The organism is Streptomyces sp. 351MFTsu5.1 (assembly GCF_000383655.1).
Classification (GTDB): domain Bacteria; phylum Actinomycetota; class Actinomycetes; order Streptomycetales; family Streptomycetaceae; genus Streptomyces; species Streptomyces griseorubiginosus.
Genome location: NZ_KB911787.1, coordinates 113,061 through 169,529, shown reverse-complemented (window position 1 = coordinate 169,529; position 56,469 = coordinate 113,061). Strand labels below are relative to the sequence as shown.

Here is a 56,469-nt window from a genome sequence, read left to right as displayed (position 1 = left end):
GACCGACATCTGGGTGGCCTCCGCCGACGCAGACGGGCTGCCCTGCCTGGTCGCGCTGTGGTTCGTCTGGCACGACGGGTGCGTGTGGCTGTCCACCCGGATCACCAACCCCACGGGCCGCAATCTGCGCGACGGCGGCCGCACCCGGCTGGCCTTCGGGGACACCCAGGACGTCGTGCTCATCGACGGGGACGTGCGGACCTACGGCGGCCAGGAGGTGCCGGCCGGGGCGATCGACGCGTTCCTGGCGAAGCACGGCTGGGATCCGCGCGAGGACAGCGCGTCCTACGCCTTCTTCGAGGTGCGCCCGCACGCGGTGCAGGCCCTGCACGGCATCCACGAGATGCGCGGGCGGCACATCATGAAGGACGGCACCTGGGTCGTATGACCGCTCAACCCGCCTTGTGATGCAGGGAGTTCAGCGTGTCGAGTTCGTCGTCGGTGAGCCGGAGCGCGCCCGCCGCGACGTTCTCGGCGAGGTGGTCCGGGTTACCGGTGCCGGGGATGGCGAGGACGTGCGGGCCCTGGGCGAGGGTCCAGGCGAGACGGATCTGGGCGGGGGTGGCGCCGTGCGCCTCGGCGATCGTCAGGACCGCCCCGTCGTGGCCGGTGGTGGCTCCCCGCTCGCCGCCCTCGCCCGCGATGGCGTAGAACGGCACGAAGGCGATGCCCTGTTCGCCGCAGATCCGCAGCATCTCGTCGGTGCCGGGGGTGCCGGAGCCCAGCCCGAACCGGTTCTGCACGCAGACCACGGGAGCGACGGCCTGCGCCTCGGCGAGGTGGCGGGGTGAGACGTTCGAGATGCCGAGGTGCCGGATCAGCCCCTTGTCCCGCAGTTCGGCCAGTGCCCCGAAGTGCTCGGCGATCGAGTCCTGCCCCATCCGGCGCAGGTTGACCACGTCGAGGTGGTCGCGGCCGAGCTGACGGAGGTTCTCCTCGACATGGCCGCGCAGGTCCTCCGGCCGGGCCGAGGTCCCCCACTCCCCGGACCAGTCCCGGTACGGCCCGACCTTGGCGACGATGACGAGGTCGTCGGAGTACGGGGAGAGCGCACTGTTGATGATCTCGTTGGCGGAGCGCAGCGAGGAGAAGTAGAAGGCGGCCGTGTCGATGTGGTCGACGCCGAGCTCGACCGCTCTGCGCAGCACCGCCACGGAGCGCTCGCGGTCGCTCGGGGTGCCGAGGTGGAAGGCCGCGCTGCCGGTCAGCCGCATCGCGCCGAAGCCGACGCGGTTGACGGTGAGATCGCCGAGTGTCCAGGTGCCTGCCGCGTCCGCGGTGATCGTTTCGGAGGTCATCGGCGGATGATGACACACCCCGGACCCGCGACCGGCGCCACTTTCCGAACTCCTACCTGCGCTGCGCGGCCAGCCGGACGGGCGCGTTGGCCGCGCCGAACCCGCGGTAGCCGCCGGTGCGTTGCACGAACTCGAAGAACACCTGCCCGACCGTCTCGGTGTAGCAGTGGCGGAACTCTCCGCCCTGCTCGTCGCGGTCGTAGAGGATGCCGAGTTCGCGGAAGGTCTCCAACTCCCCTTCCGCGAAGTCGAACCGGGCCTCCAGGTCGTCGTAGTAGTTGGCGGGGATCCGCAGCAGCCGTGCCCCGGCCGCGCGGAAGCCGCGTACCGCGTCGACGAGGTCGTCGACGGCGAACGCCACGTGCCGGGCCCGCGTGCCGCCGTCCTCCTCCGGGGAGGGCGCGAGGTTGAGGACGAGCCGGGGCCCGTCCGCCTCGCCGGAGGCCGACAGGGCGCGGCTGCGGAACAGGCCGTAGGGGTCGGCGAGTTCGACGGTGTCGTGCGGGCTGAGGCCGAGGACCGTGCGGTGGAACAGCACGGCTTCGTCGAAGTGGTGCCAGGGCTGGGTGAACGCGAGATGGTCGATCGCGGTGCGGTCGGCGGGGACGCTGTCCACCGTGCGGTCGGCGGGGACGCTGTCCACGGTGCGGGCGAAGTCGTCGGTCCAGCTGGGCAGTTCGGGGCGGCCGGTGGCGCAGAAGAGGACCTCGGTGCCGTCCGGGGCGGCGATGGACTCCAGGGGGACGTCCTCGGCGCTCCGACGTTTGGGCAGGGCGGGCGCGAGGAGGGCTTCGGCGCGGCGGGCGGAGGCTTCCGGGTCCGCCGTCTCCAGGCCCACGGCCGCCAGCGTGGTGTCCGTACGGCGGCCTGCGGCGCCCGCATTGACCAGGACCTTGGCTTCGTCCCGCGCCCAGAGGTCGACCGGCTTGCCGTGGTGGCGGGCGGTGCGGGTGAAGCCGAGGGCCGTGAGGAGTGCGCCGACGGGTTCCGGGTCGCTGGTGGCGAGTTCGGCGAAGGCGACCCCCGAGGGGACCACCGGGGCCGGGAGCGGCAGGACCCCGGCGGTCTCCTCCAGAGCGAGCAGGGAGCGCAGACCGTCCAGGGCGGTGCGGCCCGCGTCCGCTTGGCGGAACACGTCGTTGAAGACCTCCAGGGACAGGGGGCCCGCGTACCCGGCGTTCAGGACGTGCCGCAGGAGTCCGGCGACGTCGAGGCCGCCCTGGCCGGGGAAGCAGCGGTGGTGGCGACTCCACTGGAGGACGTCCATGGCCATGCGGGGCGCGTCGGCGAGCTGGAGGAAGAAGATCTTCTCGCCGGGGATGTCCTCGATGCCCTTGGGGTCGGAGCCGCGGGAGAGGATGTGGAAGCTGTCCAGGCAGGTGCCGAGCGCCGGATGCCCCGCGGCCTCGACGATGCGCCAGGCGTGGTCGTAGGTGCTGACGTGCCGCCCCCACGCGAGCGCCTCGTAGGCCACCCGGACACCGGACTCCCGGGCCAGGTCGGCGAGTCGGCTCAACTGCCCGGCGGCGAGCGAGTCGTCGTTCACCGCCCGCGGGGACACGCTGGAGCAGACGAGGACGGTGTCGGCGCCGAGCCTACGCGTCAGCTCGAACTTGTGCCGGGCGCGCCTGAGGTTGCGGGCGAAGTCCTCCTCGGGGACGGCCTCGATGTCCCGCATCGGCTGGTAGAGGTCGATGCTCAGGCCCAGGTCGGCGGTGCGGGCGGCGACCTCCTCCGGGGTGAGGGGGCTGGCCAGGAGGTCGTTCTCGAAGATCTCGACACCGTCGAATCCGGCGCGGGCGGCGGCGGTGAGTTTCTCGGTGAGGGTGCCGCTGAGGCAGACGGTGGCGATGGACTTACGCATGGTCGCTCCCTGTCACTGAGACTCCCCGACGGACCACTAGACGGTTCGTTCGATCCACTGTGCGGTCAGCCTAGGACGCGGGTGCCGGGCGGACAAGGGGCCGGATCCCCTCCAGCAGGAGGGTCGACGGGGATTTCCGGTGTCGCGCGGTTTCCTGGGTCCGCAGAGCGGACTACGGTCGGACCATCGGCGGACGCTACGGGGAGGCAGTGGGTGAGCGACGGACGGACGCGGGCGGAGGGTGAGCCCGAGCAGCAGTCGGGCGGGGTGCGCAGTGTGCGGCGGGCCTTCGACATCCTCACCCTGCTGACCGAGGACCGGCCCGTGATCACCCTGCGGGAGATCACCGAGGCGACCGGGCTCGCCAAGACGACCGCGCTGCGGCTGGTGCAGACCCTGGAGGAGTCCGGGCTGCTGGGCGCACACCCGTCCGGCTACACCGCGGGGCCCGCGCTGTGGCGCTGGGCCTATCTGGCGCGCGGCCAGTGGGAGGTGCCGCAGGAGACCCGCAAGGTGATGCGGGACCTCGCGGACCGGCTGGGCGAGACCGTCAACCTCTTCGTGGCCCGGGGCGTCCACCGGATCTGCGTGGCCCACGAGGAGAGCCCGCACCCACTGCGCCATGTCGTGGACGTGGGTGACGAGCAGCCCCTGTGGGCCGGTGCCTCCTCGAAGATCCTGCTGCGGGACGCCTCGGAGACGTTCCTGCGCCGGGTCGCTGCCACCTCACCGCAGGGCGAGGAGCAGGCCGCGCTCCTGCGCACCTGGGCCGCGGAGGCCACCGAGCGCGGGTACGCCGTCAGCAGCAGCGAGTTCGACGAGGGGCTCACCGCGGTGGCGGTCCCCGTCACCGGGCGCACGGGCAGGGTCGTGGCCTCCCTCTCCGTGAGCGGGCCCAGCCACCGCTTCCCGTACGAGGCGGTGGAGCGGTTCGCCGGCGAGCTCGCGCAGGGCGCCCGGCTCATCTCCGACCAGGGCTTCAGCCACCCGCTGAGCAGCGAGGTCTGACGCGCGGGGCGTTCATCACCCGGTTCACGCCTGCTCCGCCACGCTCACGCCTTCTCGTCGAAGCTCGCGAAGTACGCGGCCGCCATGTCCTCGTCGCCGTGTCCCTGCGCGGCGGCCCGCTCGAAGCGTTCCGCGCTCGCGGCGGCCACGTCGAGGCGTACGCCGCCGCCCGCACCCGCCTCGACGATGAGACGGGCGTCCTTGGCGGCGGTGGAGACCGCGAACTGGGCAGGTGACAACCGGCCCTCCAGGATCAGCCCCGACTTCGCGCGCAGGTAGCCCATGTCGAGCGGTCCGCCGTCGATGGCGTCGAGGAAGCCCTGCGGGTCGACGCCGAGCGCCTTCGCCAGGGCGAGCGCCTCCCCCGCCGCGTTGGTCACCGACAGCACCCAGCTGTTGGCCACCAGCTTCAGCCGGGTCGCGCTGCCCTCGGCCCCGTCCTCCCCGGTCCACACCGTGCGCGCGCCGACGGCGTCGAACACCGGGGCGACCGTGTCCCGGGCGTCGGCCGGTCCGGCCGCCAGGACCAGCAGCTGACCGGCCTCGGCGGGCTGGCGGGTGCCCAGCACGGGCGCGTCGAAGAAGACCAGTTCACGCTCGCGGGCGAACGCGGCCAGCTCGGAGATCGCCTCGACGCCCGCGGTGGTCGACTGCACCCAGGCGATGCCCGGACGCAGGCCCTCGGCCGCCCGGCGCATCACGTCCAGGGCCGCGGGGCCGTCGTACAGCATGGTCAGCACGACGTCGGCGCCCCGGACCGCCTCGGCGGGGCTGTCGGCGATCGCGACGCCGTCCTCGGCCAGCGGCCGCGCCTTGTCGGGGCTGCGGTTCCAGGCGCGGACGGTGTGTCCGGCGCGGGCCAGGTTGCGGGCCATGGCGGCGCCCATGATGCCGGTGCCCAGGACGCTCACGGTGAGTTTGTCGGTCATGACGTCAACTCTCTGCGGGGGTGCGGTGGTGCTGTCCGGTGTCGAGCTTGCCGGAAGCGGCGCGGGACGGCACGACCCGGGGCCGCCCGGTACGGCGTCAGCGCGCCGCCGGGAGCGGTTCGACCGTGACGAAGCCCTGGGTGTCCGCGGCCGGGAGCTGAGCGTCCGGGCCGTAGAGGAAGCCCGCGAGGGCCGGGGTGGCGCGGTAGGCGAAGACGGAGGCCGGGACGCCGAGGATGCCCGGGGTGTCCAGGAGGAAGGGCAGCTCGCTGTCCAGGTACTCGGCGCCCGCTGCCAGTTGGTCGGCGGTCGGGGTCCAGTCGGCGGGCATCGTGGTGCGCAGGACGCCGGAGACCATGCGGGTGCAGGTGGCGTGGAAGGCGGTCTGTTCCCGGTGGGCGCGGGCGATGCGCTCGCGGGCGGCGCGGTACGCGGGGGTGTCGTAGAAGTCGTGGAACTGCGCGACGCGGAGGCGGTCGGGGGCGAGTCGCGCGGTGGCCACGGCACGGGCGACGCGGTTGGCCGTCTGGCGTACGTCGCGGTGGGCGCGGGCGCGGGCGTGCCGGGGTTCGTAGCCGCGGCCGAGGTAGGTGCAGGCGACGGTGTCGGTGCCGGGGTGGGCGATCTCGATCCGGGTGAAGCGGGCGGCGGCCCAGCGCAACAGCGCCACGAGCCGGTCCTCGGAGAAGTAGCCGTTGCCGGGGCTGATCCCGAGGAACACGTGGTGCCCGGACTCGACGAGGCCCACGCAGCGCTCGGAGAACGGGGTCGCGACGAAGCCGTCGCCTCGGTGGCCCTGGACGGAGGGTGTCCAGGTCGTCGGCATCGCCCACTCGTGCATCGTCGTCCCCGGTGTCGCGCAGTGCAGCCGCTCGTCGTCTTCGAGGGTAGGAGCTCCGGTGGGGCGCGTCGGCCCCGCCGCCGGGGGACTCCCGCGGATGGGTGAACGGCATGTGACGCACGCCTCACCGCGCCGCCCGCGGAAGGTCTCGCCTCGTCGGCCGCTCAGGGCGGAGGGTGGGCGGCATGAACGATCACCGCGTGGCGCCCGTCAGCGAGGAGGCCGGTGAGGTCCGGCGTTTCTGGGAGCGCCTGGGCCTGCCGGGGCTGGTCGACGTCCACACCCACTTCATGCCCGAGCGTGTCCTGCACAAGGTCTGGGACTACTTCGACTCCGTCGGACCGCTCACCGGCGGCATGGAGTGGCCGATCACCTACCGCACGCAGGAGGCGGAGCGCACGGCCGTCCTGCGGGGGTTCGGCGTCCGGGCCTTCACCGCGATGCTGTATCCCCACAAGCCCGGCATGGCCAAGTGGTTGAACGGGTGGGCCGCCGAGTTCGCCGCCCGCACCCCGGACTGTCTGCACACCTGCACGCTCTACCCCGAGCCGGACGTCGAGGCCTACGTCCGGGAGGCCGTGGAGGCGGGCGCGCGGGTGTTCAAGGCCCATGTACAGGTGGGCGCCTACGACCCGGCCGACGAACTCCTCCAGCGGGCATGGGGCGTGCTGGCCGAGGCCGGCGTCCCGGTGGTGATCCACTGCGGCTCCGGGCCGGCGCCCGGCAAGCACACCGGCCCCGAGAACATCGCCCGGGTGCTGGCGAGACACCCGAGGCTGCGCCTGATCGTCGCGCACATGGGGATGCCGGAGTACACGGAGTTCCTGGACCTCGCCGAGCAGTACGAGGAGGTGCGGCTGGACACGACGATGGCGTTCACCGACTTCACCGAGGCGTTCATGCCGTTCCCCGCCGCGGAGCTGCCCCGGCTCACCGCGCTCGGCGACCGGATTCTGCTGGGCTCCGACTTCCCCAACATCCCCTACGCCTACCTGCACCAGCTGCGGTCGCTGGAGCGGCTCGGGCTGGGCGACGCGTGGCTGCGAGCGGTGTGCCACGACAACGCGGCGGCCTTGTTCGGCCTGTGACACCACCCGCACCACCCCCGCCCGGCCGTCGCGGTCAGACGAGCGGCTTCTCCAGGATCGCCTTGCGGTGGCTGAAGGTCTCGATGGAGTACCGGCCGTGGTAGTTGCCCATGCCGCTCTCGCCGACCCCGCCGAACGGCAGGTCGGAGACGGTGAGATGGGCGAGGGGCAGACCGTAGCCGAGGCCGCCGGAGGAGGTCTCGTCGGCGATGCGGCTGCGGGTGGTGTCGGAGTCGGTGAAGACGTACAGCGCGAGCGGCTTGTCCCGGTCGTTGATGAAGTCGATGGCGGCGTCGAGGCCGTCGACGGTGACGATCGGCAGGATCGGGCCGAAGATCTCCTCCCGCATGACCGGAGCCTCGGGGTCGACGTCGGCGAGGACGGTGGGCGCGATGTACTTGGCCCTACGGTCGCTCTCGCCGCCGACGACCGTGCGGCCGGAGTCCAGCAGGCCGGTGAGGCGGTCGAAGTGCCGTTCGTTGATGATGCGGCCGTACTCGCCGGAGGCGGCCGGGTCGGCGCCGTAGAGCGTCTCGACGGCCTTCACGAACAGGGGCTCCAGGGCCGCCGCGGTCTCGGGGTCGGTCAGGACGTAGTCGGGGGCGACGCAGGTCTGTCCGGCGTTGAGGAACTTGCCGCGGACCAGCCGGTCGGCGACCACGGCGAGGTCGGCGTCGCGGTCGACGAACGCCGGGGACTTGCCGCCCAGTTCGAGGGTGACCGGGGTGAGGTGCTCGGCGGCGGCGCGCAGGACGATCCGGCCGACCGTGCCGTTGCCGGTGTAGAAGATGTGGTCGAAGCGCTGGGCGAGCAGGGCCGTGGTCTCGGGGACCCCGCCCTCGACGACGGCCACCGCGTCGGTGTCCAGGTAGGCGGGGACCAGCCGGGCGATGGCCGCGGAGGTGGCCGGGGCCAGCTCGCTCGGCTTGGCGACCACGGCGTTGCCCGCGGCGAGGGCGCCGACCACGGGGGCGAGCAGCAGCTGGGCCGGGTAGTTCCAGGGGGCGATGACGAGGACCACGCCGAGCGGGTCGTACTGCGTCCACGCGGTGGCGTCGGCGCCCAGGTGCGCCGGGACCGGCGCGGACTCGGGGCGCAGCCAGTCGGTGAGGTGGTCCAGCGTGTGGTCGATCTCGCGGATCGTGAAGTCGATCTCGGTGCGGAAGGCTTCGGTGGAGCTCTTGCCCAGGTCGGCGTGGAGGGCGGCGGCCAGTTCCGTGCCGTTCTCTGTGAGCAGCTCCCGCAGGCGGCGCAGCTGGGTCGTACGCCATTCGACGGGCTTGGTGCGGCCGCTGCGGAAGGTGGCGCGCAGTCGGGCGACGACGTCGGCGGGCTGCTCGGGGGCGGGGTGGTTCACGGGTGCCTCGCTGGGGTGCGCGGGCCTTGCGGCCGGGTCTCGACGGTCAGATGTATATTGCAACCTTTTCCGGGTCCGAGGAAATTCCGGACCGTCGGCACTACTTTCCGTCACGGCCCGTGAGCGACTGCCGTCGCGCCTCCAGGTACGTGCGCTCAGCCGGGTTCTCGGTGAGTTCGGCGGCCCTCGCATAAGCTTCCGCGGCCTCCGCCCCGCGGCCCAGGCGGCGCAGCAGATCGGCCCGGACGGCGTGCAGGACGTGGTAGCCGTCGAGGTCGAGGGCGTCGACGAGAGCGAGCGCCTCGGCGGGCCCGTCCGCCTCGGCCACGGCGACCGCGCGGTTGAGGGCCACCACCGGACCGGGAGCCACGGCCATGAGCTGGTCGTACAGCCGGCGGACCTGGTCCCAGTCGGTCGGCGGGTCGCTGTGCACGGCCTGGATGGCGGCCTGGATCTGGTACGGCCCGGGCCGGTTCCGGCGCAGACACTGCCGTACGAGCGACTGCCCCTCGGCGATCAGCTCCCGGTCCCAGCGGGCGGGGTCCTGCTCGGACAGGGGGACGAGGGCGCCGGTGTCGTCGGTGCGGGCCGCTCGGCGGGACTCGATGAGCAGCATCAGCGCCAGCAGGCCGGTGGCCTCGGGTTCGTCCGGCATCAGCTCGGTCAGCAGCCGGCCCAGGCGTACGGCCTCCACGCACAGCTCGGGCGTGCCGCCGTAGCCCTCGTTGAAGATCAGGTAGACGACGGCGAGGACCCCGCCCAGCCGGTCGGGCAGGTCGGCGTCGCGGGGCACGCGGTACGGGATGCGGGCGTCGCGGATCTTGGCCTTGGCGCGGACCAGCCGCTGGGCCATGGTCGGTTCGGGGACCAGGAAGGCGCGGGCGATCTGCGAGGTGGTGAGGCCGCCGAGCAGCCGCAGGGTGAGGGCGACCCGGGCCTGGGGCGCGAGCGCGGGGTGGCAGCAGGTGAAGAGGAGGCGGAGCCGTTCGTCGCGCACGGGGCCCTCCTCGGGCGGCAGGTCGGGGGTGTGCAGCAGGGCGGCCTCGGCGTGCCGGGCCTCGCGGGTGGACTCGCGGCGCAGCCGGTCGACGGCGCGGTTGCGGGCGGTGGTGATGATCCAGCCGGCCGGGCTGGGCGGCACACCGGTCTCCGGCCAGCGCAGGACCGCCGTGGCGAAGGCGTCCTGGACGGCCTCCTCGGCGAGGTCGATGTCACCGAGGGAGCGGACCAGGACGGCGACCGCGCGGCCGTACTCCGCGCGGAAGACCGCCTCGATGTCGAGGGTCATCAGTCCTCGGACTGGTGCTGGAAGGGGCGCACCTCGATGGGCAGGGTGGTCGCCAGGGCCGCCTTGCGCCCCCACTCCAGGGCCGCGTCGAGGTCCGGCGCCTTCACGATGCACAGGCCACCGAGCTGTTCCTTGCCCTCGGCGTACGGCCCGTCGGTGATCAGCACGTCGCCGTCGCGGGGGCGCAGCACGGTCGAGGCGTCGGGTCCGTGCAGGCCTCCGGCGAAGACCCAGGCGCCGGCCGCGTGCAGCTCCCGGTGGAATGCGTCGAGCCGCTTGCCGATCTCGGCCATCACCTCGGGCGCGGGCAGGTCGTCCCAGCCGGGCTGCATGACGTTGAGCAGGTAGTACCCCATGATGTTCGCCTCCTGTGAGCTTGTCTCACCTCCTACACGAACGTCACACCCCCGGATCGACACCGCGCGCGAGGAGATCGGGAGAATCTTCTCCATGACCTCCGCACCGCACCCGCTCCTCGCCACCGCCCGCACGCTCGCCGACGGTCTGCTCGCCCCGCAGGCGGCACGGGTCGACCAGGAGGGGGTGCCCGTGAGCCACCTCGAGGCGATCAGGGGGTCGGGGCTGCTCGGGGTGAGCGCGCCGGTCGGGTACGGCGGTGCGGGCGCCCCCGATGTGGTGGCGCGGGAGGTCCAGGAGATCCTCGCCGGGGCCTGCTGCTCGACCTGGTTCGTGCAGACCCAGCACCACACGCCGGTCAAGATGCTCGCGCAGACCCACCTGCCGGTGCGGGAGCGGCTGCTGCGGCCGCTGGCGACCGGGGAACTGCTGGCCGGTATCGCGTTCGCGCACGTCCGCGCCTTTCCGCGGGTGCCGGTGCGGGCGACGCCGGAGCGGGGCGGCTGGCGGTTCGACGGGACGGTGCCCTGGTACACCGGCTGGGGCCTCAACGACGTGATGCTGCTCGCGGGGGTGACCGAGGCCGACGAGGTGGTGTTCGCCTTCACCGAGGCCCGCGAGCAGACGGGTCTGCGGGCCTCGGAGCCGATGCGGCTCGCGGCGCTAACCGCGTCCCGCACGGTCTCCCTGGCCCTGGACGGTCTGTGGCTGCCCGACGAGTCGGTGGTGCTGCGCACACCGCAGAACGAGTTCGCGCTGGTCGACCAGCCCCGCAACACCAACGCCTCCCCCGCTGTCTTCGGGGTCGCGTACGCGGCGCTCCGGGTCCTGGAGGACGCGGGCGAGCCGGAGACCGCGGAAGCGCTGCGCGGTCGCCTCGACGAGGTGCGCGCGCAGGCGTACGCACTGGCCGGTCATCCCGTCCCGCACGAGCGCATCGCCGAACGGCTGGCGCTCAAGACACGGTCGTACGACCTCCTGCGCACGGCCACGACCGCGGCGGTCGTGGCCGGGGGCGGCCGGGCCACAGCTCTCGACGGCACGGCCCAACGGCTGTTCCGCGAGGGGATGTTCCTGCTGGTGCAGGGGCAGACGGCCGAGGTGCGGCGGGCGCATCTGGAGGCGCTGGCGAAGAGCTAGCGCCCCATCAGCCGACGTTCGCCGTGTCGACCACCTCGCGCGGGCAGCCGCTCCGTACAGGCGGTTCAGCGCTCACCAGGAGAGGTCGTCCCAGACGATCCCCTCCTGCCTCACCCGCCCCGCCGCCCAGCGGTCGGCATGTATGCCCTGACCGTACGGGCGGGGCAAACATCACTCGACGCGGCACTGGTCGAGGAGGGCCGCCAAGAGTGCGGCGGGGGCGTCCTCCTGGACCAAATGGCCTGCGCCGGGGATCGGTTCGAGGTGTGCTCCCGGGATGCGGGACACAAGGTCCCGGCCCCTTTCCGCGGGGATCCAGGTGTCGTCCTCGCCCCAGCACACCAGGGTCGGAACCGTGATCTCGCCGTAGCGGTCCTGCACTTCGTCGGTGTGGCGCTGGTCGGCCTGGGCGATCTGGCGGTAGAACGCGGCCTGGCCCACCTCGCCGAGCCAGGGCTCGACGAGCCGGTCGAGGACCTTGGCATGCAGGCCCGGGCTGCTGGCGGAGCTGACGTACTCACGGACCAGGGCCCGGTGCAGGGCGGCGGGAAGCCGGTCGAAGACCTCGGAGTGCTCGCCGACGAGCCGGAAGAACGGTGACCCCCAAGGGGCCAGCGCGACCGGGTCGACCAGGGTGAGCGTGCGGTAGCGGGCACCGTGCAGGAGATGGGCCCGCAGCGACACCGCGCCGCCGAAGTCATGGGCCACGACACGGGGTTCGGCCAGGCCCCAGTGCGTGAGCACTTCGGTGAACACCCGGCCCTGGGCGGCGAGGGAGACGTCCTGGCCGTCGGACATCTCCGAGGTGCCGTAGCCGGGCATGTCCCAGACGAAGACGTGGTGGCGGCGGGACAGGGCGCGGGCGATGTCACGCCAGACGTAGGAAGAGAAGGGCGTGCCGTGCAGGAGGACGACCGGGTCGTGGCCTGGGTCCCCGAGGGTGTCCCAGCGGACCTCACCGGAGCTGCTCCGGAAGGCCCTGGTCAACTGCCAGTCGCTCACGTGCTGTTCCTCTCGTCGGTGCCGCCTGCGAGCGTACGGGGTGGCCTCGTCCCATCGCGAGCGACATCCTTGCCGGACGGTACGGCCCCCTCAGCTCGCGAAGGGCACCTGCGCCGCGGGGGCGGCCGTCCTGCCGGACGGGTGCTGCCACAGGCCCTGTGCGGCCAGGCGCGGCAGGACGCCCTCGCCGAACCAGTACGCCTCCTCCAGGTGCGGGTAGCCGGAGAGCACGAACTCGTCGATGCCGAGGGCGTGGTACTCCTTGATCCGCTCGGCCACCTCGTCATGGCTGCCGACCAGCGCGGTGCCCGCTCCGCCGCGCACCAGGCCGATGCCGGCCCACAGGTTGGGGTGGATCTCCAGACGGTCGCGGTCGCCGCCGCCGTGCAGGGCGAGCATCCGCTGCTGCCCCTCGGACTCGCTGCGGGCGAGACCGGCCTGCACCGACCTGACGGTCTCGGCGTCGAAGCCCGCGAGGAGCCGGTTCGCCTCGGCCCAGGCCTGCTCGGAGGTGTCGCGGGTGATGACATGCAGACGGATCCCGAAGCGCAGGGTGCGTCCCTGCTTCGCCGCGAGCCCCCGGATCCAGGCGATCTTCTCGGCGACCTGCGCGGGCGGTTCGCCCCAGGTGAGGTAGACGTCGACGTACTTCGCGGCGACCTCCCCAGCGATCGGCGAGGACCCGCCGAAGTAGACCTCGGGCACCGGGTCGGGCACCCGGGCCAGCCTGGCGTCCTCGACCTGGAGGTGCTCGCCGTGCAGGTCGACGGTCTTGCCCTCCCACAACCCCCGTACCACTTCCAGGAATTCTCCGGTACGGCGGTAGCGCGCGTCCTTGTCGAGGAAGTCCCCGTAGGCGCGCTGCTCGTGGCTCTCCCCACCGGTGACCACGTTGAGCAGGAGCCGTCCGCCGGACTGGCGCTGGAAGGTGGACGCCATCTGGGCGGCGAGCGTCGGCGAGACGAAGCCGGGCCGGAACGCGACCAGGAACTTCAGCCGCTCGGTGTTCTGGCTGACCATCGCGGTGGTCAGCCAAGCGTCCTCGCACCAGGCGCCCGTGGGGGTGAGCGCGCCCACGAAGCCCAGGTCCTCGGCGGCGCGGCCGATCTGGCTCAGATAGGCGACCGTCGGCGGCCGGTCCTGTCCGGAGACCGTGGCCGGTGTGCCGTGACCGCCGCCCACGACATGGCGGCTGTCGCCGTTGGTGGGCAGGAACCAGTGGAAGGTGAGGGACATGCGGGAGTCTCCGATCTCCGGAAGGTGCCGTCAGAGAAGGCCGTGGCGGGGTGGCCGGGTGCCGTTGAGCACATGACGGCCGAGGTGCTGGATCTTCCAGCGGGTCGGGTCGTGCAGGGTGTGGGTGCGGGCGTCACGCCAATGGCGGTGCAGATTCAGGGAGTTCAGGGCCGAGCGGGTGCCGGCGACCTCGAAGAGGGCGCTCGCCACCTCCACCGCGGCCTGGGCGGCGGACACCTTGGCAGCGGCGACCGCGAGGGACGCCTCGGCCGCCGAGTCGTCGGACAGGTCGGTCTGCGCCCGGTCGACCGCGCGGGCGGCTTCCCGCAGCAGCGCCTCCGACGACCGCACCTGGAGGGCCAGTTCACCGAAGCGCTGGATCAGCAGGGGGTCCTCGGCGGCCGTCTCGACACCGCTCTCGAACCACGGGCGGCTCTTGGTGCGGACGAACTCGGCCGCCTCCGCCAGTGCTGCCCCGGCGATCCCGGCGTCGATGGCCGCGTGCAGCAACTGGGCCACGGCTCCGTGGAGTTGAGGCCCTTCGAAGGTGAGGTGGTGCGGCAGGACCCGGTCGGCCGGAACCTCGACGCCGTCGAGGCGTACGGTGCCGCTGGCCGTCGTGCGCTGGCCGAGGCCGTCCCAGTCGTCGATCACCGTGAGGCCGGGGGCGTCGTGGGGCACGTAGGCGACATGGAGCTTGTCGTCACCGGCTCGGGCCAGCACCGGGATCCAGTGGGCGAACAGGGCGCCGGTGCAGTAGTGCTTGACGCCTTCGAGACGGTAGGAGCCGTCGGGCCGCGGGTGCAGGCGGGTGCGGATGTCCTGGACGTGCCGGGTGCCCGCCTCGGACTGGGCGTTGCCGAACCGGCGTCCGGCGAGCAGTTCGGCGAAGAAGAACTTCCCCTGCTCGTCGGTGCCCTGACGGCGAATCACGTTGACGTAGGCGAAGTGGCTCTGCGGGATCTGGGCCAGGCTCGCGTCGGCGGAGGCGAGCAGCCGGAAGATCTCGGCCAGGGTCAGCGCGGCGATGTCCGCTCCGCCGTGCTCGGCGGGGACGGTGACGGCGAGCAGCCCCGAGGCGGAGAGACGGTCCAGCTCCGCGCGCGGCAGCCTGCGTTCGGCGTCCCGGGCGGCGGCGCCGGGGCGGAACTCCGCGGCGAGCGACGCGGCGACCGCGAGGGCCTCCGCGTCGTCGGCGATCACATGGGCGGACATGCTCGTCAGCTCGCCGCCGCCAGGACCGGCCGGTGGCCCAGCGCGGTCGAGAACTGGTCGACGACCTGGGCGAGGGACTCGGTCGTCAGGGGCGCCACGGTCAGCGAACCGTCGTCCTGCACGGTGATGTCCTTGTCGAGGGTGAACCAGCCCTGCACGATGTGGGCCGCGCCCATGGAGCTGAGAACGGGGCGCAGGGCGTAGTCGATGGCGAGGACGTGGGCGGTGGAACCGCCGGTGGCCAGGGGCAGCACGGTCTTGCCGGCCAGGGCGTACTGCGGGAGCAGGTCGAGCAGCGCCTTGAGGACTCCGGAGTACGACGCCTTGTAGACCGGGGTGCCGACGACGACCCCGTCGGCGCGGGCGAACAGCTCGGTGGCCTCGACGATCGCCGGGTGCTTGAAGTCGGCCCCGAGCAGGGCCTCGGCGGGGATGGTGCGCACGTCGAGCGGGATCACCTCGTGGCCCTGGGCGGCGAGGCGCCGGTCGAGGTGGCGCAGCAGCCGGTTGGTTCGGGAGGAGGCGGAGGGGCTGCCGGAGACGGACAGGACGGTGGCCATGAGGTCCTCTTTCGGGGAGGAGAGGCGGGGGCGCCCCCGGTTCAGGAGGGGGCGCCCCCGGGGAAGCGGTCAGGAGTACCAGGTGGGTTCGGGCAGTTCGCCTTCGAGGACCCAGCGGCCGACCTCGCGCCGCTTGTAGGCGACGGGGTCGTGGAGGGTGTGCGTGCGGACGTTGCGCCAGAACCGGTCCAGCCCTTCCGAGGTGGCCGTGGAGCGGGCGCCCGTCACCTCGAAGATGCGGCCGGCGATCTCCAGGGCCACGTCGGTGGCGCGGGCCTTGACGGCGGCCACCCGGACCTCGAAGTCGCCGCGGGTCTTCTCGGTGACCGCGTCGGGGTCGTCGTGCAGTTTCTGCCCCTCGGCGGCGACGGCGTCGGCGAGGGCCTCGGCCGCCCAGAGCTTGGCGGTGAGGTCGCCGTAGGTGTCGATGACGTACGGCTCGTCGACCGCGCGCTCGAAACCGCCGTGCAGCCAGGAGCGGGACTTCTCGCGGGTGTAGGTGGCGGCCGTCTCCAGCGCGCCGCCCGCGATGCCGAGGTAGAAGTTGACGAAGACGAGCTGGATGGTGGGGACGTTGAGGGTGTTGTAGACGCGCGGCTGGAACACCTTGTCCACGTATCCGGCCGCCGACGACCACGGGGTGCGCACGCCGTCGAGGGTGACGCCGCCGCTCTCGGTGAGCCGCTGGCCGATGTTGTCCCAGTCGTCGTGGAAGGTCAGCCCCTCGGAGTCGGAGGGCACGATGGCGAAGACGTGCTGGTCGGTGCCTTCCAGGACGCCTTCGAGGACGGTGACGTCGGAGACCTTGCTGCCGGTGGAGAAGGTCTTGCGGCCGGTGTAGACGAGGTCGTCGCCGTCCTCGGTCACGACGACGTCCTGGTCGCGCGGGTTGACCGCGCCGCCGAAGAACCAGCGGTTCCGGGAGGCCTCGGCCTCCACGTGCTCCCACTGCTCGCGGGTGCCGACCAGGCGGGCGGCCCAGAACCACAGGTAGTGATAGCCGAGGAGCTGGCCGATGGAGCCGTCGGCCTTGGCGACCTCGCGGACCACCCGGTACGCGGTGGGCCAGTCCTGGCCCGCGCCGCCGTGCTCGGCGGGGCCGAGGAGGGTGACGAGTCCGGCGTCCTTGAGGAGCTGGACCTCGGCGTACGGGGTGTTCCCGGCGTGGTCGCGGGCGGCGGCATCGGTGGCGAGGACGGCGGCGACCTCGGAGGCGCGGGCGATCCAGCCGGCCGCGGTCTCCGGGGCGGGGCGGGTCGTCCAGTCGGTGTGCGTGGCAGTGCTCATGTCGGTGACCTCCTCAGACCTGGGCGGGAACGGACTCGGGCTGCTGGGCTTCCAGTTCACGCACGAGGGGCAGCACCCGCCTGCCGAAGTACTCGACCTCCTCGTGGTAGTGCAGGAAGCCGAGCAGGAGCAGGTCGACGCCGAGCTTCTTGTAGGCGACGATCCGCTCGGCGATCTGCTCGGGGGTGCCGATGAGGCCGGTGCGGAAGCCGTCGTTGTACTGGACGAGGTCCTCGAAGGAGGAGTCCTGCCACATGCCCTTCTTGTCGCCGGTGGACTGTCCGGCCTGCTTGACCGCCGCGCCGAAGCCCTCGACGGCCTCGTGGTCGGCCTTGGCGACGATCTCCCTGAGCGTGTCGCGGGCCTCGGCCTCGGTGTCGCGGGCGATGAGGAAGCCGTTGAGGCCGAACTTCGGTGCGGTGCGCCCGACTTCGGCGGCGGCCTTGCGGACGTCGGTGATCTGCTCGGTGACCCCGTCGAAGTCCTTGCCGTTGGAGAAGTACCAGTCGGAGACCCGGCCGGCCATCTGCCGGGCGGCGGTGGAGTTGCCCCCCTGGAAGATCTCGGGGTGCGAGCGCTCCTCGGTGTTGAGGGGCTTCGGCTTGAGGGAGAAGTCGCGCAACCGGTAGAAGTCACCGGCGAGTTCGGCGTGGTCCTCGGTCCAGATCTTCTTGAGTGCGGTGATGAACTCCTCGGAGCGCCGGTAGCGTTCGTCGTGCTCCAGCCAGGGCTCGCCGAGGGCGGTGAACTCGCCCTTGAACCAGCCGGACACGACGTTGACCGCGAAGCGGCCCTGGGAGAGGTGGTCGGCGGTGGCGCCTAGCTTGGCGAGGACGCCGGGGTGCCACAGGCCGGGGTGGACGGCGGCGATGACCTTCAGGCGTTCGGTGGCGAGCAGCAGCGCGAGGCTGAAGCTGGTCGACTCGTGCTGGTACTCGGCGCCGTAGCTGGCCATGTAGCGGACCTGGCTGAGGGCGTACTCGAAGCCGTTGTTCTCGGCGAGGACGGCGAGTTCGCGGTTGTAGTCGTAGCCCCAGTCGGTGCGCTGCTCGATCTTGCTGGTGACGAGTCCCCCGCTGACGTTGGGAACCCAGTAGGCGAATTTCACGGGCGCGGCAGGCATGCGTGACTCCTGTTGCGGAATGTTTCCGGGCACGCCGAATTCAAGGCAGGGGCCTGGATGAGGGCACGGCTGAATTCGGGTGGGAAAAAGAGGAAAGCGCGGCGGATCGAAGAGGGTTGATCAGGCCGCGGCGCAACAGGAGGCGCTGGAGACGCGCGCGAGGTCGACATGGCGTCGCCGCGTGAGGTCCAGTCGCATCTTCATGTCGTCGATCGTGACAGCCGCCCGCGAGAGGCGTCAAGGAAAACCCGACCGGTCTCGTATCGCGGACCATTGAATTTCACGAACGTGTGACAGGGAAACCCTTGAACCGGCCGGGAAACGGACCGCATTCTGCGGGGCATGCGGACGGAACAACTGGAATACATCGCCGCGGTGACCCGGCTCGGCTCATTGCGCCGGGCCGCGGAGGAACTGCGTCTTTCGCAGCCCGCGTTGAGCGAGACCGTGCGGAATCTCGAGCGGGAGCTCGGGGTCGACCTGCTGGAGCGCAAGCGGTCCGGGGCGACGATGAGCGCGGAGGGCCGGGAGCTGCTGCCGCACATCGTCGGCGTGCTGGAGGCCGTGGACCGGTTGCGGGCGGCGGCGGGCGAGCAGCACCGCATCAGCCGGATGGTCCGCGTGGGGACGGTGAACGCGGCGACCGTGCCGCTGCTCATTCCGGCCGTCGAGGACTTCCGGGCCGCGCACCCGGTCACCCAGGTCGAGGTGGTCGGTGCGCAGCAGACCGAGATCCACCGGGCGCTGTCGGAGGGCGGGTTCGACCTCGGGCTGGTCAACCACCTCGACGGCGACGACACACCGGCCGGTTTCGAGTCGACGCAACTGCTGCGCGGGCGGCCGGTGGTGTGTCTGCGCCCGGACAGCCCGCTGGCCGCCCGCAAGGGTGTGACCGTGGACGATCTCCTGACCCAGCCGTTGATCGCGATGCGTACCGGGTATGTCATGCACCGCTTCGTGCACCGGCTCCTCGACGGCCGTGACGCGTCCTTCGCGTACTCCACCGACGGCGCCGAGATGGGCAAGCTCATGGTGGCGGAGGGGCTGGGGGTGACCGTGCTGCCGGACTTCAGCGTGGCCGGGGACCCCCTGGAGCGGCAGGGGACGATCACCCACCGGCCGATCGAGGGGGACGCCACCCGGGTGCTGCTGATGCTCCAGCGCCGCAGGGCCGAGCCCGTGCCGCGGGCGGCGCACGACCTGCACGAGGTTTTCGTGCGCCGGGCCCGACAGCTGGGCGGCACGCTCACCCCGCCTCGGTGAACCGCCTGCTCAGTCCTCGTCCCGTCCCGGGACCACCACGAGGAACGCGTCGGACTGGATGTCCATCACCACGGTCGCGGGCTCACCCTGCGCCCGCCTCTGTGCCGCGTACTCCTCTGCCGGCCACGATCCGCGCGGAGATCCCGCTGGAAACCGCTCCAACACCTTCGCGCTCATAGCGGCAGACACCTCCAACATCGCTGACGAACCGTCTTGTACCAGTCCGGTTGCCCCGGATCCGGGCGGACATGTTCACGTCTTGTCGGTCCCGCCGACGGACGTCGGCCACCACACGCGGGCCCCGATGTCGCGCACGAGCGCGGGCACGAGCAGGGAACGGACCACCAACGTGTCCAGCAGGACACCGAAGGCGACGATGAAGGCGATCTGGGCGAGGAACGCCAGCGGGATCACCCCGAGGGCGGCGAAGGTCGCAGCCAGCACCACGCCGGCCGAGGTGATGACCCCGCCCGTGGTGACCAGCCCGCGTGTCATGCCCTGCCGTGGTCCGTGCCGCAGGGACTCCTCGCGGACCCGGGACATCAGGAAGATGTTGTAGTCGACGCCGAGGGCGACGAGGAACACGAACCCGTACAGCGGCACCGAGGGATCGGTGCCGGTGAAGCCGAACACATGGCGGAAGACCAGGGCCGAAACGCCCAGCGTGGTCAGGAAGTTCAGAGCCACGGTGGCCACCAGCAGCACGGGCAGCAGCAGCGAGCGCAGCAGCACGACCAGGATGAACAGGATGATCACGAGGACCACCGGGACGATGAGGGTGCGGTCGTGCTGGGCGGTGCGCAGCGTGTCGTACTGCTGGGCGGTGTAGCCGCCGACGAGGGCGTCCGCGTCCGGCACCTCGTGCAGGGCGGTGCGCAGCCGGGCGACGGTCTCCTTGGCGGTGTCGCTGTCGGGGGCGGCGCTGAGGGTGACGTCGACCCGAACCCGGCCGTCGACGACCAGCGGGTCGGCGCCGGGGCGGCCGGAGGTGCTCACCGCGGCGGCGGAGGCGACGCCCTCGGTGTCCCTGGCGGCCCGGACGACCTCGGTGAGCCGGCCGGCGTCCGCGACGATCACGGCCGGGTTGCCCGAGCCGGCCGGGAAGTGCCGGCTCAGGGCCTTCTGGGCGGTGACCGAGGGGGCGTCGTCGACGAAGGTCTCGTCGAGGGGGACGCCCCTGGAGGTGAGGGTGGGCGCGAAGGCGGCGCCGGCCAGCAGGACGACGAGGGTGAGCGCCCAGACCTTCCGGGGCGCCCGGTCGACGAGGGAGGCGATCCGGTGCCAGACGCCCTCGCGCCTCTCGTCCACGGGGCGGGGGCGGGCGGGCCAGTAGGCGGCGCGGCCGAGCAGGGCGAGAGCGGCGGGAAGGAACGTCAGCGAGGTCAGCACGGCGCAGACGATGCCGATGGCGCCGACCGGGCCGAGGGCGCGGTTGTTGGTGAGGTCGCTCAGCAGCAGGGCGAGCAGGCCGAGCGCCACGGTCGCCGCGCTGGCGACGATCGCCGCCCAGGACCGCCGCAGCGCCGCCCTCGCGGCGGTGAACCGGTCGGCGCCGCGGGCGAGTTCCTCGCGGCAGCGGGCGGTGAGGAGCAGGGCGTAGTCGGTGGCGGCGCCGATCACGAGGATGGAAAGGATGCCCTGCACCTGTCCGTCGACGCGCACGACGTCGTGGTCGGCGAGGGCGTACACCACCGCGCAGGCCGTGCCCAGGGCGAAGACCGCGCCGAGGATGATGATCAGCGGCAGCAGCACGCTGCGGTAGACGAGCAGCAGGATGAGCAGGACGACGGCCAGTGCGACGGCGAGGAGCAGTCCGTCGATGCCGGCGAAGGCGTCGGACAGGTCGGCCTGGGTGGCGGCCGGTCCGGCGAGTTGCACGGTCGCGCCGGGGACACGCTCGGCGGCGGACCGGATCCGGTCGAGGGTGCCGGGGAGGGCGTCCCCGAGGTCGGGGTGCAGCGGCACCACGCCTTCGAGCGCCTCGCGGTCCTCGGAGGGGATCGCGGGCGACACCTGGCCGGCGACTCCGGGGACGCCCTTGAAGGAGCCGAGCACCAGGTCTGCGTCCGCCTTCCGGTCGGCGACCGCGGTGCCGGTCCAGACGACGATCACCGGCAGGGTCTCCTGCTGCCTGAAGGCCTTCTGCTCCGCGATGACGGCGGTGGACTCGGCGCTGCGCGGCAGGAACGCCGCCTGGTCGTTGGTGGCGACCTCACCGAGACGGCCGGCGAAGGGCCCGAGGGCACCGCCGGCGACGAGCCAGAGCGCCAGCAGGAGAAGGGGGACGAGCACACGGGTGCGTCGGGCGGCGGGGGACATCGGTCTCCAGGGTCGAGGGCGTGCGTGTGTCCTAATGAGAAACTCAATGAGAAACTATCTCAATCATTGAGTTACATCGGTTCCGTGATCGTAGACGACGCCCCTGGTTCCGCGGTCGGCCGGTCGGCGGATGCGGTCGTCGGCGGTGGATTCAGCGGCCGCCCGGCCGTGCCTCGGCGAGTTCCTCATTCAGCGCCTCCAGGAAGCGCACCACCACGGACAGCTCCTGCTCGCCGAACCGGGAGCGGGCGGCCTCGGTCGCCTCGGCGAGGGGGCGGAAGTACGACCGTGCGGCCGCCCTGGCGTCCGGTTCGTACCGCAGATGGACGACCCTGCGGTCCGCGCTCTCCCGCACCCGGCGGACGTGCCCCGCCCGCTCCAGCCGGTCCACGCACGCGGTGACCGCGCCCGAGGTCAGCCCGAGGTGCCGGCGCAGGCCACTGGGTGTCATCGGCTCCTCCGCGTCCATGATCGCGGCGAGTGCCTGGATGTCGGTGGCGTGCAGACCGTGGTCACCTGCGAAACCCTGGACGAGCCGGTTGATCTCGCCGTTCGTCCGGCGCAGCAGTACGGCGAAGGCGTACAGGTCGGTCAGCGCCCCGCCCGCGCCGGACTCCGGTCGCGCGCCCTGGTCCCGCTGGTTCGGTGTGGCCACGTGATCAGCGTATAGAAGCGCCGGCCGGTCCCGGGCCCGGGCCGCATCCGAACCGGCCCGAGCGGTGGAAGTGATCACGAGGGGACGGAAGGAAGGACAGGGACGCGATGGACCACGACGACACGCGCGCGCGACCGCGCTGTCTGGTGACCGGCGCGACCGGCTACATCGGCGGTCGCCTGGTTCCCGAACTGCTCGACGCGGGCTACCGGGTGCGGTGTCTGGCCCGCTCCCCCGGCCGGCTGCGCGACCATCCCTGGATCGACCGTGCCGAGGTGATGGGCGGCGACGTGACCGATCCGGCGTCCGTGGCGCGTGCCCTCGACGGCGTGGACGTGGCCTACTACCTGGTGCACGGGATGGGGTCAGGCAAGGACTTCGAGGAGACGGACCGCAGGGCCGCGCGGATCTTCGCGGAGCAGGCCCGGACCGCGGGCGTACGGCGGATCGTCTATTTGAGCGGGCTCACGCCCGCCGGGGTGCCCGAGAGCGAGCTCTCCCCGCATCTGCGCTCCCGTGCCGAGGTGGCCCACATCCTGCTCGATTCCGGGGTCCCTACCACGATCCTCCGGGCCGCCGTCGTCATCGGATCCGGCTCGGCCTCCTTCGAGATGCTGCGGTACCTCACCGAGCGGCTGCCCGTGATGGTCACCCCGAGCTGGGTGCACACCCGCATCCAGCCGGTGGCGGTCCGCGACGTGCTCCGCGCCCTGGTCGGCAGCGCGAGCATGCCCTCCGACGTCAGCCGGGCCTTCGACCTCGGCGGCCCCGACATCCTGACGTACCGGCAGATGATGAACCGGTACGCGGCGATCGCCGGCCTGCCGCGCCGGATCATCGTTCCCGTGCCGATCCTCACCCCCCGGCTCTCCAGCCACTGGGTGGGCCTGGTCACGCCGGTGCCCGCCTCCCTCGCCCGGCCGCTCACGGAGTCGCTGCGGCACGAGGTGGTCTGCCACGAGAACGACATCGCCCGTTATCTCGCCGGTCCGCCCGCCGCCCCGATCGGCTTCGACGACGCCGTACGGCTGGCCCTCCAGCGGGTGCGGGAGGCGCGGGTGACGACCCGGTGGTCGTCGGCGTCCGTGCCCGGCGCCCCGAGCGATCCGCTGCCCACCGACCCGGACTGGGCCGGCGGCAGCCTCTACAGCGACCACCGGGAGCTGGAGGTCGACGCCTCCCCCGAGGCGCTGTGGCGGGTCGTGGAGGGCATCGGCGGCGAGAACGGCTGGTACTCCTTCCCCCTCGCGTGGGCGGTGCGGGGCCGGCTCGACCGGCTGGTCGGCGGGGTCGGGCTGCGCCGGGGGCGCCGGGACGCGGCCCGGCTGCGGGTCGGGGACTCGCTGGACTTCTGGCGGGTCGAGGAGATCGAGCCGGGCCGGCTGCTGCGGCTGCGCGCCGAGATGCGGCTGCCGGGTCTGGCCTGGCTGGAGATGGCGGTGGACAGCGACGAGAACGGCCGCACCCGGTACCGCCAGCGCGCCCTGTTCCATCCGCACGGCCTCCTCGGACACGCGTACTGGTGGAGCGTCTCGCCCTTCCACGCGGTGGTGTTCGGCGGCATGGCCCGCAACATCGCCCGGACGGCGGCGAGTTCGGCGACCCACGAACCGGAGCACGCCTCCACCCACTGACCCTCGGACCTCTCCCCCGCCTCCAGCCCCCTGACCGTCGGACCTCTCCCCGCCCCCATCCCTCCGTCCCTTGCGCCTCCTGTTTCCGTCCCCGGCCTCGCGCCCGCTCCGCCTCCCGGAGCACGCCCCCTCACCCGCCACGAGCCGCCCGGCCCCCTCTCCACCCGGAGCACGCCCCATGAGCATCTCGGTCGTCCTGTTCACCTGTGACCTGCGGCTGCACGACCACCCGCCGCTCCGAGCGGCCCTCGACGGCACCGAGGAGGTCGTGCCGCTGTTCGTGCGGGACCGGGGCGTGGACGCCTCCGGGTTCGCCGTACCGAACCGGCTGGCGTTCCTCGCCGACTGTCTGCACGATCTGGACGCCGGTCTGCGCGAGCGGGGCGGCCGGCTGGTGGTGCGCTCCGGTGACCTGGTCGAGGAGGTGTGCAAGGTCGCCGCCGAGGCGGACGCCGACGAGGTGCACATGGCCGCCGACGCCAGTGCGCACGCCCACCGGCGGGAACGGCGGCTGCGGCGGGCCCTGGAGGGCGAGGGCGTACGGCTGCACGTGCACGACACGGTGTCCACGGCCGTCGCACCCGGCGCGGTGGCCCCGGCGGGCTCGGACCACTTCGCCGTGTTCACGCCCTACTTCCGGCGCTGGTCGGAGCAGCGGCTGCGGGAGCCGCACGGGGCGCCGAGGGCGGTGCGGGTCCCGGAGGGGGTGGGATCCGAGTCACTGCCCTCACGCGCCGGCCTGTCCGGGCTCTCGGAGGGCCTCGCCGTGGGCGGCGAGAGCGCGGGCCGCAAGAGCCTAGCCGGCTGGCTGCGCTCCGGAGTGGCCGCGTACGAGGACCGGCACGACGACCTGGCCGGCGACGCGACCTCCCGGCTCTCCCCGCACCTCCACTTCGGCACCCTGTCCCCCGTCGAGCTCGTCCACCGGGCGCGCCGGGCGGGCGGTCCGGGCGCGGAGGCCTTCGTACGGCAGCTCGCCTGGCGCGACTTCCACCGTCAGGTACTGGCGGCGCGCCCCGCCGCCGCGGACGCCGACTACCGCACCCAGCACGACCGTTGGCGCTCCGAGGAGGAGGCCGGGGCCGACGTCGAGGCGTGGAAGGAGGGCCGGACCGGCTACCCGGTCGTCGACGCGGCGATGCGCCAGCTGCGCCACGAGGGGTGGATGCACAACCGCGGCCGTCTCCTGACCGCGAGCTTCCTCGCCAAGACGCTGTACGTGGACTGGCGGGTCGGCGCCCGGCATTTCCTGGACCTGCTGGTGGACGGGGACGTGGCCAACAACCAGCTCAACTGGCAGTGGATGGCGGGCACCGGCACCGACACCCGGCCCAACCGGGTCCTCAACCCGGTCATCCAGGCCAAGCGGTACGACCCGGACGGCGCCTACGTCCGCCGCTGGGTGCCCGAACTGGCCGCCCTGGAAGGGCCCTCGGTGCACGAGCCGTGGAAGCTGCGGGGGCTGGACCGGGCCGCGTTCGACTACCCGGACCCGATCGTCGAGCTGTACGAGGGGCTCGCCCGGTTCAAGCGCGCCCGGGGCCGCGACTGAGGCCGTTCTCCCGGCGCTGCGACCCGGCGGACTTCGGCGACCCGGCCCCGTACAGTCCGGCGAGGGGGTCCAGGGCGTCCTGGAAGGACGTGGGCCGCAGCATGCCCTGACCGGAACGGCCGGCCCAGCCCGGCCCGCCCAGGACGACCAGGGGCCTTCTGCGCGCGCCCTTCACCCCCCACCCGGTGCCGGCCAGATGCCGGGCCAGCGGGAAACTCGCGGTGGAGCGGACCTGCGACCACAGGACGACGGCCGCAGGACCGAGTCGCTCCACGGCCCCGATCAGCGCCTCCGCGGGTACGGCGGCGCCGAACATCCTCGCGGGCAGGCGCAGTTCGGTCAGCGCGGCGTTGAGCGCCTCCAGCGCGAGCGTGTGCTGCTCGCCGGGGACACAGGCCAGCACCACCGGCCCTGGACCGGGTGTGTCCGCGTGCCGGGCCGGCGCGCGGGTGCCGCGGCGCAGCGCGGTGGACATGTGCCAGGACAGCAGGTGCTCGACCTCGACGTAACGGTCCCCGGACGAGGCCCACTTGCGGCCCACTGCGTGCAGCGTCGGCACCATCACCTCCTGCCAGGCCACCGCGAGGCCATGGGTCTCCACCGCCGCCGCCAACTGCTCCTGCACGGCGGGCGCGTCGAGGCGTACGGCCGCCCGGGCCAGGCCCCGGCACTCCTGCCGCACATCCCCCAGGGGGAGCGTGCCGGCCGCCCGGGACCGGGTCATCGGTTCCGGCGCCGGTGCCAGGTCCGGGTCGTCCGCCGGTTCCGCGGGTCTCGCCGAGAGCGGGGTGCCCGCCGGTTCCGGGAGCGCCGACCGCTTGGCCGCGCGCGCCGCCTCGGCCGGCGGTACGCCCGTCGAGGTGAGCCGGCACATCGTCTCCAGTACGGCGATGTCCGGCGCGGTCCACCGGCGGTGCCGGCCGTCGGCGCGGACGGCGGGGCCGATGCCGTAGCGCCGGTCCCAGGAGCGCAGCGTGGTCGGCGAGACGCCCAGCCGACGGGCCAGGGCGCCGGTAGTGAGACTCGTCGCGGTGTCGCGGGGGGTCGGCTCCGGCCGGGCCGACGGTTCTCCGACCTCCGGAATGTCACCCATGGCCCGACTATACGACGCAGAACCGATGCAAGTTGCGGGCCTCGCCCCGGGGCTCAGAGGATGCCCGCGACGTCACACGCTCCGGCCGAGCGGGGTCCGGCATGCCCGCGCCTCGTGGGCCGCCCGTCCGCCGGAGCCGTACACCGCGAGGAGCCGCCGCCATGGACGCCCAGTCGAGCACTCTCCCGGTGGTGCCGCCCGGCACGGCGGCCGGGGAGCCTCGGTGGGCCGTGGCCGAGCCGCCGACCACCTGGGCGCTCCCCGAAGTGCCGCCCGACGAGGAGGAGTTGGCGCGCGGACTGGCGGCGGGCGACGAGACGTGCCTGACGGTCGCCTACCACCGCTGGTCACCCCTTGTGCACACCCTGGCCCGGCGCTCCCTGGGTGACCCGAACGAGGCCGAGGACGTGACCCAGCAGGTCTTCCTCGGCGTGTGGCGCGGACGGCAGGGGTACCGGCCCGAACGGGGGACGCTCGCCGGCTGGATCGTCGGTATCACCCGGCGCAAGGTCGCCGACGCCCTCCGGGCCCGCGGACGCCGCTTCGACCTCGCCGTTTCGGCGGACGCCCGGGCCGTCCTTCCCCGGCACACCGAGGACCGGACGGAGGCGACCGTGGACGGGCTGGTCGTGCGCGCCGAGCTCGCCAAACTCCCCTCGGCCCAGCAGCGGGTGCTGCGCCTGACGTTCTACGAGGACCTGAGCCAGATCCAGATCGCCGAGCGCACGGGGTGGCCACTGGGCACGGTGAAGAGTCACGCGCGGCGCGGAATGCACCGGCTGCGACGGGGCCTCGAATTCGCTTTCGATGCGGAAACGGTGCGCTGATCGCCGCCGTCGACGGGAGCACCCGCCCTCGCCAGGCCCGGGTCAGTCCAGGAAGGCGCCCAGTTCACGCCGGTGCCGGGCCACCCACTCCTCCGCGGCCCGCACCTCGTCCACGGCCCCGCCGTCCCGCAGCCGGACCATGGCGGGCTCACCCCGCAGCATCCCGCCTAATCCCTGCCGGCACCGGCCCTGCCACCACTGCACGGTGTCCAGCAGCCCGCCCCGCTCCTCCAGTCCGTAGGCGGCGAGTTCGTACTTCGGCCCGACCCCGGCCTGCCGCCGGCGCGCGACGCCGCAGGCGGGATGGGTCATGGCCTGTCCTGGAGGCTGGTCAGACCCGGTCCAGGGGGCGGTGCGGACCGCTGGGAAGTTCGCTTTCTACCGTGTCGCCAGGGCGCACCACGCCGCCTTCCCTCACGATGCTCATGATTCCGGCCTTGCGCACGATGTTCCCCGCCTGATCGCGGCCGACGACCTGCTTCAGCAGCCCGTCCTGGAAGTTGTCGATCTGCAGGCAGGGATTGCGGAGCCCCGTGACTTCCAGGACCGCGGAGTCGCCGATGCGCAGCAGTGTCCCGACCGGCAGACCGAGCAGATCGATGCCACGCGTGGTGATGTTCTCGCCGAGGTCGCCGGGCGCCACCTTGAACCCTTCTTCGCCGACCTCGGCGAAGAGCTCTTCATGAATCAGGTGGACCTGGCGCAGATTCGGCTGGGTGGGATCCTGCGCGACGCGCGAGCGGTGCTTGACCGTCACACCGGCGTGCACGTCCCCCTCCACACCGAGCCCGGCAAGCAACCTGACGCTGTCCCGGTTCGGCTTTGTGAACGAGTACTCCCCATTGCTGCTGACCGCCGTCACTCTCCCGCTCATACCTCGGAACCCCCTCGTCGGTAACCGTGATCAGCCACGAGCCTAGCCCTGACCCTCCAAGGCACCACAGCATCCACGATGCGCCCGTCGGCACCCTGCCAGGGGTGACCGACGGGCGGACCGTGACCGACAAGAGTCGCGGCGGTCAGCTGACGTTGAGTGCCGTGTCGTCGAGGACGAAGGACGTCTGGAGGGTGGAGCCCTCGGTGCCGGTGAACTTGAGGGTGACGGTCTGGCCCGCGTAGCTCGCCAGGCTGAAGCTGCGCTGGGTGTAGCCGGAGGCGGCGTTGAGGTTGGAGTAGGTCGCCAGGGTGCCGAGGACCGTGCCGGAGCTGTTGAGCACCTGAACCTTGAGCGTGTCGTAGGCCGTGCTGGTGCTGGTCTCCGCGGTGTCCACGTGCAGGTAGAAGCTGAGCGCGGCGGTGGTGCAGCCGGACGGGATGGTCACCGTCTGAGACAGGGTGTCGGTGGTGGCCGTGCCGTAGCCGTCGAGCCAGGCGTAGTAGGAGCCCGTACGGGCGGACTGGCTGCTGGAGTTGGTGATGACACCGCTGGTGCCGCTCCAGGTGGTGCTGCCGGACTCGAAGCCGTTGTTTCCGAGCAGTTGCGCGGCGGTGCAGGTGCCGGAGCCGCCGCCGGTGCCGCCCCCGCTGCTGCTGCCGCTCGCGCCGGAGAGCCACTCGGTGGCGTTGAGGGCGAGGGCCGCGTTGGTGGCGCCGGAGTCGTTCCAGCCGTCGTAGAGCGTGTTGCCGGACTGGCCGGTGCCGTCGTCGACGGGTGAGCTGTCGCCCCAGAAGGCGACCCGACCGCTGCCGAAGGTGCTGGTCGCGAAGAAGGCGCCGGTGTTCCCGGAGTAACCGGTGCGGTAGACCAGGCCCTTGACGGCGGAGTTGTCGGCGGGCTTGAGAGTGACGGTGGTGCCGTTGGCGATCAGGCTCTTGGTGACGGTGCCGAAGGAACCGTGCAGGACCGGGTCGGTGCTGTCGCTGATGGCCGAGGGGTAGTCGGAGCCGATGTTCAGCGAGTCGATGGAGAAGCCGAACGGGTCGGTGGAGTCGACGCTGTTGTTGGTCATCAGGTCGTTGAGGATCTCGACCGCGTCCTCGCCGTCGTTGTTGCGGTCCGAGCCGGTGTGGTCGGAGATCATGAAGAGGCCGCCGCCGTTCTTCACGAACGTCATGATCGCCGTCTTCTCGGCAGTGGTGAAGAGCGTGTTGGGCTCGGGCAGGACCAGGGTGTCGAACTTCGAGAGGTCGGTGGCCGAGGTGCCGCCGTAGGTGAGGGCGCTCGTCGCGGTCTTGAGGCTGTAGTTCCCGGTCTTCTGGAGGGCGACGCCCCACGACGAGAGCGCACCCGTCCAGTCCGTCTCCGACGACGGCGAGGAGTCCTGGGCGAGCGGGTCGGGCTTGCTGGTGGAGATGATCCAGTCCGCGTTGCCCGCCTCCTCGGCGTGACCGTCGTCGAAGAGGATCCGGTGCGGGGTGGCGGCGACGGCGGGGGTGGCGGTGGCCTGTACGGCGACGCCTGCGGTGACCAGGGCGAGTCCGGCGAAGAGCGCGCCGGCTCTGTGACGGGATCCGGTGAGTCCGAGCATGACGCATACCTCCGTGGGGAGTTGGGGAGGGTGGGGCGAGGGGAGTAACTACGCGCATAGATACCCGGGCAATTTGAACGGTACATGTCATCCAGAAGTCCGGAAAGGTTCGTTCCGGTCTCCTCGACGAGGATTGACCGGCTGTTGACCGCCGGTTGGGACGGACCTGTACTGCGGTGGCCGCCGCACGGCCCCGTCAAATCCCGTTGCGGGCCTCAGGCCCCGGCGGCTAGCTTCGACCGCTCGCCGCCCTCCCCCTTCCCGTGACGGAGCCCCGCTTGTCCTTCCACCTCACCCCGCTCGCCGATCCCGAACCCGGCGCCTCCAGCCGCCGCTTGGCCTGGCTGGCCTCGGACGAGGACGGCGTGCCCCTCGGGTCCGCCTTCCTGCGGCTGTTCACCAGGGAGGGACAGGAGCACCTGGCCGAGCTGAACCTGGCGGTGCACGGGGCCGAGCGGCGGCGCGGGGTCGGCACCCGGCTTCTGGAGGCCGCCGTGGGCGCGGCGAAGGCGGAGCGACGGCGTTCGGTCATCGCGCAGGCCGTGCAGGGCTCCCCCGCCGATCTGTTCCTGGCCGCGCGCGGTTTCCGGCAGGTCCTGGCGCTCACCTATGCGCGGCTCGCCCTGGCCGACCTGGACCACGACGCCCTGGACGCTCTCGTGCAACTCCCCCATCCCGGTTACCGGTTGACCGCGTGGGAGGGCACGGTGCCGCAGCAGCTGGCGCGTTCCTTCGCCGACGCCCGGCGCGCGATGGACGACATGCCCATGGAGGGCACGGACTTCGGGACGGTCGTCTGGGACGTGGACCGGGTCGTCGCGGCCGCGGAGGCCGTCGCGCGTCGCGGGGAGCTGCTGCACACCGTGGCCGCCGTGGACGAGGCCGACGGCAGTGTGGTCGGCTTCTCCGAACTGGTCGTCGGCGGCGACGGGTTGGGCGACGGACAGCACTACGGCACCGCCGTGCTGCCCGAGCACCGGGGCCGCGGACTCGCCCGCTGGATGAAGGCCGCGTCCATCCGTCACGCCCGTGCACGGCACCCGCGGCTCGCCGGGTTGTGCACCGACACCGCCCAGAGCAACGCGCCGATGCTCGCCGTCAACGACGCCCTCGGGTACGTACCGACGCACCAGGCGCTGGAGTACCAGCTCGACCTGTGATCACCGGGTCCGCAGGGCGACGACGCGACGGACCGGGCGGGCCCGGGCACGGCGTCCGGGCGGTGCGGAAGGCCGGCTCCCGGTCAGCTCCGGGGCTCGTACACGTACGGCTGGGTCGTCGTCAGCGGCTCGAAGCCGAGGCGTTCCAGGATGGGGCGGCTCGTGGACAGCGCGTCGACCTGGAGGTAGCGGTATCCGCGGTCCACGGCGGCGCGGGCGCGGTGCGCCACCAGGGCCCGGTAGATGCCGCGGCCGCGCCAGCCCTCCACGGTGCCGCCACCCCACAGACCGGCGAAGCGGGTGCCGGGCACCAGCTCCATGCGGGCCGCGCTGACCGGCTCGTCACCGGCGAGCGCGACGACCGCCACCACCGTCTCGGGGTCGTCGCGGAGCCGGGCGAGCAACTGGTGCCGCAGCCGGGAGCTGTCGGTGCCGAACGCCTTCTCGTGGACGTCCGCCACGAGGTGGACGCCCGTCTCGTCGGTGACCGGGAGGAACCGGATCCCCTCGGGCGGCGCCACGTCCAGGGAGAGGTCGGCGACCTCGGCGATCATCAGCGTCTCCTCGGGCTCGGGGACGAACCCGGCCGATCTGAGCCGCCGCCCGAGGTCGACGGGCAGGTCGTGGCCGTACAGCTTCCACTCGAACCCGCGGCCGAGGCCGGTGTAGTACGCGATCTGGTCGGCGATCGCCCTGTCGGCGGTCGACTCGTCCAGGTCGGACCAGACGACGCCGTTCCAGCCCTGGTCGGCGGCGACCTGGCGGACCACCCGGCCGTCCCGGTCCACATGGGCGCCGGGGCCGTCCGGCTGTGCGCCTTCGCGCATGTCCCGGTCGAAGAGGGCGAGTACCGCTACATGATCCATGTGCTCACTCCATCATCCGGACGCCTGCGCGGCAATGGCGTTTACGGCCGCTCGGCCGCCGTGCGCACCGCCGCCAGATAGGCGCTGAGCCGGTCGCGGTTGCGGGCCAGGCAGTCGATCCGGGCCTGGATGCGGTCGACGTGCGACTGGAGGAGCGCGGCCGTCTCCGGAGTGAGGTGCTCGGGCGGCAGCAGGATCTCCTCCGGCCCCGACAGGTACGGCAGGATCGCGCGGATCATCTCCGTGGTCAGGCCCGAGTCGAGCAGGCCGCGGATCTGCTGGACGTCCCGGACCGTTGCCTCGCCGTAGTCCCGGTAGCCGTTGCCGGCGCGCTCGGGGGCGAGCAGGTGCTGCTCCTCGTAGTAGCGCAGCAGTCTGGTGGGGACTCCGGTGCGGCGGGACAGTTCACCGATCCTCATGACGCGCTCCCTTGCCTTCACACTGATGTGAAGGTCCGAGCATGGTCGCATGTCCACCACTTCCCTGGTCAAGGGCACAGCCCTGCCCGCGTCCGCGCCCCTGCCGTGGTCCGGGCTGCTCGCCCTGTCGACGGCCGCCTTCACCGCCGTGCTGACCGAGCTGCTGCCCGCCGGTCTGCTGCCGCACATGGCCCCGGCTCTGGGGGTCCCCGAGGCCCGGATCGGCTTCCTGGTGACCGGGTACGCGGTCGCGTCCTTCGCCGCCGCGATCCCGCTCACGGCACTGCTGCGCGGGCTGCCGCGCCGGCCGGTGCTCGTCGGCACCCTGCTCGGGTTCGCGCTGAGCGACGCGGCGGTCGCGCTGTCCTCGTCGTACACCCTCACGCTCGCGGCGCGGCTGGTGGCCGGATGCGCGGGCGGGACGCTCTGGGCGATGCTCGCCGGCTACGCGGCGAGGATGGTGCCGCCCGAGCGGCGCGGCCGGGCGATCGCGGTCGTCCTCGCCGGAATCACCCTCGCGCTGTCGCTGGGCGTTCCGGCCGGGACGGCGCTGGCCGGAGCGGTGGGCTGGCGTACGGCCTTCGGGGTGCTGGCCGCGGCCGCTGTGCTGCTGGTGGGGTGGACGCACGCGCGCGTGCCCGGGTTTCCGGGCGAGGCGCCGCACGCGCGCGTGCCGCTCACCCGGGTGGCCGTGCTGCCCGGCGTCCCGGCAGTGCTGTCCGTGACGCTGTTCCTGCTGGTGGGGCACCAGGTGATGTACACCTACATCGCCCCGTTCGCGGCGCATGCCGGGTTCGGGCGTACGGGCCTGGTGCTGCTGCTGTTCGGAGCGGCCACGGTGGTGGGGATCTGGATCACCGGGCTGCTGGTGGACAGGCGTCCCCGGACGGCACTGCTCGGTGCTCTGGGCCTGTGCGCGGCCGTGATGCCGACGCTGGGCCTGGCCGCAGGGGTGCCCGGCGTGCTGCCGGTCTCGGTGGCGCTGTGGGGTCTCGCCTTCGGGGGTGCCCCGACGCTGATCCAGACGGCGCTGGTCGACGTCTCGGGTCCCGAGCGGGCGGACCTGGCCACCTCGCTCCAGACCACGGTGTACAACGCGGGGATCGCCGTGGGTTCGCTGACCGGCGGGGTGGTGCTGTCGGGGCCCGGCGCCGGGGCCCTGCCGTGGACGGCGCTGCCCCTGGTCGTGGTGGCCCTCACGGTGGTGGCTCTGAACCGCCGGAACGCGTTTCCGTCCGGGCGGCACAGCTCCTAGGCTCGGTGTCATGGTCGTGAAGGACACCGAACTCCCGTATCTGCGCCGCTGCGTCGAACTGGCCGAGGCGGCGCTGGAGGCCGGGGACGAGCCGTTCGGCTCGGTCCTGGTGGGCGCCGACGGCGAGATCCTCGCCGAGGACCGCAACCGGGTGGCCTCCGGCGACCGCACCCGGCACCCCGAGTTCGAGCTGGCCCGCTGGTCGGCGGCCCACCTGTCGCCCCGGGAGCGGGCGGCGGCGACCGTCTACACCTCCGGCGAGCACTGTCCGATGTGCGCGGCCGCGCACGCCTGGGTGGGCCTGGGCCGCATCGTGTACGTCGCCTCCTCCCGGCAACTGGCCGAGTGGCTCAGCGAGTTGGGCGTGCCGGCGGCACCCGTGCGGGCCCTGCCGGTCGACGAGATCGCCCCCGGTGTGGCGGTGGAAGGTCCGGTGCCCGAGTTCACGGAGCGTGTACGGCAGTTGCACCACCGGTTCCACCAGGGCTGACAGCGGTCTCCCCGGGGTGCAGGCCCCCACCCGCGTGCCTACGATCTAACAAAGATCCGGACCAGGTGGAAGACCCGGTCTCCTCCAGGCCCCTGGGGGGAGGCGCTCGCCCTTGCAGTCGGCCCATCGGCCGATGGCCGTCCATGTCGCCGTCGTCGCCGTCGCCACGCTCGTCTACATGACGGTCCCCGCCGCGCGCTCCCCCCTCTGGGCGGTGATCGGGCTCGTCGGCGTCGGTGCCGTGCTCGTGGGCGTCCGACTGCACCGGCCCGCCCACCGCTGGCCCTGGTGGACGCTGGCGGCGGGGCTGCTCACCTTCATCGCGGGCGACACGTACTACAACGTCATGGAGGAGTACTTCCACGCCTCCAACCCCTTCCCCTCCCCCTCCGACGCCCTCTACCTCACCACCTACCCGCTCTTCGCCGTCGGCCTGTCCGGCCTCATCCGCTACCGCTGGGCGGGCCACGACCTGCCCAGCCTGCTCGACGCGCTGATCGTGACGGCGGGCCTGGCGCTGCCCGTGTGGGTCTACCTGGTGCAGCCCCTGACCGAGGTCGACGGTCTGACCTGGCAGCAGCGGGCCATCAGCATCGCCTACCCGCTCGGTGACGTGCTGGTCCTGGCCCTGCTGGCCCGGCTGCTGGCCCCGAGCGCGGTCGACGGACCCAACAGGTCGGTGCAGTTGCTGGTGGTCGGCACCGTGACGCTGCTCGTCTTCGACATCGCCTACGGCATCCTCCAGCTGAACAACATGTGGCAGGCGGGCACCGTGCTGGACGCCGGGTGGATCGTCTTCTACACGGCCTGGGGCCTGGCCGCCCTGCACCCCTCGATGGCGGCGCTCACGGCCGCCGTACCGCAGAAGCAGGCCCCCCTGCCGCCTCCCCACCGGGTGGTGATGCTGGCGGCCGCCACCCTCATCGCGCCCGCGATCCTTCTGTACGAGGCGGTCACCCGCAGCCCCCATCACACGGCAGTGATCGCGGCCTTCTCGGCCGTCCTGTTCCTGCTGGTCATCCTGCGGCTGGCGGGCATGCTCGTGGTGCACCGGGGAGCCGTCGCCCGCGAGCTGGCCCTGCGCCAGGCGGCCGGATCCCTGGTGTCCGCGGTACGGCGGCAGGACGTCGTACGGTCCTGCGAGTCGGCCGTCGACATGCTGCTGGGCCCGGCGGTCGACCACCGGACGCTGGTGCTGTCCGCCGAGCAGGCCGCGCCCCTGCTCCCCCGCAAGGCCCGTCGGGTGGTCCCCGCCGAGCTCGGCTCCGACATCGCCGCCCGGCTGGACGGGCTCCCGGCCGTCCAGGTGTGCCCCCTGACCTCGCCGGACCGCCCGGCCGGGCATGACCCCGGTGTCCTGCTGGTCGCCGGTCCCCCGGCGGCGCTCACCGAGACGCACGGCTCCCTGGAGATCCTCGCCTCCCACGCCGGGCTCGCCATGGAACGGGTCCTGCTGCGTCAGGAGGTGATCCGGCAGGAGAGCGAGGCCTACTTCCGCACCCTGGTGCGCCACACCTCCGACGTCATCCTGATCCTCGAGGACGACGACACCATCCGGTACGCCAGTCCGTCCGCGGCCGCCGTGTTCGGCACCACGGACCTCGTCGGCACCTGTCTGCCGGACCTGGTGGATCCCCGGGACCGGGCCCGGGCGGTCCGTGAGCTGACCGCCGTACGCGATCACGGGCCGAAGGGCTCCCACGACCACTGGTGGGTCCGGCACCGGGCCGGGCGGGTCGAGGTGGAGGTGCGGTGCAGCGACTTCCGGGACGAACGGACCGTGGCGGGGCTCGTGGTGACCCTGCGCGATGTGACCGAGCAGCGCAGGCTGGAGCACGAGCTGACCCAACGGGCCTTCCACGACGCGCTCACCGGCCTGCCCAACCGCACCCTGCTCCTGGAGCGGATCGAGCGCGCGCTGCTGCGGGGCCGTCGCGAGTCGTCCCTGACCTGTCTGCTCTTCATCGACCTCGACGACTTCAAGCTGGTCAACGACACGATGGGGCACTCGGCCGGCGACCGGCTGCTCGTCGCCGTGGGCAACCGGCTGACCCGGACCCTGCGGCGCACCGACACGGCGGCCCGGCTCGGCGGCGACGAGTTCGCCGTACTGATGGAGGACGCACGCGAGCCGCTGGACGCCGAGCTGCTGGCGGCGCAGGTGGTGCAGACGCTGACCAGGCCGTTCGTGCTCGGCGACGAGTCGGTCAGCGTGTCGGCGAGTGTGGGCGTGGCCACGGCCCGCGACAGCAGCGACGCGGAGGAACTCCTCGGCCACGCCGACCTCGCGCTGTACGCGGCCAAGGCGGCGGGCAAACGGCAGTGGCGGCGCTTCCTGCCGATGCTGCGTGCCCGCATGGTCGAGCGGCACGATCTGCAGAGCCGGCTCGCCCGGGCGGTCGCCGCGCAGGAGTTCGCCCTGCGCTACCAGCCGGTGGTGGACATCGACGGGGGCCAGGTCGTCGGGTTCGAGGCGCTGGTGCGCTGGCCGCGGCCCCCGGACCGGCCCGTGTCGCCGCAGCAGTTCATCACGCTCGCCGAGGAGACGGGGCACATCGCGCCCCTGGGCTCGTGGGTGCTGGAGAACGCCGTCGGTGACGTCGCCGGCCTTCAGCAGCTGTCGGGCACGGCGGCGCCGCCGTACGTCAGTGTGAACGTGTCGGCCCGGCAATTCCGTGACGCCGGGTTCCTGGACCAGGTCGGCCGGGCCCTGCGGACACCGGGGCTGGCTCCCGGTTCGCTCCAGCTGGAGCTGACCGAGACGGTGCTGCTGCGGCGCGACGCCCAGATCCAGGCGGTGCTCGAGTCCCTGAAGGACCTGGGGGTGCACATCGCGGTCGACGACTTCGGTACGGGATTCTCCTCGCTGCGCTATCTGCGGGACTTCCCCATCGACGTACTGAAGATCGACAAGACGTTCATCGACGACATCACGCGCGACGCCCGGCAGGTCGCCCTCGTCGAGGGCATCGTCCGCATCGCCGACACCCTGGGCCTCCAGGTGATCGCGGAGGGCATCGAGGAACCGGCGCAGCGGGACATGCTCGCCGGGCTGGGATGCCGGTTCGGGCAGGGTTTCCTGTTCGCCAAGCCGATGACGGTGGCGGAGAGCGAGCGGGCGTTGCGGCAGGGGGGCGGGCACTTCGCACCGGGTGCCGGCGGCACGAACGGGCGGCAGGTCCGCCGTGACCCGCCGTCGGCCGCCGCCGAGCGGCGCACGGCGGGTCTCGAACACCTGCGGCGGACCAGTCCGATGAGTGACGCGGTGATCGACGAGGTGCGCGGGCGCCGGATCCGCAGCCGCGGCCACTGGCTGACCGACTTCGCGTCCTGCAACTACCTCGGCTTCGACTGGGACCCGGAGATCGCGGCCCGGATCGGCCCCGAGGTACGCCGCTGGGGCACCCATCCCAGCTGGTCGCGGCTGCTGGGCAACCCACGGCTGTACCCGGTGCTGGAGGAACGGCTCGCCGCGCTGCTGGACGCCCCGGACACCCTGCTGCTGCCGACACTGACCCTGATCCACGCCTCGGTGATCCCGGTCCTGGCGGACGGCGGCCACGTCTTCGTCGAGGCGAGCGCGCACCGCACGGTGTACGACGGCTGCGTGGTCGCCCGCGGCCAGGGCGCCACCCTGCACCGCTTCCACGCCGAACGCCCCGAGGAACTGGACGCGTTGCTCTCCTCGGTGCCCGCGCGCACGACCCGTCTGGTCTGCCTGGACGGGGTGAACAGCATGACGGGCAACCTCCCCGACCTGCCCATGCTGGCCGCGCTGTGCCGGGACCGCGGAGCCACGCTGTACGTCGACGACGCGCACGGCTTCGGAGTGATCGGGGAGCGCGCGCCGGACGAACCGTGTCCGTACGGCCGGCGCGGCAACGGTGTGGTGCGGCACACCGGGGAGTCCTACGACGGGATCGTGATGGCCGGCGGTTTCTCCAAGGCGTACTCCTCGCTGCTGGCGTTCCTCGCGCTGCCCACCGACCTGAAGAACCACCTCAAGACGAGCGCGGCCCCCTATCTGTACTCGGGTCCCTCCCCCACGGCGTCGCTGGCCACCGCACTGGCCGGGCTCGACGTCAACGACCGCCGTGGCGACGCGCTGCGGGCCGACCTGTACCGCAAGACCGTGCGGGTGCTCGACCACCTGGCCGACCTCGACGTGCACACCCTCAACACGGACCGGCTGCCCATCGTGGAGATCCCGCTGGCGGATCCGGCCGACCTCGACGCGGTGGGCGCGTTCCTGTGGGAGAAGGGCATCTATGTGACGCTCGCCGCGCATCCGCTCGTCCCGCGCGACCGGGTCGGCTTCCGGGTGCAGATCACGGCGCTCAACTCCGACGACGACATAGACCATCTGAACGGCACGCTGACAGCGCTGACGAAGCGGTTCCGGCTGCGGTCGAGGCGCTGAGGGGGCGACGGGCGGAGGTGGACACCGAGATGCTGACGCACAACGACGACGTGGACTGGGACCGCTGGCCGGTCGCCGACTACCTCGCCGAGAACTACCGGGACGTGCACCCGTCGGACGCGGAGGTCATCGCCCACCACTCGGCGTTCTACCGGCGCCTTCCGCCGGGCGGTGTGGCGCGCTCGGTGGAGTTCGGGGCCGGGCCGAACCTCTATCCGCTGATCCTCGCGTCGGCGGCGAGCCGCCAGGTGGACGCCGTGGAGGCGGGTGCGGGCAACGTGGCCTACCTGGAACGGCAGATCGTGTGCGGGCCCGACGCCAGCTGGCTGCCCTTCCATGCGCTGTGCCGCAGGCTCAATCCCGCCGTCCCGAGGACCCTCGCGGGGTCGCTGGCGCAGGTGCGGGTCGTCCACGCGGACGTCCGGGATCTGGAGCCCGGCGGGTACGGGCTGGCGTCGATGCACTTCGTCGCCGAGGGCGCCACGGAGGACTTCGCCGAGTTCACCGACTTCTGCCGGGCCTTCGTGCGCTGTGTGGAGCCGGGCGGGCTCCTGGTCGCCGCGTTCATGGAGAACATGCCGACCTACCGGATCGGTCCGACCTCGACGTGGCCGGGCTGCCCGGTGAACCCGGAGACCGTCGAGCAGGTCTTCGCCCCCCTCACCCAAGCCCTCACCCTCACCCACATCGCCCCCGACCCGACCCTCCCGGACTACGGGGACTCGGGGATGGTGCTGTTGACGGGGGTGGCGGGGGTGGAGGGGCTTGGCGAGGGCGGACGGGGGTGACGGGGGCGGACGGTCGGACGTGAGGGGTGGGGGCACGAGGCCGGGGGGCGGGGCGCGCCTGGCGGATCACCTGGACCAAGGCGGGGGGTGGGTCCCCCGGACCGGCGCCGGCGCGGGGCGCGCCTTGGGGGATCACCTGAACCAAGGCGGGGGGTGGGTCCCCCCGGACCGGCGCCGGCGCGGGGCGCGCCTTGGGGGATCACCTGAACCAAGGCGGGGGGGGCAGGTCCCCTGGATGGGGGCACCTGGCGGCGGGTCCCCGAGACCGGAGGCGCCTACCGGGCCCCCGGGACCGGGAGCGCGGGGCGTGCCTCCGAGGCCGGGGGCGCCTGGCGGGTCACCTGAACCAGGGCGAGGGCAGGTCCCCGAAACCGGCGGCGCCCAGCGGGACCCCCGGAACCGGTGAGCGCGGGGCGTGCCTCCGAAACCGGGCGCGCCTATGGGATCACCTGGCCCCAGGGGCCCGGCGGGGCGCCGGGGGTAGGGGCGCAGGGCGTGTGCCCGAGACCAGGGGTACCTGGCGGGTCCCCGGGGTCGCGGGCGGCCCCTGGCCGGGGGTTGCGCCGGTCGGACGTGGGCGGGTCAGCAGCGTGCGGGGCGGAGTCGTGCGGGCCGGGGTGGCGTGTCAGGGGGTGGGGCGGGAACGGCGGTAGAGCGCGGCTCCGGCGAGCAGTAGCCCGGCGCTGCCCAGAGCCGCTGGCAGGAGCTGGTCCGCGCCGGTGTGGGCGAGCGTGGTCCCGGGGGCCGACGGGGCGTGCGGTGCCGGTCGTGGGCCGGGGTGGTGCCGGGGCGGGGAGACCGGCGTGGGCTCGGCCGGAACGGCGGGGGCCGGGGCGTCGGGCCTGTTCACGGACTCGTTGCCGACCGACGCGTTGCCGACGCCGACCACGTTCACGGAGTTCCCGCTGAGGTCGACCGGGAGGTGGACCGGGAGCCGTACCCCGTTGCCGGCCAGCACGCCCGGCGAGTCCGCACTGTCACCCTCGGCCCGGGCACCCTCGCCCGCCACGGTGCCACCGGGCACCCCGCCACCGGAGTCCACGTTGCCGCAGCTGTTCCCCGCCGCCGGGTTGAGGAGCCCCACCACGTTCACCGTGTTCCCGCACACGTTCACCGGGACGTGCACCGGAAGCTGTGCCACGTTGCCGGAGACCAGCCCCGGCGAGCCCGCCGCCGTACCGTCCGCCGCGCTGCCGGCGTACGCGGGCATCGTCACGGCCATCGCCCCGGACACGGCGGCGACGGCGATCACGCCGTTTCGGGTAACCCGTCTCATCGGTTCCTGCCTTCCAGACGTGGACGCGGGCAGTCACCCGCACCGCATAAAACGCAGGCGAACCATCAGAGTTATGGCTAATCGGCCTTTCACCCCATCGAGCGACATGGTTGTCGAACTTGCGGCAAAACCGACTCATCGGCATCCAGCGGGCGTAGATCAGGCCCTGCCTCTCGGGAGGCGACCCGACAAAGGGCCGCATATCGTGATCGAGGGCGCCGATGGGCGCTCTTGGAGGCATGGATGCTCGCCAAGGTGACGAGGCGACGGTGCACTCTTTCCGGCGCCGTGGGCCTGGCCCTGCTCGGCGCGGGGTTGCCGGCGACGGCCGCGGGCGACTCCGGGCCCGACCTGTCGCGCTTCTACCACCAGAAGATCCACTGGTCGAGGTGCGTGGGCATGGAGGCACCCAAGGACCTCCAGTGCGGCAAGATCACCGTCCCGGTCGACTACGCCCACCCCCGCGCCGGCACCCTCGACCTGGCCCTCGCCCGCTACCGGTCGACGGCGCAGCACAAGCGCGGCTCGGTGGTGCTGAACTTCGGCGGTCCCGGAGGCGCGGGCGTACCCGAACTCGCCGCCGGGGGCCACGACTTCATGGACCTCACCGACGAGTACGACGTGGTCTCCTTCGACCCGCGCGGCGTGGGCAGGTCCTCCCCGGTCAGCTGCGGCGAGGGCACCGACGAGGCGCTGCGGGCCACGGACGACGACACGGCCCTCAGCACGGACCCGCGGGACGTGCTCGACAGGCTGCGCAAGGCGGCCGCCCAGTGCGCCGAGCACTCCGGGCCCGTCCTGCCCCACATCGGCACGGTGAACGTCTCCCGCGACCTGGACGTCATGCGCCAGGCCCTCGGCGACAAGAAGCTCAACTACCTGGGGTTCTCGTACGGCAGCCGGCTGGGCTCGGTGTACGCGGCCCAGTTCCCCGAGAAGGTGGGCCGGCTGGTGCTCGACGGGGTGGACACCCTCACCGAGCCGGTGGCCGAGCAGGGCGTGGCGGGCGCCGCCGGGCAGCAGACGGCGCTGGAGGACTTCATCGACTGGTGCGCGAAGGACATCGCCTGCCCGTTCGGCACGGACGCGCGCGGGGCGCGCGAGCAGGTCGTACGGCTGGTGGCGTCCCTGGACGCGGATCCGGTGCCGACCGACTTCGGTCCCGCCTTCACCGGCCAGGACCTCGTGGGCGCGATCAGCCAGGCGCTCTACAGCGAGAAGTTGTGGCCGTCGCTGGAGCGGGCGCTGGCCGAGCTGGTGGAGAACGGCGACACCACGGGCGTCCTCGCCTTCGCGGGCGGCGGCTCCGGTTTCCTCCCGCGCGCCCGTCCGCTCTCCGACGGCCCGACGCACAGTCCGCTCGCGGACGTGGACGACATCCCGTTCGACAATCTTCCGGCGGCGCTGATGGCGGTCAACTGCGCGGACGATCCCGACCGCCCCGGCGCCGACCGGATCACCAGGGACCTGGCCCGGCTGCGGGCCGCCTACGAGCAGGCGTCCCCCGTCTTCGGACGCTACCGGCTCACCGAGTACCTGATGTGCTACGGCCGCCCCAAGGGCACCGACTACATACGCGAGCAGGTGCGTGACGTCGACACACCGAAGATCCTGCTCGTCGGCACCCGCGGGGACCCGGCGACGCCGTACCGCTGGACCGTGGAGACCGCGAAGCGCCTCGGCGACTCGGCCGTGGTCCTCGACAACAAGGGCGAGGGCCACACCGGTTACGGCTCCTCCTCGTGTGTGCACCGCAAGGTCGACGACTTCCTGCTGTACGGCAACCTGCCGCCGAACGGCAGCTCCTGCGGGCCCGAACGCGACGACTGAGGCCCCTGCCGGGACCATCGCCGCCAGGGGCGAAATGTCCTGACCGCCCGATCAAGTTGCCCCGAATGCCCGATCGGTGAATCGGTCCTATGGTTCTGTTATGGAGCACGCACTCAGCCCTGCGACCCTCTCCGAACTGCGCCGTCCGCGCACCTATCCCGCGGTGTCCGTGCTGACGCCGACCCACCGCCGCGAACCCGAGAACGCCCAGGATCCGGTACGGCTGCGCAATGTGGTGGCCGAGGCGAAGAAGCGGCTGGAGGCCGATCCCGCCGTTCCCAGGGAGCGGCGCGTCGACGTCGTCCGGCAGCTGGACCAGGCGCTCGGCGAGATCGACCTGGCGCACGCCGAGGACGGCCTGGCGATCTTCGCGGCGCCGGGTGAGCACCAGGTGTGGTCCCTCAGCCGTGTCGTGCCGGAGCGGGTGGTGCTCTCGGACACCTTCCTGACCCGCAACCTCGTGTCCGCGCAGGCCTCCGAGCGCCCCTTCTGGGTGCTGTCGGTCTCCGCCGACCGCGTCACGCTGTGGAACGGCGGCCCCGAGCGGGTCACCGAACACCACGCGGGCGGCTTCCCGATGGTCCGGACGCGCGAGAACTTCGACGCCGAGCGCCTGGAGCGGATCGGCGACATGCCGAGCACCTTCCGGGACGAGGGCACGCGCCACTTCCTGCGGGACGCCGACACCGCGATGGCACGGCTGCTGCGAGCGGCGCCCCGTCCGCTCTACGTCACCGGCGAGACCGCGGCCCTGTCGGCCCTGGACGACATCGGCAGTGTCGCCGGGGACGCGGTGCACCTCCCGCACGGCGGGCTCGCGCACGGCACCCCCGACGCGGTGTGGCAGGCCGTGCGGCCGCTGGTCGCCGCGGAGGCCCGCAGGAGCACCGAGGCGGTGACCCAGGAGCTCGAATCGGCGCGTGGACGGCGGGCGTTCGCGGCCGGCGTCGACGAGATCTGGCAGAGCGCCCGAGAGGGCCGGCTGCGGCTGCTCGCGGTCGAGGAGAACTACCGGGTCACGGTCCGCGACGCTCTCGGCGACCACCTGGTGCCCGCCGGGAGCGGCGACCTCGACGCCCGCGAGGACATCGTGGACGAGATCGTGGAGCAGTGCCTGGAGACCGGTGCCGACGTCCGCTTCGTCCCGGACGGCACGCTGGGCGGGGTGGACGGCATCGCGGGGGTGCTGCGGTACTGAGGCCGCCGGGTGCCCAGCCCAGGAGGCCCCTCGCACACGCGATCCCTCACACACCCCCGAACAGCGCGCCGAGTCCTCGCTCGACGGCCTCCTCGAGGTCCTCCTGACCGGCGCCGACCACCAGGTAGGTGCGCAGCAGGAAGCTGCGCAGGGCGGGTGTGTCGAACTGGAGGAGGGCGAGGCCGTACGGCGAGTGGAGCTCCACGACCGTGGTGCCGCTGCCGAACGGCCACAGGTGCACGTCCCCGCCGCCGACCGGTTCGCTCAGCCCCTCTTCCAGCAGGACCCGGGCGAAGGTCCAGGTCACCCTGCACCCGTCCAGGGAGACCTCGGCCGGGAAGTCCACGCACACGGCCAGCGGATCGGCGGAGCTGTAGCGCAGGGTCGCGGGGACGGGCAGTTCCTGGTTCTCCGCGGTGATCAGTCGGGCGCGGGCGGGCTGCTCGATCGTCGTGTCCATGGTCGGTCTCCACTGCCGGTGAGAGGTCGGCCCGGTTGTGCCGATGTGTTGTTACGACCTCGCAGGTGCCGTTTCATTACGGCTGAGCGGCAGTGAATTTTTGTGACCTGCATCACATCACACGGAACAAGCGTCACCGTCCCCGCCCTCCGGGCAACCCAGGAACCGCCCCCTGGCACGGCCCGATCCACCTGTGCCAAACTCCTTAGAACACAGGACCGTCGAACACACAAATGAACACCGGGTCGACCACCCCGACGGCCCGTCAAGTCACGTACGCAATCTACGACTTGAGACCCTGACCGGCGTAGACAAGACGCCCTGTACGATCGCTCCGCGAAGACTGTGGCATATGCCAGAAGCACCACCGTATCGTGTGCCGCCAAATCCCTTACAGCGCGTCGCAGCCTGTGCAACAGTCGTAACGGTCCCTCCGTCCCCCTTGGTCGAACCGTCCCGCATCGGAGCGCGTCATGCCGTCCCATCTCTCCGCGGACCGCCCAGCCGCCCAGCCCCCCGGAAGCGGCTCGGTCGACGCGCTCATATCGCAGGCGCGGCGGCTCAAGGGCGACGTGGACGCCGTCCGACGGGACGCGCCGAGCGACGGTACGGACCCCCAGGACCGCTGGCAGCGTGCGCTGTACGACCTCGCACTGCACCAACTCAGGGATCTGGACGCCCACTTGGCGCAACTCAGGGACGGCCCGCCCGCCGCGCCCCCGGAGGCCGCCGCAGAAGCCGCGCCGCCCGCTCCCCGGCGCGGCTCGCTGCTCAGCCGGGTCGGCAGCGCCGAATGGAACTTCCTCACCGACGAGGTGAGTTGGTCCGGGGAGCTCTACCGGATCCTCGGCCGCGATCCCGCCGCTCCCCCGCTCACCCTCGACGAACTCCCCTCCCTGGTGCTCGACGAGGACCGGCCGCGACTGACGGCCATGGTCACCGACTGCCTGGTCGACGCCCAGCGCATCGACGGCGAGTTCCGTGTCGTGCGCCCGGACGGCGAGGTCCGTGCCGTCCACATGATGGGGGAGCCCGTGCTCGCCGCCGACGGCAGCACCGCCTCGATGTGGGCCGTGCTGCGCGACGTCAGCGCACTGCGGCGGACCGAGCGGGCGGTGAGCGAGACCCGTGACTCGTTACAACGCCACCGGCAGCGCGCGCAGAGCGAGCACCGGCTCGCGGTCGAGCTCCAGGAGGCCGTGCTGCCGCCATGGCGTGGCTCCCTGCGGCTCCCGCACCAGGGCGCCGAGACCCTGGACCTCGCCGCCCACTACCTGCCGTCGTCGACCAGCACCCTGATCGGCGGCGAGTGGTACGACGCACTCGAACTGGCCGACGGACAGACGCTGTTGAGCGTCGGCGGCCTCACCGGCCACGGAGTCTCCGTGGCCTCGGGCATGGCGACCCTCCTCGGCGCCGTCCGCGGCATGGCGATGGCCGGCACCGAACCCGGCCGACTGATGGGCCTGCTCAACCAGTTGCTCGACGCGACCGTCCAGCCGGCCCTCGGCAGCGCGGTCTGCTGCCGCTACCGTCCCGAGACCCGCACCCTGGTCTGGGCGCAGGCCGGGCACCCCGCCCCGCTGTTGTTCCGGGGCGGGACGGGGCGCCGGCTGCACTCCCCCGACGGCGTCCTCCTCGGCGCCACCTCCGGAGCCGTCTACGCGCAGGCCGAGGAAACCCTCGAACCGGGCGACCTGCTCCTGCTGCACACGGACGGACTGGTGCCCGGGCGCGACAGCACGGCTGCCGTGAACCGCCTCCTCGGCCTGGCCCCGCGGTTCGGCGGAGCCCGCACCGCGCAGGACTGTGTGCGGATGGTCATGGAGGAGTTCGGTGAGACCGAGCGCGCGGACGACGCCTGCGTGCTCATCGCCAAGGTGACTTCATAACAAACTCACGCCCGTCGGCTGTTGCCACCCCTTCCCTTGGGCTTCGGCAGCGCCAGCCTGATCTCCTCGCGCAGCTCGTCGATCTTCGGATAGCTGGAGTACTCGGCGGTGAGCCGGTACATCTGGCGCAGCCGGTCCCAGGTGCGGCCCGATGAGTTGGAGCCCATCGCCATCAGGGCCAACCGCGCGTACCGGTCCGCCTGTTCGGGGTCGTCCGCGATGAAGCAGGCGGACGCCATCGACAGATGGTCGAAGATCTTCGACCGCTCCCGGCCGTCGTTGCGCAGGGACAGGGCCTTCTCCGCGTAGTGCTGCGCGTGGACGGCCGCGCCCGGCTCGAACTCCGCCAGCGTGCGGTAGGCCAGCGCCTGCATGCCGTACAGGTCCTCGTCCTTGAAGGTCTGCATCCAGCTCGGCGGCGACACGTCGCCGCGGTCGGAGACGAAGAGGTCCTCCGCCTGGCCGAGGGTGCGGCGCATGGCCTGGCCCTTGCCCATGGACGCCTGCGCCCACGCCTCGATGGTGTGGAACATGGCCCTGGTGCGCGGCAGGACCTGCTCGCCCGATCCGGTCTGGGCCAGCTTCATCAGGTCGAGCGCGTCGTCCGGCCGGCCCAGGTGCACCATCTGGCGGGCCGCCCGGGAGAGCGCCTCGCCGGCACGGGGCCGGTCACCGCCCTCTCTGGCCGCGTGCGCGGCGATGACGAAGTACTTCTGGGCCGTGGGTTCGAGGCCGACGTCGTGGGACATCCAGCCCGCGAGGACGGCCAGGTTGGCGGCGACGCCCCACAGGCGCCGCTGGAGATGGTCGGGGTGCCGGTAGGCGAGCATGCCGCCCACCTCGTTGAGCTGGCCCACGACCGCCTTGCGTTGCAGCCCGCCCCCGCGGGCCGCGTCCCAGGCCCGGAACACCTCGACCGAGCGCTCCAGTTCCTCGATCTCCTGCGACCCGATGGGGGCGGCCTCGTAACGGTCGAACCCGGCGGGGTCGGCGTGCAGGGGGTCGTCGAACTGGGGGGCGTCGGCGCTGAGGGCCGGATCGGTGTGCAGCCAGTCGTACATGGCACTGCTGAGTACGGATCCCGCGGTGAGCGCGGCACCCGCGCCCACCAAGCCGCGTCGGTTGAGCATGAGGTCCATTCCCGTGAATTCGGTGAGGACCGCAGCGGTTCGGTCGGGCGCCCACGGCATGCCGTCGGGAGCTTCAGCGTTCCCGTCGCCCTGCCGTTTCCCCGTACGCCCGTGCCGGACCAGACCGAGGTCCTCGATGGTCACGACACGGCCGAGACGCTCGGTGAACAGGGCCGCCAGCACCCGCGGCACCGGATCGCGCGGGATCTCTCCCATGTCGATCCAACGCCGGACCCGGGAGGTGTCGGTCGAGAGCTGGGGGTGGCCCATGGCCGCCGCCTGCCGGTTGACCAGCCTCGCGAGTTCACCCTTGGACCAGCCGGCCAGGCCGAACAGGTCCGAGAGTCGGGTGTTGGGTTGTCCGCTCACGTCAAGCCCCCAGGTTCTCGGCTGAGTTGACAGTAGCCCCGTGTCAGTTGCTCCGGGACTATTCGCCAGGGTTCGCCAGGGTGCGCCAGATGGTGTGCCGCTGGGCATATGCGGTGAGGTAGGAACGCGCCACCCCGACCCGGACCGCACAGGGACATTCCCCAGGGTGCACCCGGTGGTCCGGGTCGGGCAGCGCACCGCCTCCCCAGGCACCACGCACCACAGATCCACGCACCAGAGCTCCTCCAGCACCACCGCTTCTCCAAGGCCAGCAGGCACACGAAGGGATCTGTCTCTCCCATGTACGCAGCATCGTCCTCCGTGTCCGCCCCGCCCCGGTCGCCGCGTCTCCGCCCGGCGGGTGGCGGCCCCTACCTCGACCCCGCGCGGCCGACGGCCCCCGTACCGGGTACGGGCAGGACACGGCGTGTTCCGGGGCTCGGCACCCAACCGCTCAGCGGGAGACTCGACTTGTCCGGCCCCCAGGGCGCCCAGCTGCGCACGGCGATCGCGTCGGTGCACCGGATCTGCCCGGAGTTCGCTCCGGTGCAGGTGCTGCGCCGCAGCGGGCGCTCCGTGCTCCTGGTCGGTACGACGGGACGCAGCACGGCCGTCGCCAAGTGTTTACTCGACCAGTCCCCGGTATGGGCCGAGCGGATCCGGCACGAGATAGCCGCTTACCGCTCGTTCGTCCGGCACCGGCCTCCGGTGCGCGTCCCCCGGCTGATCGCGGCGGACCCGGACAACTGCACCCTGGTCATCGAACGGATGCCCGGCCGGGTCGCGGCGCTGCACCGGCACCCGGCGGAGGCCCCGCCGCGCGCGGACATCAGGGCGGCCCTCGGCTCGGTCTGCCGGCTCAACGCATGGCGACCACCGGCGGGCACCTTCGACGCCCCGCTGGACTACGCGGCCCGTATCTCCCGCTACCACGAACTGGGACTGCTGACCGACCGGGACCTGGGCGACCTCCAGAAGCTGCTGCACGGCATCGCGCACTCGGCGGGCCGGCAGGGCATGGGCCAGTTCTGCCACGGCGACGCCCTGCTCTCGAACATCCTGCTCTCACCGGCCGGTCCAGTGCTGGTGGACTGGGAGCACGCGGGCTGGTACCTGCCGGGCTACGACCTGGCGACGCTGTGGTCGGTCCTCGGCGACGCCCCGGTGGCACGTCGTCAGATCAGCCAGATCGCCCAGTCGGCGGGCCCGGCCTCCCGGGACGCGTTCCTGGTGAACCTGATGCTCGTCCTGACCCGTGAGATCCGGACCTACGAGACGGCCGTGCAGCGTTCGATGCACGACACGACCCCGGCGGCACCGGCCGTGGCCCAACCCGGTGCTGCGCCGTCCGGCGAGGAACAGCGGCTGCTGCTGAGGCGGCTGCACGACGACTGCCAGTTGGCCCGTCGGGCCGTACGCGCGGCGGTCGGCACTCGCTGACGGGGCGATGGCCCGCGGGGCGCCGGTGAAGCGGCGCACCGCGGGCCTCGGCACGTCCGGACCTCCTTCCGGGCCGCCCATTGGTGTACACCACTGACGCCCCGCAGGCCCGCGGGCCACCGCCACGAAACTCCCGCGGACCGGGATTGACATGGGAAATCCCCTGCCCCTGGGCATGATTGACGGATCGTCGACGAGCCGGTAGCACTGACGCACGCCCGGCCCCGCTCGGCTCATCGCGCTCGATCGCCCAGGAGGACGCATTGCGAGGATCCGCCACCACCCCCCACAGAGCCACCCGGAGAGTCTTCGGCACCCTGGCCGGCACCGCCCTGCTGCTGCCCCTGCTCGGCGCCGCCCCGGAGCAGTCCGGGGACTCCGCAGCCGGCCTCCAGCAGGCCTTCGCCGCGGCGGCCGCCGAGTACCACGTCCCGCAGAGCGTCCTGCTCGGCGTCTCCTATCTCCAGTCCCGCTGGGACGATCACGCCGGGGCGCCCAGCGTGACCGGCGGCTACGGACCGATGCACCTCACCGACGCCCGGTCCGCGCTCGCCTCGGCACCGCACCACAGCGAGGGCACCGAGGACGCCCGTGGCGACAGCGCCCGCGCGGCCCTGCTACCCGACCGGAAGGTACCGCCGGCCGGCGAGATCCCGGCCCGGCTGGAGACGCTGCCCAAGGCGGCCGAACTGTCCGGTCTGAGCACCGAGGACCTGCGGACCGATCCCGCGGCGAACGTCGCGGGCGGTGCCGCGCTGCTGGCCGCGGCCCAGAAGGAGCTGGGCGAGCCGCTGAGCGCGGACCCCGCGGACTGGTACGGCGCGGTGGCCCGTTTCTCCGGTGCGGACGACAGCGGGACGGCGGCCGCGTACGCCGACGACGTCTACGACGTCCTGCGGACCGGCGAGGCGCGCACCACCGACGCCGGTCAGCAGATCGCCCTGGCCGCCCGCCCCGGCCTGGTCCCGGACACCGCGCAGCTCGCCCGAGCGGGCCTCAGGAAGCCGAAGGCGGGCGCCACCGAGTGCCCGAGGACGGTGTCCTGCGAGTGGATCCCGGCGCCCTACGAGCAGTTCGGCGACAACGACTACGGCAACCACGACCTCGGCGACCGGCCGGCCTCGCAGAGCATCAAGTACATCGTCATCCATGACACGGAGGGCGCCTGGGAGGGTGTCCTCAACCTGGTGCAGGACCCGACCTATGTGTCGTGGAACTACAGCCTGCGCTCGACCGACGGTCACATCGCCCAGCACGTGAAGGCGAAGGACGTCGCCTGGCACGCCGGGAACTGGTACATCAACGCCAAGTCGATCGGTCTGGAGCACGAGGGCTTCCTGGCCAATCCGGACGCCTGGTACACCGAGGCGATGTACCGCTCCTCGGCGCGGCTGGTGAAGTACCTCTCCGCGAAGTACGGCATCCCGCTGGACCGGCAGCACATCCTCGGCCACGACACCGTGCCGGGCCCGACGACCGCGACGATCCCGGGCATGCACACCGACCCCGGCCCCTACTGGGACTGGCGGCACTACTTCGAGCTGCTGGGCCACCCGATCCGGGCCACCGCGCCCCAGCAGGGCGGACTGGTCACGATCCGGCCCGACTACGCCACCAACCAACCGCCGTACACCGGCTGCGTCACCAGCGGCACGCCCTGCGCGTCCCACGGTTCGAGCGAGGTGCGGCTCTACTCGGCCCCCGACGAGAACTCCGCCCTCATCACGGACATCGGCCGGGGCGGCCGGCCCCCGACGACCGACGTCAACGACCTGTCGTCAAGGGTCTCCACCGGCCAGCAGTACGCGGTCGCCGGCCGGGACGGCGACTGGACGGCGATCTGGTACCTGGGCCAGAAGGCCTGGTTCAGGAACCCCGCCGGCAACCCGACCGCGGTGAACGCCGCCGGTCTCGTGATCACCCCGAAGAAGGGCCTCGACAGCGTCCCGGTGTACGGCCGTGCCTACCCCGAGGCCTCCGCCTACCCGGCGGGGGTGCCCGCCCAGGCGGTGTCGCCGCTGCCGTACACGGTGCTCAAGGACCAGAAGTACGTGGTCGGGGACAGGGTGCCCGGCGAGTACTACTACGCGGTCACCTTCACGACGGACTCGCACAAGGTCGTGGTCGGCAAGGATCTCTACTACGAGATCCAGTACGGCCACCGGGTGGCGTTCGTGCGGGCGGCGGACGTGGACGTGAAGCTCTCCCTGACGCGCTAGGCGGGACAGCTCCGCCGGTAGGTCACGTCGGGCAGGTGGCGGCTCCACTCCTCGCGGGTGAGGCCGCCACCGGCACGTCGGCACACGGTTGCGGCGGCTCGGTCCGGTCCGAGGAGGTAGGTCCGCGGCGGTGTGTGGTCGCCCGCCGCGTGGAGGCTGTCTCCGTCCGCGCCGAAGGCCAGGGCCTTGACCGTGTCGCCCGGGGTCCGCAGGGGTGATCCGATGCGGCGCCGGGACGCCACGTCCCACAGCTGGAGGGTGCCCTCGTCGCCGGCGACCGCGAGGGTCCGGCCGTCGGGGGCGAAGGCCAGCGCCGAGACGTACTGGTAGGTGGTGGTCTCGGGGTCGGCGAGCACCCCGAGGCGCCGGTGCAGGCGACCGTCCCACAGCTCGACCCGGCCGGACCCGTCGCCGACCGCCAGGTACGTGCCGTCGGGGCTGAAGGCGAGCGCACTGCCCCCGCTGGGCAGACGTCCGGCGGGCAGCCGGGTGCCCGAGGGGAGCCGGTAGGCCTCGCCCCCGGTGGTGACGACGAGGTCGCCGTCGGGGTGCAGGGCGACCGCTCCGCCGGTGCTGGTCAGGGTCAGGGTGGTCGCGCGCCGCTCCAGGTCCAGGATCCGGACGCTGCCGACCGAGGGGCTCGGCAGGTCGCTCAGCAGCAGGGAACGGTCGCCGGGGCCGAAGGCGAGGTGGGCCGGCGGGGTCGGGCCGAGGTCGGCGGTGGTCAGGACCGTGGAGACACGGCGGTGCGGGACGTCGTAGAGCCAGAGGCGTGGCGGTGCGGGCCGCGTGTTCGACGACTCGATGCCGTAGGCGAGGGTGCGGCCGGTGGAGTCGAAGGCGAGGTGGGCGGCGCACCCGTACAGCTCCGCCGCCGGGTCGGGGACGCGGCAGGGGGCCGTGCCGAGGTCGGCCAGGTGCCGTCCCGTGGCGGTGAGGAGCCGGAAGCGGATGCGGGCGCCGTCGGGGTCCGGGCGGGCCGTGGCCAGGAGGCCGCCGTCCGGGCTGTAGGCCATGCCGATGGTCTGCGTGGTCGTCCAGTCGGGAGTGACCGCGTCGCCCAGGGCGAGGGTGTGCACGCTGGGACCCCAGGCGCCCTCGGGGCCGCCGAGGTAACGCAGGGTCCGGCTCGCGGGGTCGAGGCGGATGTCCTTGACGGTCTCGCCGGAGAGCCGGTGCCGGAAGACCGGGAAGACGGGGGTCGCCAGCCGCCAGACCAGGATCTCCTCGCCGTCGGAGGCGGCCAGGAAGGCTCCGTCGGCGCCGAACCGGGCGATCTTCAGACCGGGGTACTCGACCTTGCCGATCTCACGGCCGGTGTCGATCCGCCAGGCCCGGAAGCCGGTGGAGTCGACGACGCCCAGGGCACGCCCGTCCGGACTGAAGGTGATGTGTTCCTGGAGGCACTGCCGGGCGGTCGTCCTGGGCAGCCAGGGGGCGCTGATCTCGTGGCGCGTCCCGACGTCCCACAGTCGGAGCCGGGCACCGGGGACGCACAGGGCGAGACGGCGGTCGTCGGGGCTGACCGTGGCGTCGGGTGTGGACCGGTAGGTCTGGATCGAGGTGCGCCTGTCCTGTCTGAGTTCCGCCACGAGCGCCATGAGCCGGGGCCAGCCGATGGTGCTGACGTCGACGCTCGCGGGACTTCGGGGGTCCTCGACGTCCAGCAGCTTCCGGCGGGTGTACGGGTCCCAGAGCTGGGTGTGGCCCCGGGTGCCCTGACGGTCGTAGACGACGAGCGTGCGGCCGCTGGGGCTCATCTCCACTCCGCCGTCGGCGTCCGTGAGGGGAGTTCGGTCCTGACGGCCGGTGGCGAGGTGCCGGACGCTCACGCGGGTGCCTTCGAAGACCGGGAGCCAGGTGGTGTCGCCGTGCGGGAAGCCCGCGGTCTCCAGTGCCGCGCCGAGGCCGGGCTGCCTGCCGAGGTTGCGGTGGGTGCTCACGTCCCAGCGGGTCACCCGGTCGGTGCCGACGCTGATCAGGGTGCGTCCGTCGGCGCTCAGCCTGCGCATGGTCCGCTTGCCGCCGTCCGGATCGGTGAAGACGTCCTGCTCGCGCTGGTCCGCCGCCGCGAGGACCGCGGACCGGGTCTCGGGCAGGTCTGCCACCCGCCACGCGGCCAGACTCAGCCGCATCGAGGTGACCGGGTCGGACAGCCTGAGGCTCTCGGCCACGCCGACGAGCCGGCGGGCCTCCGCCTCCAGCCGGCGCCGCTCGCCCTCCCGGTTCTGCTGCCAGGCGACGAGTCCCGCGAGCAGGCAGAGCGCCACCAGCAGGGACAGGGCGCCGACCCGCCCACGGCGACGGAACCGCTCCCGCCGACGTGCGTGTACGGCGGCCTGGAGGAACTCCCGTTCCAGCGGGGTGAGTTCCGCGGACTCGCCGCCGAAGTGCTCCTCGGCGGCGGCCAGTCGCGCTCCCCGGTACAGGGTGTCCGGGTCGCGGCCGGCCGCCGCCCAGGCGCCGGCGGCCTCGGTGAGCAGGCGTTGGGCGCGCAGCCGTTCGCGGTCCTCGTCGATCCAGGTGCGCAGCCGGGGCCAGGCGGTGAGCACGGCCTCGTGGGCGAGGTCCACGGTCTCGTCGTCGACGGTGATCAGGCGGGCGCGGGCGAGCTGTTCGAGGACATGGGGGGTGTCGGGCCAGTCGGCGCCGGTGAGTTCGGCGCGGTCGGCGGGGCGCCGGGTGTCGGGGGTGCCCTGGCCGGGGGTGACGAGGCGCAGCAGGACACGGCGGGCGGTGTCGGCCTGCGCCGGGGTGAGGCTCGCGTGGAGTTCCTCGGCGGTGCGGGCGATGGCCCCGTGGATGCCCCCGGCCGCCTCGTAGGCCGCTTCGGTGAGCGTCCGTCCGTGGCGTCGGCGCCAGGTCTCCAGCAGGGCGTGGGACAGCAGGGGCAGCCCGCCCGGCTCGTCCGCGAACTCGTCCGACAGCCGTGCCGTGAGGGCGCGTTCGACGACCAGGCCACCGAGGGCGGCGGGCCGGACGATGGTCTCGCGCAGTTCGTCAGGGCCCATGGGAGCGACCAGCAGCGTGGCGTCCTGGGCGAGCTCGGCGAGCCGGCGGTGGCGGGTGAGATGGCCGTAGAAGTCGGCGCGTACGGCGATCACGACGCGGGTGCGCCGTCCGGCGGCGGTGAGGAGCAGATCGAGGAAGCGGGTGCGCTCGTCCGGGTCGGTGCAGAGGGTGAAGAGTTCCTCGAACTGGTCGACCACGATCAGGGACGGCCCGGACGCCAGGGTCTCGCCGTGGGCCCGGCCGGGGTGCGGTCCCGGGGAGACGACCTGCGTCCGTCCGGCCGTCCTCGGGATCAGACCGGCGCGCAGCAGGGAGGACTTGCCGCTGCCGGAGGGGCCGACGAGGACGACGACGGGGTGGTCGGTGACCATCCCGGCGAGCCGTTCGACCAGCCGGTCGCGGCCGAAGAACCGCTCGTGGTCACCGGTGTCGTACCTGGCCAGGCCGAGGTACGGGGCCCGGCCCGGGTCGTCGGCGGCCCGCCGCTCCTCGATCGCCTCCTCGGACGCCTGCTGCCAGCGACGCTCCCAGTCGGCGGGGTCGCCGTCGCAGGCGGAGACGTAGGCGAGGGCGACCTGGAGGGAGGGGAGCCGGTCGCCTGCCGCGGCCTGGGCGAGGGTGGCGGTGGAGTAGTGGGCGCGTGCCGCCATGGCCCGGTAGGTGGGGCCGCCGGCCTCCTGGCGTAACTTCCGCAGTTCGTACGCGAATCGGGCGACGGGCCCCTCGGTCGGGTCCAGCGGTCGCTCGCGTCGCCCCATGACTCTCCCCTGCGTTCCCGTCGGCGCGGCCGGTGACCGATCTTCGCACGCTAGGGACGGACGCCGGTGCGGGGCACGGCAGTTCCGCCCGTGCGGAAGTGGCGTGTGGCAGGAGGCCGGGAATTGTCTGGAGTGGTGAAAGGGGGCTGCCGGACAATTCCGCGGTCGCGGAAGCTTGGATCACGGCACCCCGGGGCTTCGCCGCAACGGGCGGAACGGGGGAATCCGGGTGTGTCCGTGCGGGGCCGGACGACCGACCGTGCCCGCGGGCGGCTCCGGAAGGCCAGGGACGGGGGAACTGGCCTTCCGGAGCCTACGGCGACACCGCGCCGGAACGTTCAGCCCTGCTGGAACAGCTCCGCCGGCAGGGGCTTGAGGAGGGCGTACAGATCGTCGGTGATGGGGCGGTCCCAGGCGGCGATGGTCACGAGGACCTGGTCGCTGCGGTCGAACTGGACGCAGGAGATCCGGCTCTCGGAGAGCTTGAGGCGGCGCACGATCAGGAGGTTGTCGCCCTGCATCACCGGTACGTCCTCGGTGTCGGTGACGGTCACCTCCTCGTCGTTCTCCAGCGCGATCAGCAGCTGCGCCACCTCGAAGGGGACCTGGCCCTCGGGCACCTCACGCGCCGGGGAGCCCTCGGGGAGGTTGCCGATGATCATCGCGGGGCCGCGGCCGCCGAAGAGGTCGTAGCGCAGGAAGACGCCCTGGCAGGTGCCGTCGGGGGCGGGCAGGAGCCCGGCGCCGAGGTTGCCGGGCCAGTCGCCCGGGTCCATGGCCAGGACGTCGAAGTCTGGACCGGCGGGGGTGGCACTGCGGCGGCGGAGGAACGACATGCGCCCATGGTAATGGGCGGTGCGGTGGTCGTGCGGGTGCGGGCGAGTGGGGGTCAGTCGCGCAGTTCCCCGCGCCCCTGAGTGGGGTCACTCGCCGTTCTCAGACCGGTGCGGTCCGTTCCCAGTTTCCGGAAGACCGCCGACAGCAGGCGTACCGCCACCGGCTCGTCCACGCCCATCTTCTTCGCGATCTCCGCTTCCGTACGGCCCTCCGCCGCCAGGTCCGCCGCGGTGCGCTCGCGTGCCGTGAGGGTGTCCGTCTCCGTGCTGTGCAGGCGACGGGGGCGCAGACCTGCGGCGGCCAGTTCTTCGCGAGCGGTTTCGATCAGTCCGTCGGCTCCGCACTGCACGGCGGTGTCCAGACCCCGGTAGAGGTGCTCCGCCGCCTCCCGGGCGCGCCCCGCACGACGCAGTTCCGTGCCCAGCGCCACCAGTGCGCAGGCGAGTTCGTAGGCGGCCGGGGAGCGCTCCAGGTGGGTGACCGACTCCTCCAGGAGCTTCACGCGGGCCGAGCCCGGCACCACCTCGGCGGCCAGCCGCAACGCCTGGCCGACGGCCGACGGGGCGCCGAACTGGCGGGCTCGCGCCACCGCTTCGAGGGCGGTGACTACCGCGCGGTCGGGGGCCTCCCGGCTCTCGGCGCGGGCGAGGTGGAGCTGCCAGGGGCACCAGGAGGGGTTGCGCACACCGCGGGGTTCCAGACGGCGGCCCGCGGCGGCCAGCTCGACGGAGGCCTCCTTGGTGAGCCCGCGGGCCAGGAGCAGTTCGCCGTACACGGTCTGGGCGTCGGGGAAGACCACGGCGGCCGGGAAGGGCGCCCCGAAGCAGTGGTCGTCGGCGACCTGGGCGGCCTCGGTGACCCGGCCGCGGGCGAGCAGCACCTCGATGAGGATGCCCAGGGCGTACCACTGGGCCGGGGTGCCGGGGCCGACGCGCTCGGCGAGGCGCAGCCCGGCGCGCACGAAGTCCTCGGCCTCGGCGAGGCGGCCGCGGCGGTAGCGGACGTAGGCGAGCAGGGTGTAGGCGAAGGAGAGGTGGCCGCCCCGCCAGCCCCGGCGTTCGAAGTCGGCGATCCCGGCGGCGAAGAGTTCCTCGGTGCGGCCGGGGCGGTCGGCGTAGGTGAAGGCCAGGGCGACCAGGACGGGCACTTCGAAGCCGCGGTCCGGCTCGGCCCAGCCGAGGCCCCCGGCGAGGGCCCGTTCGGCGTGGTGGAGGGCGATGTGGGCGGGTTCGCCGCGCAGGACGGC

47 protein-coding genes (2 of these 47 running past the window's edge) are annotated in these 56,469 nt (G+C 72.6%); 18 read left to right on the top strand and 29 right to left on the bottom strand.

Annotated features, from left to right (window positions below):
* Positions 1 to 388 carry the 3' portion of a pyridoxamine 5'-phosphate oxidase family protein gene (locus H295_RS0127520; RefSeq protein WP_020138581.1) on the top strand. 68 nt of this gene lie to the left of the window's left edge, so 388 of the gene's 456 nt are visible here — the last part of the coding sequence; the start codon falls outside the window, past its left edge; it ends in the stop codon at positions 386 to 388.
* A 4-nt stretch (positions 389 to 392) separates the two neighbouring features.
* Here the strand turns inward: H295_RS0127520 and H295_RS0127515 are convergent, their stop codons facing one another.
* The gene (locus tag H295_RS0127515) at positions 393 to 1,298 is read right to left on the bottom strand and encodes an oxidoreductase (RefSeq protein WP_020138580.1); all 906 of its coding nucleotides are present in this window, start codon (positions 1,296 to 1,298) and stop codon (positions 393 to 395) included.
* Between the two features lie 52 nt (positions 1,299 to 1,350).
* A complete protein-coding gene (locus tag H295_RS0127510; protein ID WP_020138579.1) occupies positions 1,351 to 3,162 on the bottom strand; it encodes a bifunctional sugar phosphate isomerase/epimerase/4-hydroxyphenylpyruvate dioxygenase family protein in 1,812 nt (603 codons plus the stop codon).
* A 213-nt stretch (positions 3,163 to 3,375) separates the two neighbouring features.
* Here H295_RS0127510 and H295_RS0127505 point away from each other — a divergent pair, with 213 nt between their 5' ends.
* Complete coding sequence (locus H295_RS0127505) at positions 3,376 to 4,170, top strand: IclR family transcriptional regulator (protein ID WP_020138578.1); 795 nt, start codon at positions 3,376 to 3,378, stop codon at positions 4,168 to 4,170.
* 44 nt (positions 4,171 to 4,214) lie between these two features.
* Here the strand turns inward: H295_RS0127505 and H295_RS0127500 are convergent, their stop codons facing one another.
* Together H295_RS0127500 and H295_RS0127495 are read right to left on the bottom strand one after the other, a co-directional pair.
* Positions 4,215 to 5,099: an NAD(P)-dependent oxidoreductase gene (locus tag H295_RS0127500; RefSeq protein WP_020138577.1), complete on the bottom strand. Its 885-nt coding sequence runs from the start codon at positions 5,097 to 5,099 to the stop codon at positions 4,215 to 4,217.
* Positions 5,100 to 5,196: 97 nt separating this feature from the next.
* Positions 5,197 to 5,925 carry a tRNA-dependent cyclodipeptide synthase gene (locus H295_RS0127495; protein WP_234021693.1) on the bottom strand — a complete coding sequence of 243 codons (729 nt, stop codon included), beginning with the start codon at positions 5,923 to 5,925 and terminating at the stop codon, positions 5,197 to 5,199.
* A 200-nt stretch (positions 5,926 to 6,125) separates the two neighbouring features.
* On the opposite strand from H295_RS0127495, the gene H295_RS0127490 reads away from it, so the two are divergent.
* The gene (locus H295_RS0127490) at positions 6,126 to 7,028 is read left to right on the top strand and encodes an amidohydrolase family protein (RefSeq protein WP_020138575.1); all 903 of its coding nucleotides are present in this window, start codon (positions 6,126 to 6,128) and stop codon (positions 7,026 to 7,028) included.
* 34 nt (positions 7,029 to 7,062) lie between these two features.
* Here H295_RS0127490 and H295_RS0127485 read toward each other — a convergent pair whose 3' ends face one another.
* The 3 genes from H295_RS0127485 to H295_RS0127475 form a co-directional block, all read right to left on the bottom strand.
* The gene (locus H295_RS0127485) at positions 7,063 to 8,385 is read right to left on the bottom strand and encodes an aldehyde dehydrogenase family protein (RefSeq protein WP_020138574.1); all 1,323 of its coding nucleotides are present in this window, start codon (positions 8,383 to 8,385) and stop codon (positions 7,063 to 7,065) included.
* Between the two features lie 100 nt (positions 8,386 to 8,485).
* On the bottom strand, positions 8,486 to 9,673 hold the full coding sequence (locus tag H295_RS0127480) for an RNA polymerase sigma factor (protein WP_020138573.1): 1,188 nt from the start codon (positions 9,671 to 9,673) through the stop codon (positions 8,486 to 8,488).
* Positions 9,673 to 10,029 carry a YciI family protein gene (locus H295_RS0127475; protein ID WP_020138572.1) on the bottom strand — a complete coding sequence of 119 codons (357 nt, stop codon included), beginning with the start codon at positions 10,027 to 10,029 and terminating at the stop codon, positions 9,673 to 9,675. Before H295_RS0127475 ends, H295_RS0127480 begins: the two co-directional genes overlap by 1 nt.
* 94 nt (positions 10,030 to 10,123) lie before the next feature.
* On the opposite strand from H295_RS0127475, the gene H295_RS0127470 reads away from it, so the two are divergent.
* Positions 10,124 to 11,170 (top strand): acyl-CoA dehydrogenase family protein, encoded by a 1,047-nt coding sequence (locus H295_RS0127470; RefSeq protein WP_020138571.1) that lies wholly within the window; start codon positions 10,124 to 10,126, stop codon positions 11,168 to 11,170.
* A 171-nt stretch (positions 11,171 to 11,341) separates the two neighbouring features.
* On the opposite strand, the gene H295_RS0127465 is transcribed toward H295_RS0127470, so the two are convergent.
* The 7 genes from H295_RS0127465 to H295_RS48755 all read right to left on the bottom strand — a co-directional run bounded on the left by H295_RS0127465 (position 11,342) and on the right by H295_RS48755 (position 17,791).
* The gene (locus H295_RS0127465; RefSeq protein ID WP_020138570.1) at positions 11,342 to 12,172 is read right to left on the bottom strand and encodes an alpha/beta fold hydrolase; all 831 of its coding nucleotides are present in this window, start codon (positions 12,170 to 12,172) and stop codon (positions 11,342 to 11,344) included.
* Positions 12,173 to 12,262: 90 nt separating this feature from the next.
* A complete protein-coding gene (locus H295_RS0127460) occupies positions 12,263 to 13,408 on the bottom strand; it encodes an LLM class flavin-dependent oxidoreductase (RefSeq protein ID WP_020138569.1) in 1,146 nt (381 codons plus the stop codon).
* Between the two features lie 30 nt (positions 13,409 to 13,438).
* Positions 13,439 to 14,623, bottom strand: a complete 1,185-nt coding sequence (locus tag H295_RS0127455) for an SfnB family sulfur acquisition oxidoreductase (protein ID WP_020138568.1) — start codon at positions 14,621 to 14,623, stop codon at positions 13,439 to 13,441.
* A 5-nt stretch (positions 14,624 to 14,628) separates the two neighbouring features.
* A complete protein-coding gene (gene ssuE / locus H295_RS0127450; protein WP_020138567.1) occupies positions 14,629 to 15,183 on the bottom strand; it encodes an NADPH-dependent FMN reductase in 555 nt (184 codons plus the stop codon).
* A gap of 69 nt (positions 15,184 to 15,252) precedes the next feature.
* Positions 15,253 to 16,470, bottom strand: a complete 1,218-nt coding sequence (locus H295_RS0127445; RefSeq protein WP_020138566.1) for an acyl-CoA dehydrogenase family protein — start codon at positions 16,468 to 16,470, stop codon at positions 15,253 to 15,255.
* Between the two features lie 13 nt (positions 16,471 to 16,483).
* Positions 16,484 to 17,593 carry a dimethylsulfone monooxygenase SfnG gene (gene sfnG / locus H295_RS0127440; RefSeq protein WP_020138565.1) on the bottom strand — a complete coding sequence of 370 codons (1,110 nt, stop codon included), beginning with the start codon at positions 17,591 to 17,593 and terminating at the stop codon, positions 16,484 to 16,486.
* Positions 17,594 to 17,713: 120 nt separating this feature from the next.
* Positions 17,714 to 17,791, bottom strand: a complete 78-nt coding sequence (locus tag H295_RS48755) for a putative leader peptide (protein WP_350786652.1) — start codon at positions 17,789 to 17,791, stop codon at positions 17,714 to 17,716.
* A 144-nt stretch (positions 17,792 to 17,935) separates the two neighbouring features.
* On the opposite strand from H295_RS48755, the gene H295_RS0127435 reads away from it, so the two are divergent.
* Entirely contained in the window at positions 17,936 to 18,856 is a 921-nt protein-coding gene (locus H295_RS0127435) for a LysR family transcriptional regulator (protein ID WP_020138564.1), read from the top strand.
* 9 nt (positions 18,857 to 18,865) lie between these two features.
* On the opposite strand, the gene H295_RS0127430 is transcribed toward H295_RS0127435, so the two are convergent.
* The 3 genes from H295_RS0127430 to H295_RS0127420 all read right to left on the bottom strand — a co-directional run bounded on the left by H295_RS0127430 (position 18,866) and on the right by H295_RS0127420 (position 21,830).
* Positions 18,866 to 19,054 (bottom strand): hypothetical protein, encoded by a 189-nt coding sequence (locus H295_RS0127430; protein WP_020138563.1) that lies wholly within the window; start codon positions 19,052 to 19,054, stop codon positions 18,866 to 18,868.
* A gap of 54 nt (positions 19,055 to 19,108) precedes the next feature.
* Positions 19,109 to 21,175 carry an MMPL family transporter gene (locus H295_RS0127425; protein WP_020138562.1) on the bottom strand — a complete coding sequence of 689 codons (2,067 nt, stop codon included), beginning with the start codon at positions 21,173 to 21,175 and terminating at the stop codon, positions 19,109 to 19,111.
* A gap of 151 nt (positions 21,176 to 21,326) precedes the next feature.
* Positions 21,327 to 21,830 carry a MarR family winged helix-turn-helix transcriptional regulator gene (locus tag H295_RS0127420; protein WP_020138561.1) on the bottom strand — a complete coding sequence of 168 codons (504 nt, stop codon included), beginning with the start codon at positions 21,828 to 21,830 and terminating at the stop codon, positions 21,327 to 21,329.
* Between the two features lie 107 nt (positions 21,831 to 21,937).
* Between H295_RS0127420 and H295_RS0127415 the strand changes: the two genes are divergently transcribed.
* Positions 21,938 to 23,464 carry an SDR family oxidoreductase gene (locus tag H295_RS0127415; protein ID WP_020138560.1) on the top strand — a complete coding sequence of 509 codons (1,527 nt, stop codon included), beginning with the start codon at positions 21,938 to 21,940 and terminating at the stop codon, positions 23,462 to 23,464.
* A 178-nt stretch (positions 23,465 to 23,642) separates the two neighbouring features.
* Complete coding sequence (locus tag H295_RS0127410) at positions 23,643 to 25,016, top strand: cryptochrome/photolyase family protein (protein ID WP_020138559.1); 1,374 nt, start codon at positions 23,643 to 23,645, stop codon at positions 25,014 to 25,016.
* Here H295_RS0127410 and H295_RS0127405 read toward each other — a convergent pair.
* On the bottom strand, positions 24,991 to 26,109 hold the full coding sequence (locus tag H295_RS0127405) for a MerR family transcriptional regulator (protein ID WP_020138558.1): 1,119 nt from the start codon (positions 26,107 to 26,109) through the stop codon (positions 24,991 to 24,993). The genes H295_RS0127410 and H295_RS0127405 overlap by 26 nt on opposite strands.
* Before the next feature lie 161 nt (positions 26,110 to 26,270).
* On the opposite strand from H295_RS0127405, the gene H295_RS0127400 reads away from it, so the two are divergent.
* Positions 26,271 to 26,936 carry a sigma-70 family RNA polymerase sigma factor gene (locus H295_RS0127400; protein ID WP_020138557.1) on the top strand — a complete coding sequence of 222 codons (666 nt, stop codon included), beginning with the start codon at positions 26,271 to 26,273 and terminating at the stop codon, positions 26,934 to 26,936.
* A gap of 42 nt (positions 26,937 to 26,978) precedes the next feature.
* Here the strand turns inward: H295_RS0127400 and H295_RS0127395 are convergent, their stop codons facing one another.
* The 3 genes from H295_RS0127395 to H295_RS0127385 form a co-directional block, all read right to left on the bottom strand.
* Positions 26,979 to 27,248 carry a hypothetical protein gene (locus H295_RS0127395; protein WP_020138556.1) on the bottom strand — a complete coding sequence of 90 codons (270 nt, stop codon included), beginning with the start codon at positions 27,246 to 27,248 and terminating at the stop codon, positions 26,979 to 26,981.
* A gap of 19 nt (positions 27,249 to 27,267) precedes the next feature.
* On the bottom strand, positions 27,268 to 27,810 hold the full coding sequence (locus H295_RS0127390; protein WP_028809803.1) for an MOSC domain-containing protein: 543 nt from the start codon (positions 27,808 to 27,810) through the stop codon (positions 27,268 to 27,270).
* A gap of 145 nt (positions 27,811 to 27,955) precedes the next feature.
* Entirely contained in the window at positions 27,956 to 29,404 is a 1,449-nt protein-coding gene (locus tag H295_RS0127385; RefSeq protein WP_020138554.1) for a hypothetical protein, read from the bottom strand.
* Between the two features lie 278 nt (positions 29,405 to 29,682).
* On the opposite strand from H295_RS0127385, the gene H295_RS0127380 reads away from it, so the two are divergent.
* The gene (locus H295_RS0127380; protein WP_020138553.1) at positions 29,683 to 30,564 is read left to right on the top strand and encodes a GNAT family N-acetyltransferase; all 882 of its coding nucleotides are present in this window, start codon (positions 29,683 to 29,685) and stop codon (positions 30,562 to 30,564) included.
* Between the two features lie 83 nt (positions 30,565 to 30,647).
* Here H295_RS0127380 and H295_RS0127375 read toward each other — a convergent pair whose 3' ends face one another.
* Together H295_RS0127375 and H295_RS0127370 are read right to left on the bottom strand one after the other, a co-directional pair.
* Positions 30,648 to 31,430 carry a GNAT family N-acetyltransferase gene (locus tag H295_RS0127375; protein WP_020138552.1) on the bottom strand — a complete coding sequence of 261 codons (783 nt, stop codon included), beginning with the start codon at positions 31,428 to 31,430 and terminating at the stop codon, positions 30,648 to 30,650.
* 41 nt (positions 31,431 to 31,471) lie between these two features.
* The gene (locus H295_RS0127370) at positions 31,472 to 31,849 is read right to left on the bottom strand and encodes a MerR family transcriptional regulator (RefSeq protein WP_020138551.1); all 378 of its coding nucleotides are present in this window, start codon (positions 31,847 to 31,849) and stop codon (positions 31,472 to 31,474) included.
* 49 nt (positions 31,850 to 31,898) lie between these two features.
* Between H295_RS0127370 and H295_RS0127365 the strand changes: the two genes are divergently transcribed.
* From H295_RS0127365 to H295_RS0127350, 4 genes are all read left to right on the top strand, one after another.
* Positions 31,899 to 33,104, top strand: a complete 1,206-nt coding sequence (locus tag H295_RS0127365; RefSeq protein WP_020138550.1) for an MFS transporter — start codon at positions 31,899 to 31,901, stop codon at positions 33,102 to 33,104.
* A 10-nt stretch (positions 33,105 to 33,114) separates the two neighbouring features.
* A complete protein-coding gene (locus H295_RS0127360; RefSeq protein WP_020138549.1) occupies positions 33,115 to 33,594 on the top strand; it encodes a nucleoside deaminase in 480 nt (159 codons plus the stop codon).
* Positions 33,595 to 33,727: 133 nt separating this feature from the next.
* On the top strand, positions 33,728 to 38,014 hold the full coding sequence (locus H295_RS0127355) for an aminotransferase class I/II-fold pyridoxal phosphate-dependent enzyme (RefSeq protein ID WP_020138548.1): 4,287 nt from the start codon (positions 33,728 to 33,730) through the stop codon (positions 38,012 to 38,014).
* A gap of 29 nt (positions 38,015 to 38,043) precedes the next feature.
* Positions 38,044 to 38,802: a hypothetical protein gene (locus H295_RS0127350; protein ID WP_043218054.1), complete on the top strand. Its 759-nt coding sequence runs from the start codon at positions 38,044 to 38,046 to the stop codon at positions 38,800 to 38,802.
* Positions 38,803 to 39,427: 625 nt separating this feature from the next.
* Here the strand turns inward: H295_RS0127350 and H295_RS48600 are convergent.
* Positions 39,428 to 40,054 (bottom strand): chaplin, encoded by a 627-nt coding sequence (locus H295_RS48600; protein WP_020138546.1) that lies wholly within the window; start codon positions 40,052 to 40,054, stop codon positions 39,428 to 39,430.
* Positions 40,055 to 40,321: 267 nt separating this feature from the next.
* Here H295_RS48600 and H295_RS0127340 point away from each other — a divergent pair, with 267 nt between their 5' ends.
* The gene (locus H295_RS0127340; RefSeq protein WP_028809802.1) at positions 40,322 to 41,908 is read left to right on the top strand and encodes an alpha/beta hydrolase; all 1,587 of its coding nucleotides are present in this window, start codon (positions 40,322 to 40,324) and stop codon (positions 41,906 to 41,908) included.
* A 100-nt stretch (positions 41,909 to 42,008) separates the two neighbouring features.
* Positions 42,009 to 43,106, top strand: coding sequence for a hypothetical protein (locus H295_RS0127335; RefSeq protein WP_020138544.1), 1,098 nt, complete (start codon positions 42,009 to 42,011; stop codon positions 43,104 to 43,106).
* Positions 43,107 to 43,152: 46 nt separating this feature from the next.
* Here H295_RS0127335 and H295_RS0127330 read toward each other — a convergent pair whose 3' ends face one another.
* Positions 43,153 to 43,566 carry an SsgA family sporulation/cell division regulator gene (locus tag H295_RS0127330; RefSeq protein WP_020138543.1) on the bottom strand — a complete coding sequence of 138 codons (414 nt, stop codon included), beginning with the start codon at positions 43,564 to 43,566 and terminating at the stop codon, positions 43,153 to 43,155.
* A gap of 473 nt (positions 43,567 to 44,039) precedes the next feature.
* Between H295_RS0127330 and H295_RS0127325 the strand changes: the two genes are divergently transcribed.
* Entirely contained in the window at positions 44,040 to 45,458 is a 1,419-nt protein-coding gene (locus H295_RS0127325; RefSeq protein ID WP_020138542.1) for a PP2C family protein-serine/threonine phosphatase, read from the top strand.
* Positions 45,459 to 45,463: 5 nt separating this feature from the next.
* Here the strand turns inward: H295_RS0127325 and H295_RS0127320 are convergent, their stop codons facing one another.
* Positions 45,464 to 46,957, bottom strand: a complete 1,494-nt coding sequence (locus H295_RS0127320) for a hypothetical protein (protein ID WP_020138541.1) — start codon at positions 46,955 to 46,957, stop codon at positions 45,464 to 45,466.
* Between the two features lie 300 nt (positions 46,958 to 47,257).
* On the opposite strand from H295_RS0127320, the gene H295_RS0127315 reads away from it, so the two are divergent.
* Both H295_RS0127315 and H295_RS0127310 read left to right on the top strand, forming a co-directional pair.
* Positions 47,258 to 48,397 (top strand): aminoglycoside phosphotransferase family protein, encoded by a 1,140-nt coding sequence (locus H295_RS0127315; RefSeq protein WP_028809801.1) that lies wholly within the window; start codon positions 47,258 to 47,260, stop codon positions 48,395 to 48,397.
* Positions 48,398 to 48,660: 263 nt separating this feature from the next.
* Entirely contained in the window at positions 48,661 to 50,616 is a 1,956-nt protein-coding gene (locus H295_RS0127310) for an N-acetylmuramoyl-L-alanine amidase (protein WP_020138539.1), read from the top strand.
* Here H295_RS0127310 and H295_RS0127305 read toward each other — a convergent pair.
* The 3 genes from H295_RS0127305 to H295_RS0127295 all read right to left on the bottom strand — a co-directional run.
* Positions 50,613 to 54,386: a hypothetical protein gene (locus H295_RS0127305; RefSeq protein WP_020138538.1), complete on the bottom strand. Its 3,774-nt coding sequence runs from the start codon at positions 54,384 to 54,386 to the stop codon at positions 50,613 to 50,615. The genes H295_RS0127310 and H295_RS0127305 overlap by 4 nt on opposite strands.
* Before the next feature lie 338 nt (positions 54,387 to 54,724).
* Entirely contained in the window at positions 54,725 to 55,222 is a 498-nt protein-coding gene (locus tag H295_RS0127300) for a hypothetical protein (protein ID WP_020138537.1), read from the bottom strand.
* Positions 55,223 to 55,275: 53 nt separating this feature from the next.
* Positions 55,276 to 56,469, bottom strand: the 3' end of a protein-coding gene (locus H295_RS0127295; protein ID WP_043218030.1) for a helix-turn-helix transcriptional regulator. The gene runs 1,713 nt beyond the window's last position; only the last 1,194 of its 2,907 coding nucleotides appear in the window; its start codon lies beyond the right edge, outside the window — the gene reads right to left on this strand; it ends in the stop codon at positions 55,276 to 55,278.

Coding starts and splice junctions, on each gene's coding strand:
- H295_RS0127515 (WP_020138580.1), bottom strand. CDS start 1,298: ATGACCTCCGAAACGATCACCGCGGACGCGGCAGGCACCTGGACACTC.
- H295_RS0127510 (WP_020138579.1), bottom strand. CDS start 3,162: ATGCGTAAGTCCATCGCCACCGTCTGCCTCAGCGGCACCCTCACCGAG.
- H295_RS0127500 (WP_020138577.1), bottom strand. CDS start 5,099: ATGACCGACAAACTCACCGTGAGCGTCCTGGGCACCGGCATCATGGGC.
- H295_RS0127495 (WP_234021693.1), bottom strand. CDS start 5,925: ATGCCGACGACCTGGACACCCTCCGTCCAGGGCCACCGAGGCGACGGC.
- H295_RS0127490 (WP_020138575.1), top strand. CDS start 6,126: ATGAACGATCACCGCGTGGCGCCCGTCAGCGAGGAGGCCGGTGAGGTC.
- H295_RS0127480 (WP_020138573.1), bottom strand. CDS start 9,673: ATGACCCTCGACATCGAGGCGGTCTTCCGCGCGGAGTACGGCCGCGCG.
- H295_RS0127475 (WP_020138572.1), bottom strand. CDS start 10,029: ATGGGGTACTACCTGCTCAACGTCATGCAGCCCGGCTGGGACGACCTG.
- H295_RS0127470 (WP_020138571.1), top strand. CDS start 10,124: ATGACCTCCGCACCGCACCCGCTCCTCGCCACCGCCCGCACGCTCGCC.
- H295_RS0127460 (WP_020138569.1), bottom strand. CDS start 13,408: ATGTCCCTCACCTTCCACTGGTTCCTGCCCACCAACGGCGACAGCCGC.
- H295_RS0127455 (WP_020138568.1), bottom strand. CDS start 14,623: ATGTCCGCCCATGTGATCGCCGACGACGCGGAGGCCCTCGCGGTCGCC.
- ssuE (WP_020138567.1), bottom strand. CDS start 15,183: ATGGCCACCGTCCTGTCCGTCTCCGGCAGCCCCTCCGCCTCCTCCCGA.
- H295_RS0127445 (WP_020138566.1), bottom strand. CDS start 16,470: ATGAGCACTGCCACGCACACCGACTGGACGACCCGCCCCGCCCCGGAG.
- sfnG (WP_020138565.1), bottom strand. CDS start 17,593: ATGCCTGCCGCGCCCGTGAAATTCGCCTACTGGGTTCCCAACGTCAGC.
- H295_RS48755 (WP_350786652.1), bottom strand. CDS start 17,791: ATGCGACTGGACCTCACGCGGCGACGCCATGTCGACCTCGCGCGCGTC.
- H295_RS0127435 (WP_020138564.1), top strand. CDS start 17,936: ATGCGGACGGAACAACTGGAATACATCGCCGCGGTGACCCGGCTCGGC.
- H295_RS0127430 (WP_020138563.1), bottom strand. CDS start 19,054: ATGTTGGAGGTGTCTGCCGCTATGAGCGCGAAGGTGTTGGAGCGGTTT.
- H295_RS0127425 (WP_020138562.1), bottom strand. CDS start 21,175: ATGTCCCCCGCCGCCCGACGCACCCGTGTGCTCGTCCCCCTTCTCCTG.
- H295_RS0127415 (WP_020138560.1), top strand. CDS start 21,938: ATGGACCACGACGACACGCGCGCGCGACCGCGCTGTCTGGTGACCGGC.
- H295_RS0127410 (WP_020138559.1), top strand. CDS start 23,643: ATGAGCATCTCGGTCGTCCTGTTCACCTGTGACCTGCGGCTGCACGAC.
- H295_RS0127405 (WP_020138558.1), bottom strand. CDS start 26,109: ATGGGTGACATTCCGGAGGTCGGAGAACCGTCGGCCCGGCCGGAGCCG.
- H295_RS0127400 (WP_020138557.1), top strand. CDS start 26,271: ATGGACGCCCAGTCGAGCACTCTCCCGGTGGTGCCGCCCGGCACGGCG.
- H295_RS0127395 (WP_020138556.1), bottom strand. CDS start 27,248: ATGACCCATCCCGCCTGCGGCGTCGCGCGCCGGCGGCAGGCCGGGGTC.
- H295_RS0127390 (WP_028809803.1), bottom strand. CDS start 27,810: ATGAGCGGGAGAGTGACGGCGGTCAGCAGCAATGGGGAGTACTCGTTC.
- H295_RS0127385 (WP_020138554.1), bottom strand. CDS start 29,404: ATGCTCGGACTCACCGGATCCCGTCACAGAGCCGGCGCGCTCTTCGCC.
- H295_RS0127375 (WP_020138552.1), bottom strand. CDS start 31,430: ATGGATCATGTAGCGGTACTCGCCCTCTTCGACCGGGACATGCGCGAA.
- H295_RS0127370 (WP_020138551.1), bottom strand. CDS start 31,849: ATGAGGATCGGTGAACTGTCCCGCCGCACCGGAGTCCCCACCAGACTG.
- H295_RS0127365 (WP_020138550.1), top strand. CDS start 31,899: ATGTCCACCACTTCCCTGGTCAAGGGCACAGCCCTGCCCGCGTCCGCG.
- H295_RS0127360 (WP_020138549.1), top strand. CDS start 33,115: ATGGTCGTGAAGGACACCGAACTCCCGTATCTGCGCCGCTGCGTCGAA.
- H295_RS0127355 (WP_020138548.1), top strand. CDS start 33,728: ATGGCCGTCCATGTCGCCGTCGTCGCCGTCGCCACGCTCGTCTACATG.
- H295_RS0127350 (WP_043218054.1), top strand. CDS start 38,044: ATGCTGACGCACAACGACGACGTGGACTGGGACCGCTGGCCGGTCGCC.
- H295_RS0127340 (WP_028809802.1), top strand. CDS start 40,322: ATGCTCGCCAAGGTGACGAGGCGACGGTGCACTCTTTCCGGCGCCGTG.
- H295_RS0127335 (WP_020138544.1), top strand. CDS start 42,009: ATGGAGCACGCACTCAGCCCTGCGACCCTCTCCGAACTGCGCCGTCCG.
- H295_RS0127330 (WP_020138543.1), bottom strand. CDS start 43,566: ATGGACACGACGATCGAGCAGCCCGCCCGCGCCCGACTGATCACCGCG.
- H295_RS0127325 (WP_020138542.1), top strand. CDS start 44,040: ATGCCGTCCCATCTCTCCGCGGACCGCCCAGCCGCCCAGCCCCCCGGA.
- H295_RS0127315 (WP_028809801.1), top strand. CDS start 47,258: ATGTACGCAGCATCGTCCTCCGTGTCCGCCCCGCCCCGGTCGCCGCGT.
- H295_RS0127305 (WP_020138538.1), bottom strand. CDS start 54,386: ATGGGGCGACGCGAGCGACCGCTGGACCCGACCGAGGGGCCCGTCGCC.
- H295_RS0127300 (WP_020138537.1), bottom strand. CDS start 55,222: ATGTCGTTCCTCCGCCGCCGCAGTGCCACCCCCGCCGGTCCAGACTTC.